Genomic DNA, 57,671 nt, shown 5'->3' with positions numbered 1-57,671 from the left:
ATAAAAAGAAACTCAAGAAAATGATTCTTATCCATTTAATATGTGACATAAAACATATTTATGATTAAGAGGTAGTCTTATAAATGATTTAAATTCAATGTTTTTTGCAGCTTATTTGTACCTCTAAAACTGGAAAACTAATCAATAATTGAGCTATAAATTTATACGTACGACGTTAAATAATAATAAAGCGCTTCCATGTGAGAAACCTCAAAAATTTCGTGATGAGCAATCGCTAGTACCATCATCATTAAAATTCCCAAAACTACCATTAGCAACAGCTTTGCATTTAAAATTCCATTGTTCTCGCTATTTAAAAGTTTTAATGCCTGAAAATTATAATTTTTTTTAACAAAACGTAGAGCTGTTTTACCATCTATCATCGATAAATTTTGATGCGAAGATTTCCAGAATTATAATTTAAATTTATTGGAGTAGAATAATTCTCTAGTTTTATCCTATACTGATTATTTTGTTCTAAGTAGACGTTTAGCCAGTACTAAAAGAGCTGTCTGACAGAAAGCTCTTTTAGTTTTTTAGGCACTTAATTAAATTCTAATGCGGAATCTTTTTAGTGTGTTTTATGATCTAAAGAAAATAATGATTACTAAAAGTTCAAAAAATGGAGATTCTTTTTAATAACATCATTGAAAAAACAAACCCCAAAAAGACTCTTCATCCCATAAAAAAGGGATGACTTTTCAATCATCCCTTCCTGTTGGTGTTAAGGCATCTCAAATTTTCTTTGAATAAAATATACCTCATTAGTTCAATTTTGTACTTATTTTGACTGATACACTTTACTCACTATTTTCCACTGTTCTCCATCTTTTACCAATGTAAACATATCGGCAAACTTGTTCGTACCAAACTGAGATTCAATTCTGGCAATAGCAACATTTTTTTCTACATTTAAATAAGTCAGTTCATAATGGGCTTCCATCGGTTCGCTGCTGTCAAAGCCATCATACAATACCTTTATCGGTACACTTTTCAAAACGCCATTCTCAGTCCATGACATGGTTGCTGTATCAGCAAAAGCTTTTGCTGTAATCTTACCGTCAGCTTTACGGCCTCCTTCTACATAAAAATCTATGGCACGAATAACACCTTCTTTTTCTTCTTTTGTAACTTCCATAACTTGATTGTTTTTAATTGATTTATTTTGATTATTGCATGACAACAATAGACCTGATACTATTCCGAGTACTACTGGAATTTTTCTTTTCATTTTATATCTCTTTATTTTGATTATGAATTAAGCTTCTACCGGTACCCATCCTTCCAGTTTTTCGAATATGGTCATTAATTTTGATGGGATTTTTTTCTCTTGTACTGTTGCCAGTTTAAGAATTGAAGTGATTTTATCTTCTTCTCCATTTTGAGTTAATTCTACCCAATCAGGATTAACAATCAAAGTTCTTCCAATTGCCACCATAGAAACACCATAGTTTACAACTTGATCAGCCATTGCCGGTGTTGTAATACCTCCGGCAACCAGAACGGGAACTCTGCTGTTCACATAATTGTTTAGTACAACCGATATAGGTTCTTTAGAAAATTCTGAATCAACTGGATTTTGATTGACAGCATCCAGCAGAGAGAAATGTAAATAATCAATCTTTTCTTCCATCAGTTTATCCATTAGAATGAATGTATCCGGAAGTCCATAAGTCTGTTGTGGCAATTCCTCCGGAGAGATTCTGTACCCTATCAGAAAAGGACGATCAGCATATTTTGAAACGATATCTTTTACTTCTCTTACAATTTCCAGGCTAAGTCGCAAACGATTTTCCAGAGAACCTCCCCATTGATCATTTCTATTATTGAAAAAAGGCGATATAAAATTTTGAAGCAAAAATCCGTGTGCCCCATGAATTTCTACACCGTCAAAACCTGCTTCAATTGCTCTTCTGGTAGTGTCTCCAAATGCCTTGATAATTTCTAAAATTTCATTTTCACTCAATTCTTTTGGGAAATTTTGATTTTCAAAAAGCACTATAGGTCCACTTGCAACAGCGCTTGCACTTACCACTTTACCATCTGGAATAAGTCCGGGAATTGCTTTATTACCTGCGTGAAACAGCTGCAAAATTGCCGGTGCTCCACCACTTTTTGCAGCATTGGCCAACTTCTTCAGACTTGGAAGGAAAGTATCGTTATATCCTGCAAATTCGTGGGTGAAACCAATACCATTTGCCGTAACATGCGTACATCCTGTGATGACTAAACCAACCCCATTTACTCGTTTCTTGTAATATTCAACTTCTTCATCAGATATGGTGAAGTCTTCATTAGATGCCCAGGTAGTCATGGGCGACATCACAATTCTATTTTTCAAACTAATTCCGTTCCCAAATAACATGGGAGCAAACAACTTATTATATTTATTCATTACTTAAATTTTTGAGCATAATTTACTGTGCTGCCTGACAGAATTGTTAAGCTCTATTTCTAAAACAAAGGTACATTGGCCAAAGCGCGAAGCTTTTTCTAATTAGCTCAAAGAATTTTACTAATTAGTCCTTTTTAGAATTGTAAATATTAAATGCGGGAGTTTTTCCATTAATAAGATTTGATATCAAAACTTTTAAGGAGAAATTGAGAATAAGTTGGAAGACTGTAATTCAAATAGTTGAATACGGAAATTTTATCGAAGTTGAATTATTTTCTACTATTGCGAAAAGAGTTTAATTTTAAAATTCTCTGCTAACGAGAGATGCTTGGCGGCTGGCCGTGAAATTCTTTGTATATTCTCGAAAAGTGAGAGACATTTTCAAACCCTAAGGAATAACAGATATCTGAAACCGACAAAGCTGTAGTTTCCAGCATATCTTTTGCCTTTTCCAATCTCTTTTCTCTAATCCAGGTTGCCGGTGCAACATTGTATATATTTTGAAAATCTCTTTTAAAACTGGACAAACTTCTTCCCGAAAGATAAGCCAGCTCGGAAACAGAGACTGGTGAGGCATAATGCTGTTCTACCACATTACGGATATCAGTTCTTACAGGCTCGTGCAGCTGGAGAATTTGTAGAAACATATTTCGGTTACATTCTGCAACATCATAAAGTAATTCCATAATTTTCAGGCGAAGCTGACCGGGATGAACTACAGAGTGATCAAAAAAGTAAGGCTTTAGAGAATGGGCAAACGCAACCAAACATTCATTCATTGGATAAACTCCTGTCTTAATTTCTCCCTCAGGTTTTGACACCTTAATTTCTGAGGTTGATAAAAATGACTTTAGAACATCATCTTTGATACTAAACATAAAACTATCGTAAATATTATCATTTTCAGCATTTCCGAATTTATGATACTTTACGGCAGTTGCTTTTTTCAGCAAAATCATATCATTCTTGCCAAGCTTATATTCCTGTTTTCCATAAGTCAGATCAACGGACCCTTCCAATACAATTAAAAGTAAATGCTGTTCTAAATACATGATTCCTTTAACTTCAGTACTGTGTATGCACTGCTCAATTACAGAACAGCCATCTAACATCAGGAAGTTTTGTGGCGCATCGCAGCCAATTAAAGAAGTTGGAACTTTAATCATTTTTTTCATACTACAACTATTAAAGTTATAAAGCAGTTTTGATTTTGTTTTGGAAATTCTTTCGGAATTAATCCTCAATATCGTAAACTTCAGTTACAAAGATACAAGCTCTAAGAAAAAAGTACTTTTCTTTTTAGTCCAAATATTTTGCTCTTTTAGTCCTTAAACAATTCATCCATTTATAAGCAGAAAATATTCTATTTATAGTAATTTAGAAAAACCGGTCCTTCTACATCATATTTGTATACATATATTCGCAAATCGATAATTAATTTTTAGTTTCTGATAAAATAAACGCGCAAAAGGCAGTAAATACAAAGGTGTGGCGATTTGTACTAAATAAAGAAGATCACTTGAGTTTATGTAGACTAAAAATATCAAAAAACAACACATAGTTGACAATAGATACTAATTTATTTATAATCAATTGATTAAAAATAAAAAAACCTCCAAAAATATAAAATATCTTTTGGAGGTCTGGTGAACGCAGAAGGATTCGAACCTTCGACCGTCCCGATTTAGAAATCGGGATGCTATATCTAGCTAAGCTACGCTACTAAAAACCAATCTTGTTTAAAACAAAAAAGCCACTCGATTTGAGTGGCTTTTTGTGAACGCAGAAGGATTCGAACCTTCGACCGCCTGCTTAGAAGGCAGGTGCTCTATCCAGCTGAGCTATGCGTCCATTTGTTTTAAAACTTATGGAAAAGTTTTGTCGGGGTGGCAGGATTCGAACCTGCGGCCTCCTGCTCCCAAAGCAGGCGCGATAACCGGGCTACGCTACACCCCGAAGGCAATTATTATGCGGAGAGACAGGGACTCGAACCCTGGCGACGATTGCTCGTCGACAGATTAGCAATCTGCTCCATTACCGCTCTGGCACCTCTCCAAGCTCAAGGAACGTGTCCTGTTTTGCGGTTGCAAATGTAAGACAACATTCCATATCTCACAACTATTTCTGCGCTTTTTTTAATCTTTTTCCAATCTTTTTTTTAAACCACTTCACAATCAAACGAATAGAATTAACAAAAAATTCATATTAAATTTAAAATCCACCCTATTTGATACAAATTGACTCAAAATTTGAATTTATTCAAATAAACAGTAAATTTGCCTGATTAACTAATATTAACAGAAAATGAACAAAAGAGTTGTTATCGTTTCTGCCGTTAGAACACCTATCGGAAGTTTCATGGGAGGTTTATCTACCGTACCCGCACCAAAATTAGGTGCTGCCGCTATAAAAGGAGCACTTCAAAAAATTAACCTGGACCCGAAATTAGTTGATGAAGTTTTCATGGGCAATGTAGTTCAAGCCGGAGTTGGACAAGCACCAGCACGCCAGGCAGCACTTTTTGCAGGTTTGTCTGAAGAAGTTGCCGCTACTACCGTAAACAAAGTTTGTGCTTCAGGAATGAAAGCTGTAATGTTCGCCGCTCAGGCAATTGCCTGTGGAGATGCTGAAATTGTAGTGGCCGGAGGAATGGAAAACATGAGCCTGATTCCGCATTACGTACAAATGCGTAACGGAAACAAATTTGGTCCTGCAACAATGCTTGACGGAATGCAAAAAGATGGTTTGACAGATGCTTACGATAACAACGCAATGGGAGTTTGCGCTGATTTATGTGCATCAGAGTATAAAATTACTCGTGAAGAACAGGATAATTTTGCCATTCAGTCTTACGAAAGAAGCGCCAATGCATGGGATGCCGGAAAATTTGACAGTGAAATTGTACCTGTTGAAGTTCCGCAAAGACGCGGAGAACCAATCATCGTTTCTAAAGATGAAGAATACACCAATGTAAAATTAGATAAAATACCTTCTTTAAGTGCCGTTTTTACAAAAGACGGAACTGTTACTTCTGCCAATGCCTCAACAATCAATGATGGAGCTGCTGCCTTAGTTTTAATGTCTGAAGAAAAAGCAATTGCACTTGGATTAAAACCTCTGGCTTTTATCAAAGGATATGCTGATGCTGCCCAGGAACCAAAATGGTTTACTACAAGCCCGGCAAAAGCTTTACCAAAAGCTTTAGACAAAGCAGGAATTGCCATTGGAGATGTTGATTATTTTGAATTCAACGAAGCTTTTGCAGTTGTTGGTTTGGCCAATTCAAAAATCCTTGGCCTTGATAACGATAAAGTAAACGTAAATGGTGGTGCCGTTTCTTTAGGCCATCCGCTGGGATGTTCAGGAGCGAGAATTATCGTAACTTTATTAAATGTCTTAGAACAAAACAATGCTAAAACCGGTGCTGCAGCAATTTGCAACGGTGGTGGCGGTGCTTCGGCAATTGTTATCGAAAGAGCTTAAAAATATAGTATCTTAGGAGTTATTTTTTGAAATAACTCCTAATTTTAAACTTATAAATTACCCTAAATGTTCGGAATTTGCAACCTTGCCATAGTACCCGTTCGATCTGAACCAAGTGACAGAAGTGAAATCGTTACACAACTTTTGTTTGGAGAGCACATCGAAATAGTAGAACGTCAAAATCAATGGGCCCGAATAAAAATTCAGTTCGATGATTATGAAGGCTGGGTAGATTCCAAACAATATCAGGTTATTTCAGAAGCCAATTATAAGCAATTGAGCAATGAAGCGATTATCCTGAATGCTGATTTAATTGATTATATCAGTGCGCCCGAAAATTTATTATTGCCCATTCCGCTTGGTGCTTCTTTATCATTTTTGAACAACAGCGAAATCAATACTTCTAATTTTGAATTCGAAGGAACCAAAACCAGCGGTGTAAAACCTAAAAGTGCTTTAATCAATACTGCCTTTATGTATTTGAATGCACCTTACCTTTGGGGCGGAAAAACCCCTTTCGGAATCGATTGTTCCGGTTTTACGCAAATGGTTTACAAATTAAATGGTTACAAAATTCACCGTGATGCCTCACAACAGGCGCTTGATGGAGAATCTTTGAGTTTTATTGAAGAAAGTGAAGCCGGTGATCTGGCCTTTTTCGATAATGACGAAGGAAACATCATCCATGTCGGAATTATTATGGACAACAACTACATCATTCACGCCAGTGGAAAAGTCCGCATTGACCGTTTAGACCACTTAGGAATTTACAACCCTGAACTAAACAAACACACACATAAGCTAAGGGTAATTAAGAAAATCATATAATTTTTTCCCGCAGATTTTGCAGATAACGCAGATTTTTTCTTTAAAAGAATCTGCTAAATCTGCGAGAGAATTTTAAATCAGCGTGCCAATTTTATGCACTAACGCGAATCGTTTTCCTAAACTCCGAAGGACTATTCCCTCTTTGTTTTTTAAAGAATTTATTGAAATGGCTTTCATCCGTAAAACCAAATTCATGGGCAATTTCGTTGATGCGCTTTTCACTGAATTGTAAACGATGCTCAATCAACTTCGTTTTGTAGTTACTGATATATTGCTGCATCGTTTCATTAGCATGTTTCTTGAAATAACGCCCTAAATACGTATTCGAAATTCCAAAATATTCACTAAGCGATTCCGCTTTTATTCTTTCCGGATAATAAATATTATTCTGAATGTATTGCAGAATATCCATTGCTTTCGCCTCGCAGCCAATGTTTACCTGTTCCGGGAGATATTTCGCAATATTCCTGGCCACAATAATAATCAGCGTATTGACCAATTGCTGAATCAGTTCTTTATTATACACATCTTTATCCTGATGTTCCCGCATAATGGCTTCAATCATCACTTTTACCAGACACTTATCCGAATCAAGCTTTAAGATACAACCCGGCTGATGATTCGCATTTTGAAGAATGTATTCCAGACGCTGAATATTTTCATTTTGCAAACTCGAATTCTTCAGATAAATATCATTGAATCTCAAAAAGAAAAAGGTCGTCTTCGTTTCAATTGTAAAATTATGACAATCTTCAGGTGTCAATAAAAACATATGCCCCGCATCGTAGGTAAAAATATTTTTGTTGATACATTGTGATCCGGTTCCTTCTAAAATATAGACCAGTTCAAAGAAATTATGACGATCTCCAACATCCGGATATTCCTCCAGTGTTTCAAATGAAACCGTAAACGGTTCGTATAAATTTTCTTTCTTCATTTTTACATCAATTGATTGCGGCTGCAAATATACCTAAAAAACACAAATATGTACAAATTAAAGGTTGTAAAAATGGTATAATTTTGCTCCATAATTTTTTAAGCACAAAATACAACAACATGGAATATAGAAAATTAGGGACTACCGAACTGGAATTATCAGCGATTACATACGGCGCATTTGCCATTGGCGGCAATATGTGGGGCGTAAACTAAAAGAAAGATTCAATCGACTCCATTCACGCTTCAATTGACAACGGCGTAACCACTTTAGACACCGCTCCTTTCTATGGATTTGGTTTAAGTGAAGAAATGATTGGGGAAGCTTTAAAAACACAAGACCGCTCAAAAGTGCAGGTACTGACCAAATTTGGTTTAGTATGGGACGGAAGCAATAACGGTAAAGGAGAATTTTTCTTTGATGCCGATGACAACGGAAAAAAAATACCCGTATACAAATTCGCCTCCAAAGAAAATATCATCAAAGAAGTTGAGGAAAGTCTGAGAAGACTTAAAACCGATTATATTGATTTACTGCAAATTCACTGGCCGGACGCCACTACTCCTATTCAGGAAACCATGGAAACTATGGATTTATTGATCGAACAGGGAAAAATCAGAGCTGCGGGAGTCTGTAATTATAGCGTTTCTCAACTCGAAGAAGCACAAAAAACAATTCAGTTAGCGTCCAATCAGGTTCCCTACAGTATGCTGAATCGCAGCATCGAAGCCGATTTGATTCCGCTTACGGTTGCCCAAAACATCAGAATCATTGCGTACAGCCCTATGGAAAGAGGTTTACTGACCGGAAAATATTTCACGGACAGCAAATTAAAAGACAACGATCACAGAAATGGTTATTTTGGTCAGTTCGATCTTCAGAAAGTAAAAACGCTGGTCGAGGAATTAAGTGCATTAGCACATGCCAAAGAAGCCAGTTTAGCGCAATTGGTTTTACGCTGGACCACTTTACAAAAAGGAATTACCATTGTGCTTGCCGGAGCCAGAAATGCAGAACAGGCCATTGCTAATGCAAAAGCAATGAATTTTGATCTTTCGGTTTCAGAATTAGAATTCATCAATCAGGCGATTTCAAAATTAAAATAACACCAATAATTAGGGTGTGACCCCGCAATCCCGAAGCCTCGGGCGCGGGGTCGGGCTATCCGCTAAATCTTTTTGTTTTTAAAGAAAAAACAAAAAGGATATCGCTGCTATCCCTCACACAAACTCACAAATATAGAAGAACATTTACATCATGAAGAAAATATTTATCATCAACGGAGGGCAGAATTTTGCTCATTCAGGCGGAAAATTCAATCAGACCGTTACCGACTGGACAATCGAATACCTGACCAGTACTAAGAAATTCGAAATTAAAACAACCAGTATCAAAGAAGAAATTGTCCTTAATGAAGAAGTTGAAAAATTCGTTTGGGCAGATGTCATCATTTATCACACCCCAATTTGGTGGTTTCAATTACCCAATCTTTTCAAAAAATACATTGACGACGTTTTCACAGCCGGACACAATAAAGGAATTTACAAAAGTGACGGCAGAACCAGAACAAATCCGGACATCAATTACGGAACCGGAGGACTTTTACACGGACGCCAATACATGCTTACCACAAGCTGGAATGCACCTGCAACGGCCTTTACCCTTCCCGGAGAATTCTTTGAAGAAACATCAGTAGACGACGGGGCAATGTTTGGTTTTCATAAAATGAATAAATTTACAGGAATGCAAAAATTGGACGGTTTTCATTTTCACGATGTCGAAAAAGGCGCTACTGCAGCAAACATCGATATCTTTAAGAAAAACTACACCAGTCATTTAGAACAAACCTTTAAAAACCTATAATCATGATTTCCATTACAGCAATTTTTAACAGCAAACCGGAAAATACAGAACAGCTACAAAACATGTTACATTCTTTGGTTACCGAAACAAGAAAAGAAGCAGCCTGTATACGTTATGACCTTCATGCAACTGAAAATAATTTTATTATTTGGGAAGAATGGCAAGATCAGCCAGGTCTTGACATACACAACCAGCAACCGTATTTACTTGATTTTATTGCTAAAAGTGAAGCGTTGGTAGCAACTCCCATTCAGGTGTATAAAACGACACAAATTTTATAAAGTTTTTTTTTAGCCACGAATTACATGAACTTACACGAATTAAAAATTTTAAAAAGTGGAAAATAAATTCGTGTAAGTTCATGTAATTCGTGGCTTTAATTTTATTTAATTCCCCCAAAAGCACCAAAACACATGTTCTTGTGTAAAATTTCGACGCTTGTAAAACCAACTTTCTTCATCAAATCCAATTGGTAATTCATGGATCTGGGTGTATCTTCTTTTTCTACGTAGTCCAATACCTTTTGTCGGTATTCCGCACCGCCAACTCCTTCTAAATAATCGCCGTAACGCTGCCAGGTATATTCATTTAATAATTCAGTGTCTTGTGTGATCAGGTCCGAAATCATAAAACAACCTCCGGGTTTTAATAATTTGAATATTTTAGCAAAAGTAGTTTCCCAATCCGAATCATCACGCAAATGATGTAAAACCGCTCCGGCCAGAATAATATCAAAATGATTTTCGGGCAGATCTACTTCGCGGATGTCGCCTTGCTTTACTTCTACTGTGCCGTCCGTTTCTTTAGATACTCTATCAAGAGCTCTTTCCAGCATCGGCAAACTCAAATCGACCAGCGTACAATTTAAATTGGAAACTTTGGAAAGCATCTTTAAAGTATAATTTCCGGCTCCACAGCCAATATCCAGGACATTTTTAGCATTCGGAACAATTCTTTTCGAGGCTTCCGTGATTAATTCCAAGGAAATTGTAGCATCAATGGTGGCAACCTGGCCTGTTTCTAAATTTGAAAATCGTTCGACATCATTGTCAAAACGTGTTCTGATTTCTTCAATAGTTGATTTTTTCATGGTTGTTAGTTTTTTTTTAAAGCTCACGGATGATGCGGGTTTAAACGGGTTAGCACGGATCTTTTTGTCACTCCCGATAGATATCGGGATAAGAATTTAAAAAAGATTTTCTTTTGCCACGAATTACACGGATTTTCGCTAATTACTTGTTTTTAAAATTCGCGCTAATTCGTGAAATTAGTGGCAAAAAATAGCACGCGGCACTTAAAAAAATCCGTGCAAACCCATAAAATCCGTAAAACCTGTGGGCACTATTTTTTTGGTAAAAGTATTTCTTTCATATATACTTTAAAAATACTTATTTTGTCAATTATTAATACTTAACAGGTATTTATGGAATTACGTCATCTCAAATACTTTTTGGCCGTAGCCGAAGAATTAAACTTTACGAAGGCAGCTGAAAAACTTTGCATTTCACAGCCGCCTTTAAGCCGCCAAATCGTTGAATTAGAAACGGAAATAGGAGCACGATTATTCAATCGGAATAATAAAAAAACAGAACTGACCGAAGCCGGAAAATATTTCGAAAAAGAAGTGACAGCCCTTTTTCAGCACCTGGATCAAATTACAAGTAAAACTCAGAAAATAGCTCAAAACATTTCAGGAGAATTCAGGATTGCTTATATCAGTTCGATTTATTCCGGTGTAATTTCAGAATTGATACAAAACTTAAAAGCAGTATTTCCCTATGTCAATTTCAAGCTTTTCGAAATTTCCACCACCAAACAAATTGCAGCTTTAGAGCAGGGGAAAATTGATTTGGGGATTATCCGGTCGCCCATAAAATCGCCTAAAATAAAATCGCAATTGTGGTTTCAGGACGGATTTTCGGTCGTTTATAACAAAAGTAATCTCCAAATTAATGCTGAGGAAGAGATTTCAAGTCTTAAAGACGAAACTTTTGTGTTTTTTAACAAAGAGTACGCCCCGCATTATCATGAAGTTTTACTGGAACTTTGCGCTTTTTATGGTTTTACACCAAAAGTCGCCCACGAATCCAATAATATCAATTCGATTGTACAGCTGGTGAAAAATGGTTTGGGAATTTCGATTGTTCCTTCGAATATTGCCAAAAACAATACGGATCCCGAAATGGGTTTTATTGAATTGAAAAAGGTCAATCTGTTTACCGATGTTTCCTTAATCACCGCGAAAGAAGATGAATCTGAAATCACAAAAGTAGCTGTCGATTTTTTATTGAAGAAAAATAGTTGACGCTAACGCTGCTTTATAATTTAATCTAGTAAACTCGCAAAGTTTATTTTAGTTATTTGATGATGTGTATAGTTTGTCTTTGAGCGATTCATTCAAAGCTTTTTTAAAACATCTTAAAAAAAGGAAAACCGTAAAAATTACTTGCAAAAAGCTTTTAAATTGCATCCTGTTAGGAAAGAAAAACATAAAGTAATTTGTGGAAATTTGTGAAATTCGTGGCAAAAAAGTTACAATTTATCACATTGAAATCACTTGAAAAGAATGAACTTTTAAATACCTTAGCAGATTATTATAGTACTTAAATAAAATCAACAAAAATGGCGGAGCAATCTTCAATTCAGTGTCCAAACTGTGGAACAACTATCGATGTCAATGACATCCTGAAACATCAGTTAGAAGACAGTATTCGTAAAGAATTCCAACAGAAGGCCAATGCGCAATCAAGAGAACTGGAGCTTAAAAATGAGCAATTCGAAAAAGCCAAATTAGAATTTGAAGCCAAAAAGAAACAGGAAAACGAACTATTTGCAGAACGTCTGGAACGTGAGAAAAAGGTAGCCGAAAAAGAAATTACCGAAAAGCTGAAAACCAAACTCGATGAAGAAAACAAAGATCGTTTACTGGCTATGGAAAAAGAGCTTTCGGAGAAATCGGAAAAGCTTCGCGAACTTAACAAAATGGAAGGTGAAATTGCCAAATTACGGCGTGAAAAACTGGAAATGAAAGGCGCCATAGAAGCGGAAGCACAAAAACAGCTCAATGCCACTTTGGTTTTAGAAAGAGATAAAATCCGTAAACAGGAAGAAGAAAAAAACGAGCTGAAAATAAAAGAATACCAAAAACAATCGGATGACCAAAAGAAACTGATTGAGGAAATGAAACGCAAGCAGGAACAAGGTTCTATGCAATTGCAAGGCGAAGTAATGGAATTAGCAATTGAAGAATGGCTGGCCAATAATTTTCCTCTAGACAGTATCGACGAAGTTAAAAAAGGCGCAAACGGAGCAGATTGTCTTCAGATTGTAAATACCCGTGAATTACAAAATTGCGGTTCTATTTATTACGAAAGCAAGCGTACCAAAGCTTTTCAACCCGCGTGGATTGAGAAATTCAAAAATGATATCAGAACCAAACGAGCCAATATCGGTGTTTTGGTTACAGAAGTAATGCCTGCAGGAATGGACCGAATGGGAATGCGCGACGGAATCTGGATTTGTACGTATGAAGAATTTAAAGGTTTGAGTGCTGTTTTGCGTCAATCGCTAATTCAGGTAAGTCAGGCGGTTCAGGCGCAGGAAAACAAAGGCGATAAAATGTCGATGTTGTATGATTTTTTAACCAGCAACGAATTCCGCTTACAGGTGGAGGGAATTGTAGAAGGCTTTACTCAAATGCAAAGTGACCTTGATTCTGAAAAAAGAGCGATGCAGCGTATTTGGAAACAACGTGAAAAACAAATCGAGAAAGTGGTTCATAATACTTTGGGAATGTACGGTTCGATTCGTGGTATTGCCGGAAATGCCGTTCAGACTGTCAGGGCTTTAGAATTGGATTTTATTGAAGACGATAAAGAGGAAGATTCTAAGGAATTGTTGGAATAATACGTGATTCATTGTACACGGGTTTTACGGATTGGACTGGTCAACACTTATTTTTTTCCTGTTTTGATCGAATTATAATAATCCTGTTGTCATTTCTGGCGAAGGAATCTCATGCAATAAACACGCCCTGTTGGCGAATACCGGATGAAATTCCTTCGTTCCTCGGAATGATAAACTAAACATTAAAATCAAGTTAATCTAATCAACTTTCCTAAAAACCAAAAGTTTCCCGGAAGGATTGGAAAGCGTTAATCTGTTATTGCCAATAGTATATGTGTTGGTATTTTGCAGTGCTTTAATAACTTGATCTTCTTTATTTCCGGGAGCGCAAGCCATCATGGTCGAAATCACTTTTGAAAATCTTAGTACCTCTTTTTCATAAAAAATACTGCCACTGATTGCATTACAGCCTCCGTAACCCATAAATTTATTTTCCGCAGCATTGATTTCGATCCTTGGTAATTCCTTTTGAAAATCGGTTACAAAAACTTTAAATCCGTTTAGTTCTTCTAAAACCCAAATATCATGAAGGCGATAATCCGTATTATAATGGCCGCAGCCTTCTAATTTTGTAAAACTAAGTTCCGTATTATTTTTTATTTCTATTGACACTTTATAGGGAGAAATGGCTCCGGACATCGAATTCTGACATTCCATATGCTGAATTGAAATTGTGGCAGTCGCTGTTTCATTAACAACTTTATACATTTTTACATTGGCATCCATCGCTTTTATGGCCTCACTTGCCGGAAAAATAAACTTTTCTTTCCCTGTGATTAAAGAGGTAAATTCAATACCTTCCCTTCCCATTTTTAATCCCCAAAATGGCTCGTTTCCCGTTGCTGTAAAATAATACTTCATTTGATCTTCCTGGGTTCCGTATTCAGAAGTAGTTTCTTTTGTGTCTGAATTTTTTAGGGCTGTAGATTTACAACCTGGCATTAATGAAAGCAATAGCAATACTGAAAGTAATTTTTTCATAGCATTTATATTAAGACAGATTTTACAGAAATAAAACAGCTGTAAAATTCTTATGAATTTACAACATTTTTTCGAAAACTTTATTTAGAATCTTTTCAAATTTACAATATTTCTCCCGGTATAAATTCTCTCAACCCCCACTACGTAAAAGATTACGACAATATACGTAGTAACATAAACCGTTAAATAGTATAAAAATAAAAATATATACGTATTTTTATAAGTATAAATACTTATATTTGCCTAGTGATACTTAATTAAAGAAGCTATGATTAAAGTAATAGTAGTTGGGAACGGAATGGTGGGTTACAAGTTTTGTGAAAAATTCATTGCAAAATCAGGACAGGAAAAGTATCAGATTACTGTCTTTGGTGAAGAACCGAGGCGTGCTTATGACCGGGTTCACTTAAGCGAATATTTCGGAGGAAAAACAGCAGATGACTTATCGCTATCAACCAGCGAATGGTACTTAGAAAACAATATTACTTTAAACACTTCCGAACTAATTACAGATATTAACCGGGAAGATAAAACCATACATACGCATTTAGAAAAAACACATCAGTACGATTACTTAGTGCTCGCAACCGGATCTTCTGCTTTTGTACCTCCTATTGACGGCGTAGAAAAAGAAGGCGTTTTCGTTTACCGTACCATAGAAGATTTGGACGCTATTATGGGTTACGCCAAAAAAATAAAACAAAAAGGTGCCACAGAAGCGGCAGTTTTGGGTGGCGGGTTATTAGGTCTTGAAGCTGCAAAAGCAGTTCGTGATTTAGGCCTGAATCCGCATGTAGTAGAATTTGCCCCAAGATTAATGCCAAGACAACTGGATAAAGGCGCGAGTGACATGCTTCAGTCTAAAATAGAAGAACTTAACATCGGAATTCACCTTAACAAAGCCACCCAATATATTGACGGGAAAGAATGTATAACAGGAATGATGTTTGCCGATGAAGAATTGTTAAAAGTTGACATGCTGGTTATTTCTGCCGGAATTAAACCTCGCGACGAATTGGCCAGAGTTTCAGGACTTGAGGTCGGTTTACGAGGCGGAATTGTGGTAAACAATCAGATGCAGACATCAGATCCTTCTATTTATGCAATTGGCGAAGCAGCACTTTACAATCAAAACATTTACGGACTTGTTGCTCCGGGTTACGAAATGGCCGATGTAGCCGCCGAGCAAATCTTAAAGGGTTCTAAAACCATGAGAGACACCATCGACATGTCTACACAATTGAAATTAATTGGGGTTGAAGTGGCCAGTTTTGGTGATCCCTTTATCGAAAATGAAAATGTTACCGCTATTATCTATGAAAATAAATTAAGCGGTGTTTACAAAAGAATCAATGTAACTAAAGATTCTAAAACCCTGCTGGGTGGCATTTTGGTAGGTGATTCGAGTGATTACAATTCTCTTTTTCAGATTTTCAGCAATGGAATGGCTTTACCTAAAAATCCGGAAGATCTGATTTTAGGTTCACGTGACGGTTCTGAAGGTTCGTCTTTAGGAGGCGTTATGGATTTGCCGGATACCGCCGTAATCTGTTCCTGCGAAAATGTGACCAAAGGAGCTATCTGCTGCAAAATTCTGGACGAAAGCTGTTCCGGTTTTTCAGATGTCGTGAAACAAACGAAAGCAACAACTGGATGCGGAGGCTGTAAACCTATGGTTTCGGATCTGGTCAAAGCAACACAAAAATCACTGGGCAAAGAAGTAAAAGATGTCATCTGCGAACATTTTAATTATACCCGTCAGGAATTATTCGATTTGGTAAAAATCAATAAATATGAAAACTTTTATGATGTTATTGATCATCATGGTTCGGGTGACGGATGTGAAGTTTGCAAACCTGTAATCGCTTCCATTTTCTCCAGTATTTATAATGATACGGCTAATAAACATGTTACTACTCAGGATACAAACGACCGGTTTTTAGCCAATATTCAGCGAAACGGAACGTATTCTGTCGTTCCAAGAGTTGCCGGTGGTGAAATTACCGCTGAAAAATTAATCGTAATCGGGGAAGTTGCCAAACAATTTGATTTGTACACTAAAATAACCGGCGCCCAGCGTGTTGATTTATTCGGAGCCCATTTGAGTGACTTGCCAAAAATCTGGAAAATATTAATTGATAATGGTTTTGAAAGCGGTCATGCGTACGGAAAATCACTTCGCGCCGTAAAAAGCTGCGTTGGAAATGCCTGGTGCCGTTACGGAATGGATGATAGTGCCGGATTTGCCATTGAACTGGAAAACCGATACAAAGGTATTCGTTCTCCGCATAAATTAAAAGGCGGGGTTTCGGCCTGTATTCGGGAATGCGCCGAGGCACGTGGAAAAGATTTCGGGCTGATTGCTGTTGAAGGAGGCTGGAATTTATATATCGCCGGAAATGGTGGTGCAAACCCAAAACACGCTGTTTTACTGGCAGAACAAATCAGTAAAGAAAACGTCATTCAATATCTGGATCGTTTTTTAATGTACTATATCCGTACAGCCGGTCCGCTGATTCGAACTGCCACCTGGTTAGAAAAACTGGATGGAGGTTTAGACTATCTGAAAGAAGTAATCATCGAAGACCGCCTCGGAATCTGCGAAACTTTAGAAGCTGAAATGGCGGCTTTAGTAGGCACTTTTGAATGTGAATGGAAACAAGTGCTCGAAAAACCAAGATTGTTAAAACGTTTCAACCACTTTGTGAACTCTGAAGAGAAAGACGACAATGTTGTTTTTGTTCCGCTGAGAGATCAGAAAATGCCAAAAGCCTGGTCGTAAAAGCTCCAAAAAAAAAAGAAAAAAAATCAAAAACGTTTGCTGTCCTCTTAAGAAACAGGAAATTAAAAACACATCTCAATGGAAGAAATTTTAAATCAATACCAAACCGTACAGTTAAAGGATGCAACGACCTGGTTCAAAGCGGGTACAGTAGAAGACTTTCCAACCAATCGCGGCGGCTGTATTAAATACAAAAACAAACAAATCGCCATTTTCAATTTCACCCGACGCAACGAATGGTACGCTTGCCAAAATGCCTGTCCGCATAAAATGGAAATGGTTTTAGCAAGAGGAATGACCGGATCTGCAGATGATATTCCGAAAATCGCCTGTCCAATGCACAAAAAGACGTTTTCGCTGGTCGATGGAACAAACCTGAACGGCGATGATTTTAAAATTGCAACCTATCCTGTAAAAGTCGTGGAAAACGAAGTGTTTGTTGGTTTTATTGATTGATTATTTTGAACTCAAATGTTCTTTTGTTTCTCGCAGATTTTGCAGATGGAGCAGATTTTTTTTTGAGGAAGCTATAAGTAATCTGCCTGATCTGCAAAATCTGCGGGAAAAAATACAGCCCTTTAATCTCAATAATGTACATTTTGAAAACATGTACACGAACAAGTTAATTCTGTATCTTTGAAATCTATTATTATCAAAAAAATGACTACACCTTTTCAAAAAGCAAGCGAGTGGATTGATGCCGAAAATGCGCAGGATCCTAACATCGAATCCCATCAGAATACGGAATATCCGAAAGAATTATTGTATTCGAACAGGATGTACGAAAGGCTGATGCAGTTTGAACCGGAAGCCTCTGAAGAAGTTCAGATTGCTTCAAAAGCACAGCATATCTGCCGATGGAAAGTAGCACGCGAATCGTACCCAATGGATCGTGTCGGTTATTTGAAATGGAGAGAGGACCTGAAAAAATTTCACGCTAAAACTACCGCTGAAATACTGGAAAAAGCAGGCTATGAAAGCGCTTTCAGAGATCGTGTTTCTTTTTTGATTGAAAAAAAATTACTTAAAAAAGATGCCGAAACCCAATTACTGGAAGATGTAATCTGTCTGGTATTTTTAGAATATTATCTCGACCCGTTTGTTCACAAACACGATGAAGAGAAACTTAAAAACATCATCAAAAAAACCTGGGATAAAATGTCTGACAAAGGACATCAGGAAGCCCTGAAAATCAACTACTCTGAAGAAAACTTAAACTTAATAAAAGCGTCTTTAGGGTTGTAATCTCATAAATGAAATAAGCTAAAAGCAAATTCCATTTTCCTAGAAAAGACAAATCATATCTTCGAATGAAAAAAAGCAATCAGGAGGCCGCAGATAAAATTACTTTCAAAAATTTACGCCGCCTGTATTTTTTTGCGCTTTGGACTATTGCGATCACCATCATTTTGAGTCAGGTTTTAGTGCAATACAACCTAAAACAACAGTTAAGCGATTCTAAAATCATCAATATCTCCGGGAAGCAAAGAATGCTGAGTCAGAAAATTGTCAAAGAGGTGTTGATTTTACATTATGTTTCTGATACGGCATCTACCAGACAAATTTTGCATTTGAAGCGTGTTTTGGAACTTTGGAAAACCACACAAAATGCACTCAAAAACGGCAGCGACAGTTTGGCTTTCCCAAAAGAAAAAAGCGAAACGCTCCGTAAATTATATGCAGACATCAATCCGATTTTTAATAGTATTTCAAAGGACACAGATTCGTTTCTGCTAAATTTAAAAGATAAACAAACACTGGCAGATAATCAAAAGTTAGTTCAAAGTATCCTGAAAAGTGAAGGCATTTTTCTTTCGAAAATGAACCAAATCGTGAGCCAGTATGATCTTGAAGCGCACGAAAAAGTGACCGAGCAGCGTAAAACAGAATACTGGATTTTTGCCTTTACCCTATTTGTGCTGCTGATGGAGTTTTTCTTCATCTTCAGACCTACCAATAAAAAAATCGAGAAACTCATTGCCAAGCTTTTATCTTCTGAAAAGAAAGCTTTAAAACTGGCGTACGATACTGAAATCATTAGTGAGATAAAAGAAAACTCGGTTAAAGAATTAAAATCGCTCAATTATGCAATGGAAAATACACTTTTGTATTGCCGCATTGCGCCTGACGGCTCTATCATTCATATTGGGGAAAAATTTGCCAAACTTTTAAATTACACCAAATTCTCTTCGCACAAAACATTTTCACACGTTTTAACCACAGAGGAGAAGGAGCAGCTGAACATAGACCGCCTTATTTCTGAGAAACAGCGCAGCGGCTGGCAGGGTGAAATTAATATCATTAATAAAGAAGGACAGAATATCTGGCTGGATCTGTCTATGGTTCCGGTGACCATCAAAAAAGAGGAATCAGAGCTTTTAATTATTTGTTTTAATATCACGGAACGCAAAAAAGCACAACGCGAAGTAGAACGACTGAATATTGAAAACAGCACCGAAAAAATCAACCAGCAAAAGATTATTTCGAGCAAAATTGTCGAAAATCAGGAAAACGAGCAAAACCGGATTGCCAAAGAAATTCATGACGGGATTGGGCAGATGCTTACGGGTTTGAAATTTAGTCTGGAAAGCATCAATCTGGAGGATAAAGAAAAATCGGCCCAGAAAATTGACTATTTAAAAAAACTATCTCTCGATATCATCAAAGGGGTCCGCACGGCCACTTTCAATTTAATGCCTCCCGAATTAAGCGATCACGGTATTGTTTCCTCCCTTTCGAAACTAACGCAGGAACTTTCAAAACTGACCGGGAAAGAAATCCTCTTTTACAATAAAACCGATTTCGACCAGCGTTTAGATTCGTTAATAGAAATCAACATTTACCGTCTTACGCAGGAAGCGATTAACAACGCCATAAAATATGCCGAATCCTCCCATATTATTGTCCAGCTTTCCCACAGCCAGACTTTACTCAGTGTTATTGTCGACGACAACGGAAAAGGTTTTGACATTAGCGTTGTTGACAAAAAACGAAACAGCCAATCCGGAATGGGCTTATTATTTATGAAGGAAAGAGTCCAATACATTAACGGACGCGTTTTTATCAAATCTATTCCGGGTGAAGGGACGAGGATTACTTTTAATATACCTATCTGATAATTAGATAATTTGATAATGAGAAAATGCGATAATTAAAGGATGCGATGATTAAGTATTTTTAAGTATATCTCATTTTTTACTAATCCAATTTTAGAAGGGATAATTCGTTGATTTTTTAGTATCCTTATTTAATAATTTTCAACCATCTAATGATCCACTTCTCCCGTTTTCCAATTATCCACACTATCCACTTTATCTAATTTTCTAATTATCACATTTCCTAAATTGAACCATTTTCAAATTCAAAAATTACGTATCTTAGCATCTTGTTTAGATGAAAATACGTAAACATTCAAAATCAAAATTAAGTAAAAGATGAGCAATATAATTCGGGTAGTTCTCGCAGATGATCATGTATTTGTAAGAGATGGAATAAAATCTTTACTGGAAAACGAAGCAAACATTGAGGTTGTAGGAGAAGCGATTGACGGAGCTGATGCGCTTGAAGTAATTGCTACTGCCCAACCCGACTTACTTATAGTAGATATTCGTATGCCTAACCTGACGGGTATCGAAGTAGTAGAAAAACTTAGAAATGATAATAACCATCTGAAAATTATTATGCTTTCTATGCACGAATCCGAAGAGTACGTACTTAAATCCATCAAAGCCGGAGCCGACGGTTATTTACTGAAAGGTTCAAGCAAAGAAGAATTCTTAAAAGCACTACACACGGTTGCTTTAGGCGGAAAATATTTTAGCGGGGATATTTCCTCTATCCTGATCAATCAGTTGACCAATTCTTCCAATTCCTTAGAACCTAAGCCAACAATAGGCGAAGAAATGATGATTACTAAAAGAGAGAAAGAGATTCTGACGCTTTTATTGTCCGGAAAAGGAAACAAAGAAATCGCTGAAGCCCTTGATATTAGTAAACGTACCGCTGAAGTGCATCGCTTTAATCTAATGAAAAAACTGAAAGTGAAGAATTTAATGGAACTTTCTAATAAAGCAACTGAATATTCGCTTCTGTAATTTCTATATAAAAGATAAAAATCACCTCGTGAAAATAGTATTTTAATAAAATAGAGAATCAATTTTGTGATGTTGGCAAATCTATTCACTTAGATAAAAATACTTAATTTTAAATACGTATTAATACTTATATAGTACTTATATTTGATCAAACAAATCTGAGTACTATGAAAAACACAAACTCTTTATCACAATCACACAACATTCTATTTTTGAATACTTTGGCGTTCACGGTATGTTTTGCCTGCTGGACTTTAAATGGCGTATTAGTTACCTTTTTGGTCGATAACGGTATTTTCCACTGGAGCGTTGTACAGGTAGGATGGTTACTTGGAATTCCGATTCTGACCGGTTCCATCATGCGTTTACCAATCGGAATCCTGACCGACAAATATGGCGGGAAATACGTTTTTTCCTTCTTACTGCTCCTCTGCTCTATTCCGCTGTTTTTACTTCCCCTGGCTGATAGTTTTTTTATGTTTGCCTTACTTAGTTTCTTTTTTGGGATGGTCGGCACCAGCTTTGCCGTCGGAATTGGGTATACTTCTATCTGGTATCCGAAAGAATGGCAGGGCCGCGCTTTAGGTATTTTCGGAATGGGAAATGCAGGTGCCGCCATAACGACTTTTCTGGCTCCTTCCTTATTGAATCACTTTTCGATAGAAGATCCGCAAAATGGCTGGAAAATACTTCCCGTAATGTATGCCGTTGCACTTCTTGTCATTGGAGTGGCCTTTTTAATTTTCGCCAAAAACAAAAAAATAGAAAATCAAACCAAAACGGTTTCCCAAATGCTGCAGTCTTTAAAAAGTGCCCGCGTCTGGCGATTCGGAGCCTACTATTTCTTAGTCTTCGGCTGTTTTGTAGCGTACTCCCAATGGCTGTTGCCCAATTTCATGAATGTGTATCAGACCAGTTTAGTAATGGGCGGTTTGTTTGCAACGCTTTTCAGTTTGCCTTCCGGTGTTATCAGAGCATTCGGAGGTTATTTATCGGATAAATTCGGTGCGCGAAAAGTCATGTACTGGGTTTTAAGTTCTTCTGTTATTTTAAGCGCTTTACTGATGATTCCGAAAATGGAAATTACAACTACGGGACCCGGCGTTCTTGCCACTAAAAAAGGAATTATCACTTCTGTTTCCAGCGAAAAAATTAAGATTGGCGAAACTGAATTTACAATTGCCCGGAAAAAAGAAAATGATGTCGAAAATTCCATTTTCCCAACCAGAACCTCCTGGCAGCAGGTTGTTGTAGCACAAAATCAGACGGTAAAGAAAAAAGAACTGTTGGCCAAAGGAATTACCGTCATAAAGTTTGATGCCAATATGTGGGTTTTCCTGGTGCTGGTCATTCTAATCGGAATTTCCTGGGGAATTGGAAAGGCAGCAGTTTACAAACATATTCCCGAATATTTCCCTACCGAAGTAGGCGTTGTCGGAGGTATGGTCGGAATGATTGGAGGATTAGGAGGTTTCTTTGGACCTATAATTTTCGGATACTTACTGACTGCAACCGGAATCTGGTCCAGTTCATGGATTTTTATTTTAATTTTTTCAGCCGTTTGCCTGACCTGGATGCACTATACCATCACCAAGATCATGAATGAAAAACAACCCGTTTTAGCAAAGGTAATTGACAGACAATAATGCAAATGATTATGCTCTAAATCATAGAGAAAAGCCATTAAACTTCAAAATTTGCCTCCCTAAATTAAATCCGTTAATCATGAAAAAACTAAAATTAATTATTTTATTACTCATAGGAATAAGCTTCGAAATTCAGGGTCAGGAATTAGAGGTAAACTTACAGATAAGGCCTCGTTTTGAATATCGAAACGGATATAAAACACTTCTCCCGGAAGGACAGGAAGGGACTTCGCAGATTTCACAGCGTTCCCGGTTAAATTTTAATTACAAACAAGATCAGTTTACGGTAAAACTCACCTTTCAGAATACCAGAACCTGGGGAGATGTTGCAACTACTGCAAGCGCTGACAAAAATGGTGTTGCTGTTTTCGAAGCGTGGGCGCAATATGATTTAACTGAAAAATGGAGTGTCAGAATGGGACGTCAGGTACTTTCGTACGACAACCAGCGTATTCTGGGAGAAATCGACTGGGCACAACAAGGACAGAGCCACGATGCATTAACGTTTTCATTTCATACTGAAAAACAACAATTGGATTTTGGCGGGGCTTATAATTCTGATGCAGAAAATACGTTACAGATTCCATATACTGTAGCGAACTATAAAGCAATGCAATATGCCTGGTACCATGCTAATTTAGACAAATTAGGAGTGAGTTTTTTATTGTTGAATACAGGTTATGAATATGCCAATATCGATAAAAAATTACTCATTGATTACAAACAAACTTTCGGACCTTACTTAACCTATAAAACTGCTAAAATAGACACTAATTTTTGGTTGTACGGACAAACTGGAAAAAGTACAGATCGACAAGTAAGTGCCTGGAATGCCGCTGCAAATTTTGGGTACAATATAAACCAGTCGTTTAAAGCTGGTTTAGGGTATGAATTCTTATCCGGAAAAAACACTAATGATGGAAGCACTGTTATTAAATCTTTTAATCCTGTTTTTGGAACGAACCACGCTTTTAATGGTTACATGGATTATTTTTATGTAGGCGGAGGCCATTTAAACAATGTTGGTTTACAGGATGCCTTTGTAAAATTAAATTACAATGTAAACAAATGGCAATTTACTTTGATGCCGCATGTATTTTTATCTGCCGCTGACGTAATGACACCCGTAGAAAAACTTGATTCTTATTTAGGAACTGAAGTTGACTTTACTGCCGGCTTTAATTTCAAAAAAGAAATCACCTTAACAGGCGGATATTCGCAAATGTTCGGATCAGAAACCTTAGAATTTCTTAAAAAGGGAGATGCCGGACATACCAATAACTGGGCGTGGTTGATGATTTCTGTAAATCCCAGAATTTTTACATGGAAAAAATAGTTTTTCTTCAAAATTAACATTTATATTTTACCCTTTTCACATTTCGTAAAAAGGGTATTTTTTTTACTTCCCAAAAAATTGTTATACGATTTAATTGGTTATATTTGAACCGATTATGAACCCCCAATTCTATCCTATGAAACAATTTTTAAAATTATCAATGCTTACTTTTATTGCAACTCAAACTGGTATTCCTCAAAAATACAATGATGCTTTAATTTCAAAAGACTCGCAAATAAATTTTGCAAAAACGCAAAAAAGAGGAATTAAAAAAAACAACATTATTTACTACGTTGAAAATGACTTGCAAACCATATCTGCCTATAAAAGCAATAAGTTGAAATGGCAAACGAATGTAATTTCTGTTTGCGGAAAACCAAAGCTTGGAGAACCTCAAATACGATATGTAGGTTATAATGATACAAACAAACTACTTATCGTGATGGGAAAACATAATTTCGCGGAAATTGACATAAATAACGGAATAACAAAACTTGTTGGTTAATTTAAGATTGTGAAAAATCGGAAACGCTGGTCACACCAACAATTGGAATTGGTTACTGATTGCTGTCAATCCGCGGATTTTCACTTTCAACCCCAATAAAATATAAATACATTCTAATTTTCTACATCTCCTTTGTTCCGGCAAAGGAGATTTTTTTTTAGTGAATAATCTAAAAATAAAATTTAAAAAATACGTATTTATACGTAAAAATACTTATTTTTGTTTACATTAAATTACGTGAATTACTCAGACTACAAGTACATTCTCCTTGTAATACCAAAACAAATCTGTAATGCAAAATACCAAAATCAAAACAACCTGTTCGTATTGTGGCGTTGGCTGCGGGATTATTGTAACCAATGATCCTAAAAATGGTGTAATGGTAACAGGCGACACAGCGCATCCGGTCAATAAAGGAATGTTATGTTCGAAAGGAATGAATCTGCATTACGTAGTGAACGATACGTCAGACCGGATTTTATATCCGGAAATGCGCGGGAGCAAATCTTATCCGCTCGAACGGGTAAGCTGGGACACTGCTCTTGACCGCGCTGCTGCTGTTTTTTCCTCCATTATAAAAAAACACGGACCGGACAGCGTTGGTTTTTATATCTCAGGCCAGTGTTTAACCGAAGAATATTACTTAGTCAATAAACTGGTTAAAGGTTTTCTGAAAACCAATAATATCGATACCAACTCAAGGCTTTGCATGAGTTCGGCAGTGGTAGGTTATAAAAAAACTTTTGGGGAAGATTCCGTACCGATTGCTTACGATGATATCGAGCTTGCAGATACTTTCCTGATTACAGGTGCCAATCCGGCCTGGTGTCATCCGATTTTGTTTCGAAGAATTGAAAAACACAAAGAGAAAAATCCAAAAATAAAAATCATTGTCATTGATCCCAGACGAACGGATACAGCCGCTTTTGCTGATTTGCATTTGCAGATTATTCCGGGATCTGATATCATTTTATACCACGCTATTGCCAAACGCATTATCGAAAAAGGATATGCAGATCACGATTTTGTAAAAAATAATGCTGAAAATTTTAAAGCATACAAAGAATTAGTTTTAAGTACTTCTTTAGAAAAAGCCTCTAAACTTTGCGGCATTTCCGTGAACGACATCAAACTGGCCGCTGACATTATCGGAAAAGCAAAAGGTTTTATCTCGCTCTGGGCAATGGGACTTAATCAGAGTGCTGTTGGAGTGGATAAAAATACGGCACTGCTCAATTTATCGTTATTGACAGGGCAAATAGGAAAACCGGGTTCAGGACCATTTTCACTCACCGGACAGCCTAATGCTATGGGAGGGCGCGAAGTGGGCGGCATGGCTACCTTACTGGCCGCACACAAAGACATCGCCAATCCGGAGCATCGCAAGGAAGTAGCTGATTTCTGGGGAGTTGATTCGATTTCAGACCAACCGGGCTTAACGGCAACAGAAATGTTTGAAGCGTTAGAGTCGGGCAAAATGAAAGCCGTCTGGATTATTTGCACCAATCCGTTAGTGAGTTTACCGGATTCCCGTCGCATCGAAAAAGCACTTCAGAATGCCAAATTTGTTGTCGTTCAGGATATTTCACACAATGCCGATACGGCCAAATTTGCCGATTTATTGCTTCCCGCTGCGGGCTGGCTGGAAAAAGAAGGAACAATGACCAATTCAGAGCGTCGGATTTCGTATTTACCAAAAGGAATCAACGCGCCGGGTGAAGCACTTCCGGATATTGAAATTTTAATTCGCTTTGCGAAAAAAATGAATTTCCACGGATTCAATTTTAACAATGCCGAAGAAATTTATAAAGAACACTGTGCCCTTACGAAAAATACCAATATTGATATCTCTTTCTTAAATTACCATCGCTTAAAAACCGAAGGTACTTTTCAATGGCCCGTTCCGGATTACGGACATCCGGGAACGCCCCGCCTCTTTACCGATAAAAAGTTTTATACACCCTCACAAAAAGCAATTTTCAATTTACCAACGGCTATTGAAAACACTTCGGAACAGCCCAGTCCGCAATTTCCTTTTATCTTAACCACAGGAAGGGTCCGCGATCAGTGGCATACCATGACCAAAACCGGGAAAGTATCCCGATTACTGACCCATACACCAAGTCCGGTATTGGAAATTAATCCGATTGATGCTTTTAAAAATGATATCAAAAATGGGGATATCGTAGTCGTATCCAGCAAAAATGGTGAAGTTCGCGTAAAAGCAAAAGTAACCGATTCGATCAAAGAAAAGGTCGTTTTCCTGCCGATGCATTGGGGAAAACAGCTTGACAATGATTTGAACAGAACCAATAATCTGACCAATACCGTGGTTGATCCGGTTTCTAAGGAACCCGATTTTAAATACACGACGGTTTCGATTAATAAATATGTAAAACCCTTTCAGAAAATTGCGATTGTCGGTGCCGGAGCAGCGTCTTTCCGTTTCATTCAAAACTATCGTGAATTTAATACAACAGATGAAATTATTGTTTTTTCGAATGAAATAAATCCATTTTACAATCGCGTCTTACTTCCGGAATACATGACCGGAGAATTCTCGTGGGAGCAGTTATTAAAAGTAAAAGATGGCGATGCACTGCAAAAACTCAACATTACCATGAAAGCGGGCGTTGCTATTGATAAAATAAATACGGCCGAAAAAACAATTCTGGACAGTTACGGAAGCCTGCATCAATTTGACTCGCTTATCCTGGCTACCGGAAGCCGGCCTTTTGTTCCGGAGAACGCACAGTTACATCTTCCGGGACGTTTTACAATAAGACGAAAAGAAGATGCCGACCGACTGAAAACCTATCTGGACAACACAGGACTGCCAACTGAAGAACAACATGTCGTTATTATTGGCGGTGGTTTATTAGGTTTGGAATTAGCTGCGGCTTTAAAACATAAAAAAGTAAAAATCACCATTATCCAAAGGGCTTCACGATTGATGGAACGTCAGTTAGACCGGATTTCAAGCAAGTTACTGGCCGAAGAAGTACAGCTTCGTGACATTCAGATTTATTTTGATAATGAAGTGAGTACTGTTTTTGAAACCGATCATGAAAACGAACTTGAAATTGCCTTAAAGAGCGGCAGAATTATAACGGCCAATGCTATTGTTTATACTATCGGAACGATTCCGAATATTGAAATTGCACGTGAAACGGGACTTTCCTGCGGGCGTGGCGTAAAAGTAAACCAGTATTTACAATCTTCAAATCCGGACATTTTTGCAATTGGAGAAATTGCTGAATTTGAAAATAAGCTATTCGGAATCACCTCTGCTGCCGAAGAACAGGCTGATGTTCTGGCTAACTTTCTGGCCGGAGATATCAGCAGTTACTACAAAGGCTCTGTTTTAATGAATATCCTGAAATTAGAAGATATCAATTTATGCAGTATTGGGGACATTACCATTCCGGAAAACGATGATTCGTATGAAGAAATTATTTTTACCGATTTAAAGAAACGCTACTACAAAAAATGTATCGTTAAAAATGATTTGTTAGTCGGTGCGATTTTAATGGGAGATAAAAATGAGTTTGCCGAATTCAAAACGATGATTGAAAGCAAAATTGAATTATCAGACAAACGAAATTTATTGCTCCGAGGAAGCTCAACTGCCAAACCTGTTTTAGGAAAATTAGTGTGTTCCTGCAGTCAGGTCGGAGTAGGAAATATAGAAGAAACAATCAAAAGCGGCGTTACTAATTTTACCGATTTATGTAAAAATACCGGAGCAGGATTAGGCTGCGGAAGCTGTAAAACCGAAGTGAAGGAGCTATTGGCGAAATGCCGGGTTTAGTTTTCAGTCGCAGTATCCACCGGGACTGAAAACTAAGACTGAGACTAAGACTGAGACTGAGACTTAAAGAAAAAACAAAAGAAAAAATGGAACTAACAAGACTAATAGTAAAAGGAGGCGTAATATCACCTGGTGAACTTCGTGAAGTTGTCAATATGGCTATGAATCAGGGGTTAGATTCAATTTCGTTTGGGTCAAGGCAGGATATTATTTTTCCGAAGGGCATTCAACCTTTAGAAAAAGAAAAAACGGGCAAACATCATTTTGTATTTCCGGACCAGAAAAGCGGGAATAATATCGTTTCTTCCTATGTTTCAACTGATATTTTCAGAAATACCAATTGGTTGACGGGAAATCGGTATTTGTATATCTTAGAGCAGTTTAAGGAACAGCCAAAACTAAAAGTCAACATTACGGATCCTAAACAGCAATTGGTGCCGTTGTTTACCGGACATCTCAATTTTATTGCTTCCGAACATGAAGATTATTGGTATTTGTACATCCGGTTACCCAAATGGGAACGTATGGAAGTCTACCCGGTTTTGATTTACAGCTGGGATATCGCTCAGTTTTACTACGAAATTGAAAGAATCACAACTGAAGAATCAATTCATATTGACCTTCTTTTTAGTCTGGTAAGTGAAGCCTTAGATACGAACAACAGAACGATTGACAAACCTCTGAATGTTCCGTTTTATCCTTTCCCATATTATGAGGGAATGAACAGAATGGGAATTGATCAGTACTGGCTGGGTTTGTACTGGAGAAATAACTTATACGATTTAGACTTCCTGAAAGAAATGTGCGATTTGTGTTTCGATTGTAAAATCGGGAAAATATGCGTTACTCCATGGAAATCATTTATTGTAAAAGGAATTCCAAAAGACCGAAAATTAGAATGGGAAAAATTCTTAGGCAAAAAAGGAATCAATGTCCGTCATTCGTTGTTAGAACTGAATTGGCATTTGCCCGTAGCAATGGAATGGGCACTGAATCTCAAGACTTTTCTCGTTCGCACACTCGATCAGTTTGATATCAGCACTTACGGACTGACTTTCGGCTTATCCGAATACAATCGCAACGGGCATTATTTTACCTCAATCGTGGTTGAAAAAAATGAGTTACCAAAAGATTTAGCTTCGATGAAAATAAGAGACACCTATAATATCTTATTTGCGAAGAATTTCGATCCCAATACACAGGAATATATTGTGCATTCACAGGATATTGATAAACTCGAACTGCCCACGATTTTAATCGAATTAAGTCGAAAATATTTCGAAGAGCTGGGAAATTCCATCACTGAAACAACAGAAAATCCACAGAAAAAAGAAAAACCACAATTGGATATTTACCAATGTCAGGAGTGTTTAACGCTTTATAAATCAGAATTCGGAGAAGAAAGCCAGGGTATTCCAAAAGGTGTACTGTTTACTGATTTGCCTGAGACGTATTGCTGCTCTTTATGCGAAGCACCCAAAAGCAATTTCAGAATCCTGGAAATTGTCAGGAATTAATTTAACTTCTATTAAATTCCCAAATTTTGAATTCCAAATTCCAAATCTTACTTTTCACATTTCACTTCACCCACAACCCACAACTCAAAACTCAAAACCCACAACTCATAATTCATAATTCATAACTCACATTTATACAGCAATTTCTTCCATTTTTTCAGGTAGAATTGTTAAGAGATTTTGGTTTTCATTTTTAGAAAAAAAGCCAAACATTTTATTTTCAAATACTTAAGATTAAATTTTATCTAAAAACTTAACATTGGGGGATTTGTTTTATAATTATCTTTACTTAACTATTACTTAACGATTTAGTTACATTAGAAATTATTCTCATCTAAAAGGACATTAATATGGAAAACAACAACGAAGAAATTATCCCTGAAAAAATTGATTCACCAACAACTGAAAATATTCAGCCAGTTGCAGAAAATAAAAAACCTGTAACTACACCGCCTGCAAAAACAACCGTTCGTAAAGCTGCTCCGGCTAAACCAACAACTGCTGCAGCAACAAGTGCAACACCAAATGCAACGACAAAAACGGCAGCAAGCACTACACCGAAACCAACAGTAAGAAGAGCTCCGGCAAAAAAAGTTACAGCTCCGGCTTCAACCATAAAACCTGAAGTTATAAAAGAAGTTACTGAATCAAAAGAAGCAAAAACTATTGAAACAACTTCACAAGAAGAAAATAAGAAAGATAAATCAACCGATAAAAAGAAGAAAAAAGTGAAAGACCAGGACAAGGAAAAAGAAAAAAAGAAATTAGCTAAGAAAAAAGATCAGGCTAAAAAAGACAAAAAGAAAGAGAAAGCTAAAAAAGCAAAACAAAAAGCTGCTGCTAAGAAAAAAGAAAAAGCGAAAAAAGCGAAGGATAAAGCGAAAGCGAAAAAAATAGCAAAAAAGAAAGCTAAATCTCAGAAAAAAGCAAAAGCGAAAAAGAAAAAATAATTACCAAAAAGGTTTGACTTATTAAAGTTGAACCTTTTTTTATATCCATATGTAACTGCACAAAAATCGAAGAACTATCCTCCAATCGCAATCATACTGCGGTTATCAAAATGAAGCAAGGGATCGTCCATTTCTTCAATAGTAACCATTCCTGCTCTCACTTTCTTTTTATTCCGAATTGATTCCGAAATCAGGCTGGTGATCGATTCGCCGTTTCTTAAAGGCGTCAGTAAATCTGTTTCTGAATTGGAGAAAAGACAGTTCTTAATTTTTCCGTTTGCCGTCAGACGAATTCTGTTACAGCCATCACAAAACGGATTAGTAATAGAACTGATGATTCCAAAATCACCGTGAAAGCCTTTTATTTTATAGGTTCTGGCCGTAAAATTTCTTTCGTCGTCTAATTTCTGAATTTCCTCCGAAGAAAAAGTTTTTTCCAGTTCTGCTAAAATTTCGTTTTGGGAAACCATTTTACTTCTGTCCCACTCGTTTCCGGCAAAAGGCATAAACTCAATAAAACGAACTGATAAAGGCAAAAACTTTGTTAATTGCACAAAATCAACAATTTCATTTTCATTAAAACCTTTCATCAGAACCACATTTACTTTTACTTTAAAATCATTATTCAAAAGTAAATGCAGATTATCAATTACTTTCTCAAACTGATTTCGGAGTGTTACAGCATGAAATTGAGACGAAACCAAAGTATCTAAACTCAAATTGATATTGCTGACTTTAAATTGCTTCAAAACAGCCATATGCCGATCGATCAGGATCCCGTTTGTCGTAATGGAAACTTCGGTTTCTAAGCTGGCTAATTTGGAAATAATTTCCGGAAAATCTTTTCGCAAAAGTGGTTCCCCACCTGTTAACCTGATTTTGTCAACACCGTTTTCTACGAAGATCCGGGCAATTGCAAGAATTTCATCGGCAGTCATTAGACTGGCTTTAGGAGATAATGCGATTCCATCGGCAGGCATGCAATACGTGCAACGCAGATTGCATTTTTCTAACAGCGAAATACGCAAATAGTTGTGTTTTCGCCCAAAATCATCCGTTAAAACAGTTTTAGAGGGAATCATGATTTTTACCTTTTAAAATATGAAAAACATGCAGCAAATGCGGAAAAACAGCATCCATTGATTCTCTTGCCCCATTGGTTGAACCCGGCACTGCCAAAACCAGACTTTTACCTAAAGTTCCCGCAACAGTTCGTGATAACATGGCATAAGGTGTACGCTGCTGTCCGTAATTACGAATGGCTTCTTCGATGCCGGGAATCCTGCTCTCTAATATTGGAGACAAAGCTTCGGGTGTGACATCCCGAGGGGACAAACCTGTTCCGCCCGTAAAAATAACGAGCTGGTGTTCTTTTGCAAAAGCTTTGGCCTTTTCCTGAATAACATCAATTTCATCCGGAATGACTTCATAATGTCCGGTTTCGACTCCATAGGAAGTTAGTTTTTCGACTATGATTTTTCCGGAGCGATCTTCTTTATCGCCGGCAAAAACAGAATCGGAACAAACAAAAACGGCCGCTTTAATGACAGTTGGAAATTTATTTTTAAAAGACGATTTCCCGCCTTCCTTTTGAACTAATTTGATTGTCGAAATTTCGATTTCCTTATCGATCGGTTTCAGCATATCATACATCGTAAGTGCTACTATAGAGGCGCCGTGCATGGCTTCAACTTCTACTCCGGTTTTGTAAACGGTTTTTACATTGAAGATAATCTGAATCGTCAGCTCCTCAATTTTGTAGGTAACAGACGTAAATTCAATTGGAATCGGATGGCAATCGGGAATCGACAAATGCGTATTTTTTACGGCAAACAAACCAGCCGTTTTGGCCATTTCCAAAACATTTCCTTTCGGAACCAGATTATTTACAACGGCATCAATTGTTTCCTGTTTGCTAACTTTTACAATCGCGGTTGCGGTTGCAGAACGTAACGTATTTATTTTATGTGTAATATCAACCATTTCTTAGGTATTTTGCTTCCAGGTGAAAGCACCGTTTTCAAAAATTTCTTTACCAAAAATCGGCACATCTGTTTTTATCCAGTTTACGATCGCTTCTGTAGCTTCATAAACCTGTTTGCGCCTTGTAGCCGAAACGAATACAAACAAACAGATTTCTCCCGCTTTTACCACTCCCAAACTGTGATAAATGTGCATACAGGTGAGATCAAATTTGGCGAAAGCTTTTTCACGGATGGCGTGCAAAGCTTCGTTTGCCATATCGGTATACGCAGAGTAATCGATTGCTGCAACGGTATTATCGTGTAGGACATCTGCACGAACTTGTCCCAGAAAAATATTGTGTGCCCCAATGGTATGTTTTGACTGGTGTTTGGCAATGGATTCCGCGATAAATTCGGGAGAGATTGGTCCTTCTATAAATACATTTTTACTCATTGTTTATTTTTTTTTGCCACTAATTGCACGAATTGACACGAATTATTTCTAAAATGTCAATTCGTCTTTTAGTAACTGATTTAAAACCAAAGCTCCTCCTTTGATACTTTTTACTTTTTTGAATTTATTTTTCAGGAGGATTTCAACTGCCGCTTTGCTTCTTATTCCGGATTGACAGAAAATATAAATGGTTTTATCCCGATCTAAATTTTCATTTTTTTTTTCTAATTGAATCAATGGAATCTGAATGCTGTTTTTCAATATTATTTTTGGAAGTTCGTCGTTGTTTCGAACATCTAAAAAAAGTACGTTTTCTGCGTCAATCTGGCTTAAAACCGTCTCGGCTTCAATCTCATGAGGCTCTTTTTCAGATCCATTATATTTTTCTTCAAATGTGATTCTGTCTATTTTGAAATCACTATTCTTTTCGAAGTCATATTTTTGCTGTTCATTATTCAAGATATTATATACCAGCAGTTTGCCACTTAACACCTCACCTATTTCTAAAATTATTTTAAGGACTTCATTGGCTTGTAACATACCAATGATTCCAACGCCAATTCCAAGTACTCCGGCATCATTACAATTTGCCGTCAGGCTGTTTTCATCCGGAAACAGGCAGCTGTAAGTGGGTCCGTTTTGGTAATTGAAAACAGAAACTTGTCCTTCAAATCTAAAAACGGAGCCGTAGACCATTGGTTTATTTGTAAGGGAACATGCATCATTTATCAGGTATTTTACTGCCAGATTATCTGTGGCATCGACGATAATATCATAATTTTCAAATAACGCAATGGCATTGTTTCCGGTTAATTTTTCTGCTATCGAATTGACTTTTATTAACGGATTTAATTCTGTCAGACTTACTTTAGCTTCATCGGCTTTATATTTTCCGACGGCAGTTGTTTTATAAATGACCTGTCTTTGCAGGTTTGAAATTTCGATAACATCATGATCTGAAATTCCAATTTCGCCCACTCCCGCTGCAGCGAGATACGGAAGAACAGCAGCTCCCAGACCGCCGGCACCAATCACTAAAACTTTCGCTTTGGCTAGTTTCTCCTGTCCGTTTTCTCCAATTTCCGGGAGAATAACTTGTCTGTTATACCGCATTGATGCATTCATATTCTTACTTTTAACCTCCGGCAAACGGCGGCAATAAAGCCACAATATCGCTTGCCTGCAATTTGTAATCAGTTTCTTTTGGAATTATTTTCTGGTTGACCGCAACGCTGAAAACCATGGAATCCAATTGGTACTTTTCCTTTAAATCCTGCAATAAATCCTGCAGTGAGATATCCGAAGAAGCTACGTTTTCGAAAGTACGTTGGGTCTTTTCAGCAACAGCTCCAAAATATTTAATCTCGATCATTCTTCTAAATTTAAATTCTGAAAAATAAATTCATCTTCAAAATGTTCCTGAAAATAGGAAGTCAGTTTTGAGTTATTCTTTACCACTTCCCCGATCACAATAATGGCCGGAGATGAAAGATTATTTTCGGATACCAATTTAGCAATTGAACTCATGGTTCCTACTACTTTTTGCTCGGAATTTTTTGTTCCGTTTTGAATAATGGCAATTGGCAAATCATCTGTCCGGTTTTCTTTATAAATCGAAATGATCTGATCTAATTTGTGCATGCCCATCAAAATAACCACCGTAGCGGCTGATTTTGAAGCTAAATGAACATCTTTAGACAATTCATGATTGGAAGTAGTACCTGTAATGACCCAAAAACTTTCGGCTATTTGACGTTGTGTCAAACTAATTCCAACCGAAGCGGGAACACCCAGAGCAGATGAAATTCCGGGAACAACAGCTGTTTCCAGTCCAAATTTTTCTCCATATTCAATTTCTTCACTTCCTCTCCCGAAAATAAACGGATCTCCTCCTTTTAAACGTACTACATGGCCGTGACGATTCGCCATTGAAACAATCAAATCATTAATCTGATCCTGCGTATAGGCGTGACAGCCCAAACGTTTTCCAACAAAAATAATCTCTGCCTGTTCTGCATATTGCAATAATTCTTCGTTAACCAGAGCATCATATAACACCACGTCGGCATTTTTCAAAGCTTTTATTGCTTTAAGCGTAATCAGTTCAACATCTCCGGGACCTGCGCCTACGACTGTTAATTTTGGTGTTTTCAGGTCTTTCATAGTACTTAACTTAAATTGATATTCAGGTCGTTTAATTCATCAATCGAATTAATATTGCTCAAATGAAAATTTTCACTTTCGTCTATATTGATAATCTGATGGGGAATTTTAGCAATCAGATCCATCATTTTTAGTTCATCTGTCTCAATAGCTTCTTTTATAACGGGCAGCATTTTTTTAGAATAAATCCCGATTAACGGATGCACTTTACTTTCTGAAGCAAAAACAGTAACGCCCGCTTCATTGGTATGTTTTGAAATTAGCTCGGATAATAATTCGGTTGAAATTAACGGAATATCACAACTCAAAATCAAATTAAATTCGGTTTCCGAAGCTGTCAGTGCGGTATAAATTCCGCCCAAAGGTCCTTTATCAGTTATAATATCCGGTATCTTTTGGTACGGCAGATAATCGTATTCTCTCGTCGTCGTAATCAGTTTTATTTTTTCTGTGATGGGTAAAATCGCGTGAATGATATGTTCAATGAAAGGTTTTTTCTGAAACAAAACCAAACCTTTCTCTGTCTGCATTCTGGTGCTTTTGCCTCCACAAAGAATATATACTGTTAGCGTTTCCATGATTTTTTTGTTTCAGGTTTTAGGTTTTGCCAATCTTGTTTATTTTTTACATTTAATTTTTTTTTATACAGATTTTGTAGATTTTTATTTTTTTGATCTACATAATCATTTAATCTGTGGCTTATATTTTTAAAACCTTTTCAGGGAAAAATCAATTTTATACTTGCCATAAAAATGACGGTTCCCAAAACAAATTTTAAAGTTTTATTAGAGAAATAGCCGCTTCCGTAAAATCCGCCTAAAACTCCACCGATAACCGCAATTGGAACCAGGTAAAAACTTTCTGTCGGAATTGTTTTTCCTCCCAGAAAAAATCCCATTAATCCGGCAAATGAGTTTACAAATATGAATAAACTCGAAATTGCTGCCGATTCTTTGATGTTTGCCCATCCCAAAAACAATAAAATCGGACTCAGGATAATTCCCCCGCCAATCCCCAACATGCCGGATAATAATCCGATCGCAAATCCGATCATCAGGGCAAAAGGAATATGTATCGTAACCGCTTCTTTTTCTTTAAAATTAAATATGCCAAACAACCTCAGTGCTGCAAAAACCAATACAATTCCGAGGATAATTTTATAAACCGCATTATCCAGCGTCACAAAACCACCAATAAATGCAGCGGGTATCGAAGCAATTGCAAAAGGGTAAAAAAGCTTTGGCCTGAAATAATTCATACGATAATAAAAGAGAAATGAAATACTCGAAACAAACAAATTCAACAGCAAAGCCGATGGTTTCATAATCGCAACCGGAAACGCAAAAATCGTCATCAGAGCCAAATAACCCGACGCTCCCCCATGCCCAACACTGGAATACAAAAAAGCAATCACAATTAAAGCGAAGCTGAACAGTACAATGTTTTCGGTACTAAGGAGATTCATTGGTTTTGTTTCAGGTTTTTGTTGTTTCAAGTTTAAAGTTTCAGGTTTCAGGTTATGTCCCTAATTTACACACCACAATCTGCAATCTATTCTCTTTCTTCTATTCTCTTTCTTCTATTCTCTTTCTTCTATTCTCTATTCTCTTTACTCTCTTTTCCACATTCCACTAACCAATCGGCAATAACGTCACCAATTCCTCTTTTTTAAGCATTTCCGCATCATTAGGAACAATCAGTAAACTATTGGCAATTGCAAACGAATTGAGCATTGCAGAACTCTGACCACCCAAAACCTCAACGTGGGTTTCGTCATATAAGGCTTTCAGGAACAAGGTCTTTCCGGTTGTATTGGGAATATCTGCATTTAATTTCCGGATTAATTTTGGCAGGTGAATTTCAGAGAAACCCATTTTATTCCGGATGGCCGGATACACATATACGTAAAAATTAGTGAGTGAAGAAGCCGGATTTCCGGGCAGAGCAAACACTAATGTCTCCTTTCGTTTCCCAAAAAACATCGGTTTTCCGGGCTTTTGATTGATTTTATAAAACAGTTCCACTACTTCATTGGCTAGTAAGGCCTCTTTCACAAAATCATAATCTCCGACTGATATGCCGCCGGAAATTAAAACAATGTCATATTGGGGCAAAATCTCTTTTAGTGCTTTTTTAGTTGCTTTCAGCTTATCTTTTACGGTATAAACTTTCGTTTTTTTAATTCCGATGGTTTGAAGCGCAGCCTGCAGCATAATCGAATTACTTTCGAATATTTTTCCCTTTGGTAATTTCTTTCCGGATTCTACCAGTTCGTTTCCGGTTACTAAGAAGGCAACTTTCGGTTTTTTATAAACGGTTATTGCTGTAATCCCCAGGCAAGCCAAAAATCCTACTGCAGCAGGCGTAATCAAGGTATTCGCTTCAAAAACAACATCTCCCTTCTGAATCTGCTCACCTTTACCACGCACATTTGCAAATTGTTCCGGCATATTAGTAATCAGAATCGATTGCTCGTTTGCCATTACATGTTCCTGCATGACGACAGTATCTGCATCGTCGGGTACAAAAGCACCTGTAAAAATACGTACTGCCTCGTTGAATTCAAGTTTTGTATTCGAATGATCTCCAGCCTGTGAAATACCTACAACATCGTACTGATGCCTTCTACTGTGCGTAAAAGCATAGCCGTCCATGGCAGACTGGCGAAAAGGCGGCATTGCGATTGGCGCGTGTACTGTTTTAGCCAAAACGTATCCTAACGCTTTATTCACGGGGATTTTCTGCGTTGGCATTTTTGAACTGTTTTCAGCTACGATCGTTAAAGCCTCACTAACTTGTATCATGATTCAGAATATAAAACTAAGTATAAATACTTACCACAAATATAAGTATTTAATAATAGGATGAATAAAAAATTTAAATTTATTTTAATGTCTATAAAATTAGTCTAATTTCTTCAAAATCAACTTTAAAAACCGACCTGTTTTGAGTATAAAATTATAAAATGAACTCAAAAATGATCCTTCCCTGACGTTTTTTGTCTTTTATTATACTTTATGCAGCAATTAAAAAGGAGAAAAAAAAGTATAAAATACTACATTTAAATGTTTTATAAAAAATAATTTTAAGGTACGTGACGTTTTAATAAAAAATAACAATCTATTGATTTTCAATTAATTAAAATAAAAATAATATGATATATTATTTTATTTGCACTCTGAAAAAAAAATAATTAAACTTTTTTTTGGATTTTATTATATTAAAATTAACTTTGTCTATAGGATTAGTAGAGTTTATAAATAATATTTGAAACCAAAAAACTATATTTTGAAAACAACCGAAAGCATATCGTATTACATTTTACCTAAAAAATATACTTATAACACTTTTTGTTATATGTGCTTCTGTTGTTAAACCTCTCAACCTTATTCGGTCTGTTGATTATTTCCTAATCACAAAATCAATCTGATTCAAAGACGAATATTTAAAATTCACCACAAGAATACTTTATTGAAATTACAAAAGTCTGTTTAATGCATTGATTTGTATTGAGCTGATCTTAAAACGATACCTATAAATCCAAAAAAATTAATAACTAAAAAAACTAAGATGAAAAAGATGCAAAGCTGTTGCTGTAAATAAAAAAAGCCATTTCTGCGGCAACAGAAATGGCGAGGCTTAAAGAACATTTATCACTAAATCAAGGAAACATTCAGAGTGCTGAAAATTCAGCTCTCAGGGCGCCTTGTTAATTACTTAAACCATTACAAAGAAATGAAAAAAAATATAAATCTCATTTTATGGGTTACTATTTTGTTAACATCACTGCAATTTCAAGCACAAAATACAACACCGCTTATACAATCTAAACTCGACGGAACGGTAGTTGATGACATTACTAATCAGCCAATTATTGGAGCTTCAATAAATATTAAAGGTACAACTCACGGGGTTGTAACAGATGCTGAAGGAAAATTTTATTTTCAGACGGGTCAGAAATTTCCTTATACCTTAATCGTAAGTTATATTGGATACAAAAAACTGGAAATTGTAGTTGAAAAAAATCCGGTTACCATTCACTTAAAAGAAGAAAGACAGGAATTGGATGAACTGGTAGTGGTTGGGTACGGAACCCAAAAACGAAAAGACATTACAGGTTCTGTAGCTTCTGTTCCAAAAGCCAATTTATCTCAGGTCACTTCATCGGCAGATAACCTTTTAAGAGGTGCTGTTGCCGGGGTGGTAGTTACACAAAGTTCCGGCCGTCCGGGCGCCTCTTCAAGCGTCCGTATTCGTGGAGGAAACTCAATCACGGCGGGTAACGAACCCTTATATGTTGTGGATGGAATCCTGATTTATAACGATAACGCAAACAGTTCGGCAGGCGTATCTTTTGCCGGAGCCAGTATCAACGTATTATCGACTATAAATCCTGCTGATATTGAATCTATTGAAGTCTTAAAAGATGCTTCTGCAACTGCTATTTACGGTTCACGCGGTGCCAATGGAGTTGTCATTATTACCACCAAAAAAGGAACAAAGGGTCAGGACAATATTTCGTATCAGGGCTATTTTGGGTTTCAGGACATTACCAAAAAACTTCATTTAATGGATGCCAGCCAATGGGCAGGTTTACGTAATGATGTACAGGCAAGTATTGGCCAGGCCCCTTCTTTTTCTGCTGCCCAGATTGAAGCTTTCAAAACTTCTAACAATTACGACTGGCAATCTGCTGCATTCAGAAGCGCAGCTCCGGTGCAAAATCATCAATTATCTTTTTCAGGTGGTGACGACAGATCCAGATATGCGATCTCTGCCGGATATTTTGATCAGGAAGGAATTGTTCTCGGATCTGATTTTAAAAGAATTTCGCTTCGTATTAACTATGAGAAAAATTATTCCCAGAATTTCAAATTTGGTGTAAATGCAAATTACAGCAACTCCATTTCAAATGGCGTGGGCAGTAATGCAGCCGGCGGAAGGAATCCAAACCCTCTGGCGAGTGCGGTATTAACGGCCCCGGTTGTCCCGATAAAAAATGCAGACGGCAGTTATAACGTAACCTCTAATCCGTATGCAACTTCTGTTAATGGTTATGTTCCAAATCCTATTAATGATTTAGAAAATACAATTAACGAAACCAAAATCAACAGAATCCTCACCAGTTTATTTGGTGAGTATAAAATAACCAAAAAATTAACGGCTAAAGTTGCGGTAAGTGGTGACGTCATCAACACCAAGCAAAATTACTATGCACCTGCGAACACTTCAAACGGTGCCGGAACAAAAGGTTTAGCGTCTGTTGGAGACCGATTGGTAAGTTCTGTACTGAATGAAAATACGCTGAATTATAATACGACCTTCGGTGAAAACCATAAATTTTCCGCTTTGGCAGGTTACACGCTTCAATATACTCAGGGTGAAGTGGTAAATGCGGGTTCAAATACTTTTGTGAACGATGCTAACACGTACAATGCGCTTCAGGATGGTGTTGCTGTAAAACCGTATAGTGATGCCTTCGAAAGTGTTTTAAAATCATGGCTTGCGAGAGTCAATTACTCTTATAAAGGAAAATACAATTTTACCCTTTCTGCACGTGCAGATGGTTCTTCAAGATTTGGTTCTGAATCGCTTTGGGGTTATTTCCCGTCCGCAGGTTTTTCGTGGAATATTACAGAGGAAGAATTTGCCAGTAACATAAAAGGTGTAACGGAGGCTAAACTTAGAATTAGTGCCGGAACAACAGGAAACCAGGAAATTGGGAATTACCTTTCCTTAGCGTCAATGGGTTCTGTAAATTATGCTTTTGGAGGTACCTTATACACCGGACTGGCTCCTACCCGATTGGCAAATCCTGATTTGAAATGGGAAAAAACAGATCAGTATAATCTTGGTTTAGATTTATCCTTATTAGACCGAAAAATCAATTTTGTTTTTGATGTGTATTACAAAAAGACAAATGATTTATTAATCAGCGTTCCCGTGCCGCTTACTTCCGGATATGCAAGCGTTCTGCAAAATATTGGCGGTGTTGAAAATAAAGGGATCGAAATTGGTTTAACGACCGAAAATCTAAAAACCGAAAACTTCTCCTGGAACTCGAACATTGTCTTTTCTGCCAACAGAAACAAAGTAGTTTCTATTGGAAACGGAGTAAATCAGTTTTTCCCCGTAGTACCAAATGGTTCCTTATTACAACAACAGCCGGTAACGGTAAAAGTGGGTCTGCCTTTAGGAACTTTCTGGGGATACAAAACAAACGGAATTTTCCAGACTCAGGAAGAAATCAATACACAGCCGAAAATAAACAGTTTAGCCAACACAAAAGTGGGTGACCGAAAATATGTTGACACTAATGGCGACGGCGTTATTACAGCTCTTGACAAAGGAAATCTGGGAACTTCCCAGCCAAAATTTGTCGGAAGTTTCAGCAACTCGATTTCCTATCATGATTTTGATTTGAATTTCTCTTTCCAGGGATCGTATGGCGGAAAAATATTTAATGCTTTAAATCAGCAATTAGAAATTTCAACGCTCGGAACCAATGCTGCAACAACACTTGGAGACCGCTGGACACCAACAAACCTAAGTAATGAAATTCCGAGAGCGTCAAGTTCTCCGCTTGGAATTGTTTCGGAGCGTTATGTTGAAGATGCTTCTTTTCTAAGATTAAAATTAATCACGCTGGGATATACATTGCCCAAAAGCGTTTCAAAAAAATTCGGGGCAAAAAGCGTGAAATTCTATGTTTCTGCAGAAAACCTGATTACATGGACCAAATATACCGGTTATGATCCGGAGGTAAGTTCCTACGAGCAAAACAACTTATATCCGGGAATTGATTTTGGTTCTTATCCAAACTCAAAAACATTCATCTCGGGACTGAACGTAACTTTCTAAGTAAAAAAAATATAAAATGAAAAAGATCATAATAACATTCCTTTTAAGTGCCGGTCTATTTGTATCGTGCACAGATTTAGAGGTAACACCAACCTCTTTTGTAACCGAATCCAATTACTTCAAGACCCAGGATGATGCCGTAGCGAGCGTAACTGCTGTTTATGCTTCCTTAAACCTTGATCCGGGCGAGCAGAGTTTATTTGGCAGGAACCTTTATTTCTTAACCGATATGGGTTCAGATTATGCAGCAGCCGGAGTTTCTGCCACAAACCCGCAGGTAAGAGCTTTGAGCAGTTTAACACATGATGCCACTTCAGACCGTGTTCAGGTTGCCTGGAGGCAAATTTATGCCGGAATCAACAGAGCCAACGTTTCTATTGATAATATCCCAAAAGTTTCAGGATCTGAAGTCGTTAAAACCAGATTAATCAATGAAGCCAAGTTTATCCGTGGATTGCTTTATTTTCAGGCAGTGCGTCTTTGGGCCGGAGTTCCGATTGTTTTGCACGAACCGACTTCTATTCAGTTAGAAAGTTTAAAGTCCAGAAGAGCGACCGTTGATGAAGTTTACGCCCAGATCATTAAAGATTTGACTGATGCCGAAAACCTGCCAGGAACTTACGCTGCTGCAGATGCAGGACGTGCCACTTCCGGAGCTGCAAAAGCTATTTTAGCGAAAGTTTATCTGACCAGAAAAGATTATCCAAATGCAATTTTAAAAGCCAGAGAAGTTATCAACGGCGGATACGGATATGCTTTGTTCGAAAACTTTCAGGATATTTTTACGAAAACAAAAAAGAACGGAAAAGAGCATATTTTCTCTGTTCAGTTTGAGCCGAATCAGGCTGGAAACGGATCGAGCGGAAGTACCTTCCAATCCACATCATTTACCGGATTTACGGCTACAGAACCGGCAGATATTATCTCAGACGTGGCTTTGTTTTATGACATTTATGCTCCGGGAGACACAAGAAGAGACGTGAGTTATGCCAAACAATTGCTTAACCCGACTACCGGAACGCTTTATACTTTTCCGAAACCTATCTTCAAAAAGTACCTGGATTTAACCAATCTGGCAACACCCGGAAACGTAGCGATCAACTTCCCGATTATTCGTTATGCCGACATTTTATTGTCACTGTCAGAAGCCATAAACGAGCAGGGAGCGCCAACCGCCGAAGCTTATGAATTGCTTAATCAGGTAAGGCGACGAGCATTCGGAAAACCAATCACTACACCGGACCCGACAATCGATTTAGCAGGATTAGACCAGACCGCTTTCAGAGCCGCGATTCAGGAAGAACGCAAAAAAGAATTTGTTCAGGAAGGACAAAGATGGTTTGACTTAGTACGTTGGGGAACTTTAGTAACAGAAGTAAAAAAAGTCACTGCTAAAAACTCAGTTTCAGAAAAAAATAATTTATATCCAATTCCGCAAAGCGAAAGAAATATCGATCCTGTTGGTTTACCACAGAATCCGGGTTATAATTAAAGGCTTACACACAAATAAATAAAATGATTAAAAAACTGTTCCTTATTGCCTTGTTGGTTGTTGCACAATTTCAGCTATCTGCACAAAAAAAACAACCTAACATCATCGTCATTTTGGCAGATGATTTAGGTTTCTCAGATATTGGTGCCTTTGGCTCAGAAATTAAAACTCCAAACCTGAATAAGCTCGCTAAAAACGGGCTTATTCTAAACCAGTTTTATAATGCGGGGCGTTGCTGTTCTTCCCGGGCTTCATTGCTCACGGGTTTGTATCCGCACCAAGCAGGTGTTGGGGATATGGTTCAGGACAAGGGGTTTCCGGCCTATCAGGGATATTTAAACGAGCATTGCATTACGATTGGACAAGCACTCAAACTGGCAGGGTACAACACTATTGTTTCCGGAAAATGGCACGTTGGCTTAGTACCATCAGCCCGGGCGGTTAATCGGGGGTTTGATGATTCTTTTACATTACAAAACAATGGAAGCAGTTATTTTAACTCGCAGCCTTTGTATAACGATGGAAGAAGCGTTACTTTTTTGAAAGGAGATAAAGAAATTATTCGCACGGATACTTCTACCTATCTGACTCAGGAGATTACCAATTTTGCGATTAATGCTTTAGAAAAACAGCGAAAACAGCAACATCCTTTTTTTCTGTATGTTGCTTATAATGCTCCGCATTGGCCCATTCAGGCATTGCCGGAAGATATTGCAAAATACAAGGGCAAATACCTGGAAGGCTGGGATAAATTAAGAGCCCGACGTTTTAAAAAATTAAAAGAACAAGGAATCATTGATAAAAATTGGGACTTATCAAATCGTTTTGAAAAAGTGCCGGATTGGGAAAAACTAAGCCCAGAAGAAAAAGATAAATGGGATACCCGGATGGCAATTTACGCCGCCATGATAGACCGAATGGATGCCGGAATTGGAGAAATCCTGCAGAAAGTAAAGTCTTTGGGAGAAGAAAATAATACCCTTGTTCTTTTTCTTTCGGATAATGGAGGAAGCGCCGACGATGTAAAGAACTGGAATTATGTTACACAAAAAAATGGAACACCAGGTTCAGTTGCGTCAATTGACAGTTACGAAAGTCCTTGGGGAAATGTGAGCAATACGCCTTTTCAATTATTCAAAAAGAACACCCACGAAGGCGGTATTGCTTCCCCTTTTATTGCTTATTATCCAAAGCATATTAAGGCAGGTACACTAAGCAACAGGGTAAGTCATCTGATTGATATTTTTCCAACTTGTTTAGAGTATGCCCGTTTTCAATATCCGGATTCTTTTCAGGGAAAAAATCTCATCCCCTTAGAAGGTATTAGCTTAAAAAAGGAATTTGAAGGACAACAATCTAATGTGCATGAAGCCTTGTTTTGGGAACATGAAGGCAGCAAAGCGGTAAGAAAAGGCAAATGGAAAGCAGTAGCCGAAAACAATCAGCCTTGGGAATTGTACAATCTTGATACAGACAGAACAGAAACAAAAAACGTAGCAACATCAGAACCAAAACTGCTCAGGACCCTGATTGAATTACATCAGGAATGGTCATTAAAAGTAGGTGTCGAAGATTGGAATAAAATAAAATAACACATTTAAAATAGGGGTTACGTGATAAGTAAATAAATATAAGTCTAATCTAATATTTAGTACAAACGCACAAAACACCAGCTACCGAACGCAAATCTGCTCAGGGACTATTAAAAATTATTACTTAATCAACCAAAAAAATTATTTAAAATGAAAAAAATGAATAACTACAGTACAATCAAAAGTCCGGGCAAAGGGCTTTTGGTTACTGCATTGCTGGTCGCACAATTCGGTTTTGCGCAGACTAATCCGGATGCAGAATTTAAAGGAACAATTGGAAAAACATTAGCCGATTCTAAAGAATACTGGCCGGAACCCGTTAAAGCGCCAAAAGGTGCTCCGAATATTGTCTGGATTTTATTGGATGATGTTGGATTTGGAGCTTCAAGTGCCTTTGGAGGCCTGATCAGTACCCCAACTTTTGATAATCTGGCTAATAACGGTTTACGTTATACCAATTTTCATACCACCGCTATTTGTGCCCCAACGCGTGCGGCCTTATTAACGGGAAGAAATTCCGGAAGAGTGCATGAAAGCGGCTTTTCACACACGATATTATCGGCAGGTTTTCCGGGCTGGGACGGAAGAATTCCATCGGATAAAGGAACAATCGCAGAGATTTTACGTGATAATGGTTACAATACTTTTGCCGTTGGTAAATACGGAGTTACGCCGGACGAAGAGGCAACAGATGCAGGTCCGTTTGACAGATGGCCTACCGGAAAAGGTTTCGATCATTTCTACGGATTCCTGGGCTCACAGACCGATCAGTACAATCCCGATTTAGTGGAAGATCAGACCCATGTTAAACCGGACGGTCGTCATTTAAATGAATTGATTACAGACAAAGCAATCAGCTATATTCAAAAACAGCAAAAAGCAGCGCCCGGAAAACCATTCTTTTTATACTATGCACCGGGAGCAGCGCATGCCCCTCATCAGGTGGCTGCAAAATGGAGTGATCCCTACAAAGGAAAATTTGATGAAGGATGGGATGCTTACCGCGAAAAAGTAATCGCCAACCAAAAGAAATTAGGGGTAATTCCGGCCAATGCCGTATTGCCGGAACGCAATCCGCTTATTACGGACTGGAAAAAGCTAACGCCGGAGCAAAAGAAAGTATATGCCAGATTTATGGAAGTCTATGCCGGATTCCTGACGTATACCGATGCTGAAATTGGAAGAGTTGTCAATTACCTGAAAGAAAGCAATCAGTTAGATAATACCCTGATATTTGTAGCGATTGGAGACAATGGGGCAAGCAAAGAAGGAACTACAGAAGGAACAATCAATCAAAGTTTGTTTTCCCAGGGCTCTTCCGATGAAGAAAACCTGAAGAAAAACCTAACGAATATTGACGAAATCGGTACTGCAAAAGGGCTAAATACCAATTATCCGCTAGGATGGGCACAGGCCACAAACGTTCCTTTCAAAAACTGGAAACAAGATGCGCAGTCTGAGGGAGGAACTCATAATCCGCTGATTGTTTATTACCCAAATGGAATTAAAGAAAAAGGCGGGATCAGAAACCAGTACAGCCACGTAACCGATTTACTGCCGACAACTTTGGATATTGTTGGAATTAAAGCTCCGGAATATATTAAAGGAATCAAACAGGATATTATCCAGGGATCTTCTTTTCAGGCTTCAATCGACAATCCAAAAGCAGAATCGCTGCATAAAGTGCAATACTATTACATTTTTGGAAACAGAGCAATTTACAAAGAAGGATGGAAAGCCGGAGCAGCACATTTACCGGATTCATTTGCTGTAAAAAAAGCGTTGGGTAAAAACGAAAAACCTGCTCAAAGTAATTTCGATACGGATGTTTGGGAATTGTACAACCTCAACGAAGATTTTAATGAGCGTAACAACCTGGCCAAAAAATATCCTGAAAAACTGGCCGAGCTTCAAAAATTATTTGATGAACAGGCAAAAGAAAACAATGTTTATCCGCTAATCGACTGGCAGGATGTGTACAACAGAAGGATTCACAATACGGGAGCCGACAAAGGCAAAACCCTACAGGATTTAGTAAAACAAGTAACTAAATCCGGAGATACAGAAAATACGAAATAAGGATTTTTACCACCTGCAAGGTTTTGAAAAACTTACAGGTTAACAAAAAAATGGGCAGCAACAAAAGCTTCCAACTATTCAAAAAGTTAAATAATAATAAAAAGAGAGCAGTATTTAACAAATTTATTGAAAACCGGAAAATAAAATTCTACTAAATCCATAGAATTAAAATGTTTTTATTTTATTTTTGTGACGCTATCCAATTTATTGATTTTCAGAGCAAGTAAAAAAGCCTGAAACTGAAATGAAACAATCAAAAAAGTAATAACACACAAATAAGGTAATCATGAAACGAGCAGACTATGAAATTATCGGAAAAAAGATTGTCGTTGGGGCAATTGTATTTTTAGTTCCACTAGCCATTCTGGCCGGAGGTTTAGCATTAATAAATCAATTTTTAAAATAAGAAATCATGGCAATAGTTCAAAAAGAAAAACTAACAAGAGATTTAAGCATCAGTCTTTTAATCTACAGCTTGCCTGTAGTGGCAATTTTCCTTTATTTTAAATTAACGAACGGTCTTGTGAGTGAATCACATATCACATTACCATCGTTTTTAGAATTCGCAAAACCCGCATTTGAAAATATCCGCACCTGGGGATTAACCGCTTTTATGCTGATTCTGGGAGTTATCGAATTTACCGCAGGTTTATACGACGACGAGTGGACAGGCGAAGAGCGTAAAGTAGATATCATTTGTTTCCTGGCCCCAAAATTGCTTTTACCACCCGTAATTGCTTTTTTTAGCTTAACAGCTCTGCCTTACCTGATTCCGAATCTGGCCAATACACTTTCATGGGTTCCGTTCTGGGGCGGATTTTTCCTGATCGCCATAGCCGATGATTTAACACAATACTGGTACCACCGTTTGCACCACCAGGTTCCGTTTTTATGGCGTTTTCACAGAACACATCACTCTGCTCCTTATATGGGAATGGCGATGGCTTCGAGACAAAACTTTATCTATACGGTTTTCTTCTCTCAAATTTATTTGACTGCCACTTTAACGTATTTGGGCTTGGGATTACCTGCTTTGTTTGTATTGGTGATCAAAAGTTTCATCACTTTAGGAGCACATTCAAGCATTGCCTGGGACAAGCCATTTTACAAATACAAAGTATTACATCCGATTGCATGGGTTTTAGAGCGTTTGATCTCGACTCCTGCAACACACCATGCGCATCACGCCGATACAAGCGGAGATGGTGTCGGACACTTTAAAGGCAACTTCGGAAACATGTTTTTCATCTGGGATATCATTTTTGGAACGGGGTTGATCACGCGTAAATTCCCAAAATCATACGGAATGAAATCGTACAAACAAGAAGAATGGTATGCCCAGTTTTTATGGCCCATATTCAAATCTAAAAAAGAAGGAAGTGCTTTGGCAGAAGGCGTTTTATCTGTTCCGCTAAAAACAAAAGCAGAAACTCTCGTTGCCGCAAGTCCGGTGTATTACGAGGAACCGGCTCAGGTATAAATTGGGCAGCGATACAATAAAGAAAATCCGACACACGAAATCGGAATTATGGTAATAAGATTGGCAGTGTTTTTCAAAGTTGAATTTGAAAAGTACTGCCAACTTTAAATAAAGAAAAAAATCATGAAAAATAAAATACTCAAAAACAATGTCTTAACCGTGCTCCTGTTTTTTACCGTTATCGGTTTTTCGCAGGATAAAAGCTCGAGTGTCGTTTTACTGGATGCTTTTTATTCAAAAATTAAAAGCCAGAAAAACCCACAAATAATTGATGCCAGAGGTCCGGAAGAATTTGCATTAAACCATATTGAAGGGGCTTTAAATTTCAATACGAAATCAGAGAATTTCGAAAAAGCTACAGCCGCATTAAATCCGTCACAACCGGTATTTATTTATTCTATTGCAGCCTACAGAAGTGGTCTTTTAGCAACCGAATTAACCAAAAAAGGATTTTCGGAAGTCTATATTTTAGAAGGCGGAATTGCCAACTGGATTGGTGGAGGAAAACCTTTTTATACCAATTTAAAAAGCAAATTAACCCTTCCTGAATACAAAAAAATCGTCGCTGATCATAACTATGTTTTAGTAGACATCGGATCTAAATATTGTGCCACCTGCAAAACCGTAAAACCAATTTTAGAAAACCTCAGAACACAATACGGAGAAAAACTGAAAATCGTTCAAATTGAACTGGAAGAAAGCCCTCAGGTCATAGCCGATTTAAAAACCGTACGCGTCTTCCCGACTTTGATCTTGTATCAGAATGGTAAAATTGTCTTCAAAAAAGATGGCCTGGGTGATTTGAAAAATGATGTTGATGCTGCTTTAGCCCAAAAATAATAGTCTAAAAATATTTAAATGTCAGCTAAAACAAAACAATTTACCCTTCAAGAAGACTGGACAGTAGTGCTTTTAGGATTTCTGATCATCGGAATTTCCCTGTTTATTTTTCTTCCTTCAGTGCCTGTTTTCAAATGGTCCGGTATAGGAGATTTACAAACTGATGTTTTCGAATCCGGCAACCTGCAAATCATTCTGTTGCAATTCATCTATTTCATTTCAATAGGAGCAATCGGCGCCTTTTTAATTGGAAAATCGATTAAAAATTTTTTAGCAGTTTTTCCCGTTGTTTACCTATTGACGCTCATTTCCTTGCTTATTGCAGGAAATACTTTTATAAAAGGCATCAATTTAGAAGCCGTTATTTTCAGTCTGATCATTGGTCTGGCAATCGGTAATTTCTTCAAACTCCCGGAATGGTTTCGTACGGCGCTTTCAACAGAAGTATTTGTAAAAATCGGATTGGTTTTACTGGGAACCAGCATCATCTTTTCAGACATTCTTAAAGCAGGTTCGTATGGATTATTTCAGGCTTTAGTAGTTGTATTATCCGTTTGGTACTTTGCTTTTTGGCTGTGTAAAAAACTAAAAGTTGATGAAGAGCTGACCATGATGATTTCCAGCGCGGTTTCGATCTGCGGTGTTTCTGCTGCAATTGCAACTTCGGGGGCCATCAAAGGAGATTCGAAGAAATTGTCTTATGTCATTTCGATGGTTTTGGTAACCGCTGTCCCAATGATGATTTTCATGCCGATGATTGCGCGCTATTTCAACTTTCCCGAAGAAGTAACCGGAGCCTGGTTAGGCGGAAGTATTGACACCTCCGGAGCTGTTGTGGCTTCGGGATCTCTTGTTGGAGAAACAGCATTGAAGATCAGTACCATTGTCAAATTCTCGCAAAATGTTTTGCTGGGATTAGCTGCTTTTGCCATATCTGTTTATTGGACATATACGAACAATACCTCTGCTGAAGCTGCTGCGTCAAAGCCAACACTGGGAATCATCTGGGAACGTTTTCCAAAGTTTGTCATTGGCTTTATTGCTGCTTCCCTGGTCTTTTCTTTTTTGCTTACTCCGGAAATCCGCGACAATGTGAAAGACAGTTTAAAGAATCTTCAGGGACTTTGGTTTGCCCTGGCTTTTACCAGTATTGGCTTAGAAACCAACTTTAAAGATTTGTTCAGCAATACCAGTAAAAAACCGCTATATGCCTTTTTAATAGCGCAGCTCTTCAATGTTATCCTTACACTCCTGATCGCATTTCTACTTTTCAGTAAATAAATACGATTGAAATTTTAAATACAACAGCATGAAAAAAATAGCAATAACACTGACACTGCTTCTTGCTGCAGCAGTTTTAGTTCAGGCCCAAAATAAAGCGGAAACTTCAAAACCAAATATCATTTTGATTATGGTGGATGATATGGGCTATTCTGATTTAGGCAATTATGGTTCAGAAATAAAAACACCCAATCTCGACAAGCTGGCAAAGGAAGGCACCCGACTGCGTGAATTCTACAACAACTCTATTTGTGCACCCACCAGAGCATCTTTGCTTACAGGTCAATATCAGCATAAAGCCGGTGTTGGTTTTTTTGATGTGAATTTAGGATTGCCAGCCTATCAGGGTTACCTGAACAAATAATCGTTGACTCTTGGAGAAGTTTTCCGTTCAGGCGGCTACAGTACCATTTTATCCGGAAAATGGCATGTAGGTTCCGAAGATCAGGCGCAATGGCCTAACCAGAGAGGTTTTGATAAATTTTATGGCATCTTAAAAGGCGCTTCGAATTATTTTGATACCAAACCTCTGCCATTTGGAAAAACACCTTATCCCGTAAAATTAATCGAAATAATGAAGAACTGCATCCTAAAGATGATTCGTATTATTTTACAGATGAAATTGGCAATAATGCGGTCACTTTTCTGGACGAACAGAACAAGGAAAACAAACCGTTCTTTTTGTACCTCGCTTTTACAGCTCCGCATTGGCCACTTCAGGCAAAACCGGTTGACATTGCGAAATACAGAGGCAAATTTGATGAGGGTTGGGATGTTTTGAGAGAAAAGAGAATTCAGAAATTAAAAGAAAACGGCATTTTACCGGCAGATCAGACGGTGGCTCCAAAAGACCCTGAAGTTCCGGAATGGAATAAATTAACCTACGACGAAAAACAGTTCTGGAAAGCAAAAATGGAAGTCTACGCTGCCATGGTCGACAATATGGATCAGAATGTGGGTAAGGTACTGGAAAAAATAAAAGCCTTGAAAAAAGATCAGAATACACTAATTATTTTCATTTCCGATAACGGCGCTCAGGGCGGTTTCAATACGTATAATCCATTAGGAAGAGGATTGGTGCGAAATGAAGGTCCAGTTGGAACTTCCGGATCATTTGATTATCAGGAACAAAACTGGGCGTATCTGTCGAATACTCCGTTACAGCAGTATAAAAACAATATGCACGAAGGCGGATTCAGCTCGCCTTTTATTGCCTGGTTTCCTTCTAAAATAAAAGCGGGAAGAATAGATAAAGGAACAGGACATATTATTGACCTCGCTCCTACTTTCTATCAGCTGGCCGGAATTGAATATCCTAAGGAATATAATGGTGTGACCTCAAATCCTTTGGTTGGAAAGAGTTTACTACCTGTTTTATTTGATAATGTTTCGCAGGTAGACAGAGGCGCACCATTATTTTGGGAAAGAGCCGGAAATCGTGCCGTAAGGGACGGCAGATGGAAATTAGTTTCTATTTATCCGTCTTACGAATGGGAACTTTATGATATCGAAACCGACCGCGGCGAAACCAAAAACGTAGCGCAGCAAAATCCCGGAATCGTAAATAAACTTTCGGCTGAATATTTCGAATGGGCAGACCAGACAGGAGTGGTAGAATACAGTAAATTCAAACTAAAACCGGAACAGATGCCCGGCGGTGCAGCTCTTAAGAAATAAAAAATAATTTCCGGCAGAAGGCCTGAAAAATAAATCCCTTAAAAATTAAAACCATGGCAGAAGTAAAACAACAGCAGACTGCATTAGGCGATGCAGCAGCAAGACAATTAGCAATTGCAACCCGATCGGTTCCTCAAATCGGAACCATATCGCCAAGATGGCTAACCCATCTTTTGCATTGGACTCCGGTTGAATCGGGTGTATATCGTCTGAATAAAGTAAAAGACGGAAGCCATATAGAAGTCGACTGTTCGGCAAGGGACGAAAGGATTCTACCCAATACTTTTGTCGATTATATTGAGAATCCGAGAGAATACAATCTGGCAGCCGTTCAGACTATTGTAGATGTGCATACCCGTGTTTCGGATTTGTACAGCAAACCATACAATCAAATTTCGGAGCAGCTTCGTCTGGCCATTGAAACGATCAAAGAACGTCAGGAAAGCGAACTGATCAATAATAAAGATTACGGACTGTTAAACAACGTCGCTCCTTCCCAGATTATAAAAACCAGAACCGGCGCACCCACTCCGGATGATTTGGACGAATTGCTGACCAAAGTATGGAAAGAGCCCGGTTTTTTCTTATTGCACCCGTTAGCGATTGGTGCCTTTGGACGTGAGTGCACGCGCCGTGGAGTTCCGCCTCCGACAACCTCCTTATTTGGTTCACAGTTTTTGACGTGGAGAGGAATTCCATTAATTCCATCCGATAAATTACCGATTGAAAACGGCAAATCAAAAATCATTTTATTACGCACCGGCGAATCGCGTCAGGGTGTTATCGGGCTTATTCAGCCGGGTCTGCAAGGCGAACAATCACCTGGATTGTCTGTTCGTTTTATGGGTATAAATGAAAAAGCAATTGCTTCTTACCTGGTATCCCTGTATTGCTCATTGGCCATATTGGTAGATGACGCTATTGCAGTGCTGGAAGATGTAGAAATAGGAAAATATCATGAGTACAAATACTAACAACACCGGTTTATACAACATAGACGATCTGCAGCATTTAGCCAACGAATTGTTCAAAACGCTGCCCAATGAGTTTCCCAAGGAAATTTCGTTGAGTCCGGATCGAAAAGAACATCCCCGTGCGACTAAAATTGCAGAAACGTTATTGCAGGCCGGAAGTTTCAATACTCCCGAAACGGTACCGCTTCAGGCACAAAATCCGCTGAATGTGCAGTCCAATCTGCCTTTTAGCGGTTTTGGAGCCTCTTCCTCGGTTGCCAATTCCGGAAATACGGGCATTTCCGCTTTGTATCCAAATGCATTTAACGGATATGAGTCTCAAAATGGTATTTCAAAAGCTGAAATTCCACTTGGCAACAATGTCAACCTCAATGATCCACAGACGGGTTTTTATGATATTAATTTAAGAAGCGGCGGCACACCACAATTAAACGAAGAAGCTATTTTTAAATCCCTGTTTCTGAATCAGCAGTATTTACCGTTCGAAACCGAAAATTCCTCTTTTGAAGCCGAATTAAAACAGGCATTATCGTTTGTTGATACTCAGTTTAGAAAGCGATCCGATCTTTCGTCCAGTGCAGTTGAAGGCTCTAATTCGTATTATTTCCTGGAACAAAATCCGTTTGCTTTTGATGCCAAAAATGTAAATACATGGGCGGGAAATTCTTTTGAACCTACAGAAATCAATATACTTACAGGACATTTTGATGCTCATCTGATTAAAAAAGATTTTCCGATTCTAAATGAAACAGTAAACGGAAAACCATTAATCTGGTTTGATAATGCTGCAACAACTCAAAAACCAAAATCGGTAATAGAGCGCATTGCTTATTTTTACGAACATGAAAATTCCAACATTCACAGTGCTGCGCATGAATTGGCTGCCCGTGCTTCTGATGCTTATGAAGCTGCCCGTGATAAGGTAAAAGTTTTTCTGAATGCCAATTCTGTAAATGAAATTGTATTTGTGCGCGGAGCAACAGAAGGAATCAATCTTGTGGCACAAAGCTGGGGCGAGCATAATTTAGTTGCCGGAGATGAAATTATTGTCAGTAATCTCGAACATCACGCGAATATTGTTCCGTGGAAAAGATTAGCAGATAAAAAAGGAATCAAACTTCGTGTCATTCCGGTAGACGATGACGGTCAGATTTTACTGGACGAATATGCCAAATTACTGAATTCCAAAACCAGATTAATCGCTTTTACTCAGGTTTCCAATGCACTGGGAACGGTAACTCCGGCTAAAAAAATCGTGGAAATGGCACATGCGGCCGGGGCAAAAGTTCTAATAGACGGGGCCCAGTCTGTTTCCCATATGAAAGTTGATGTTCAGGATTTGAACCCTGACTGGCTGGTTTTCTCGGGACATAAATTATTTGGCCCGACAGGAATTGGGGCTTTATACGGAAAGGAAGAATTATTAAATGAAATGCAGCCTTACCAATCCGGCGGTAATATGATTCAGGATGTTACATTCGAAGAAATAAAATACCACAAAGCGCCGAATCGTTTTGAAGCAGGAACCGGAAATATCGCAGATGCCATTGGCCTTGGCGCAGCGATAGATTACGTGACCAAAATAGGAATTGATGCAATCGGACAATACGAACATCAATTGCTGGACTACGCCACAAAACTTCTCAAGGAAATTCCGGGAGTTCGTTTGATAGGAACTGCTGCCCATAAGGCAAGTGTACTTTCTTTTAATCTGCAAGGTTACACCAATGATCAGGTTGGACAAGCGCTTAACAGAGAAGGAATTGCCGTAAGAACCGGACATCATTGCGCACAACCCATTTTACGACGAATGGGGGTTGAAACTACTGTTCGTCCATCGCTGGCATTTTATAATACCACACAAGATGTAGATGTTTTCATCAAAACAATCCGGGAGCTCAAAAAGGTCCGGTTTTAAACTAAAACAGCGCGATTATTCCTTCAGAAGCGCAAAGAAATAATTGTTTTTTTTGATATTTTGGACAATTATAAACAAAAGGCGATTGCTAAATGCAATCGCCTTTTTATATAGTAAAGTAAGCTGAATTAATTTATCTAAAATCATTTAGTGACTTTTCAATAATCTCCAGGCATTCCTGAATTTGAGATTCTGTCATCACCAAAGGCGGTGCCAGTCTGATTTTATTTCCGTGAGTTGGTTTTGCCAATAATCCGTTGTCCCTGAATTTCAGGCAGATTTCCCAGGCCAGATCAGAATCTTCACCACAATTAATCACAATTGCATTTAATAATCCTTTACCACGTACTAACGTAATCAGGTCATTTCTTTCTGCAATTTCGTTTAATCCTTTTCTTAGAATGATACCTAAACGTTCTGCATTTTCGGCTAATTTTTCGTCTCTTACCACTTCAAGTGCCGCGATTGCAACTGCAGCTGCTACGGGATTTCCACCAAAAGTAGAACCGTGTTGTCCGGGTCTGATTACATTCATGATTTCATTATTGGCCAAAACCGCAGAAACCGGATAAACTCCGCCTGAAATGGCTTTTCCTAAAATTAAAATATCAGGCTGTACATTTTCGTGATGAACGGCTAATAATTTTCCTGTACGGGCAATTCCGGTCTGAACTTCGTCTGCAATAAACAATACATTATGTTTCTCACAAAGTGCTTTTGCTTTTGCCAAATATCCTTCAGAAGGAACATAAACTCCGGCTTCACCCTGAATTGGTTCTACCAGAAAACCGGCAATATTTTTGGAAGATTCCAAAGCTTTTTCTAAAGCTTCCAAATTATCATATTCAATTTTTATAAATCCGTCTGTAAAAGGACCGAAGTTTTTACGGGCACTTTCATCATTCGAAAATGAAATAATAGTGGTGGTTCTTCCGTGGAAATTATTTTCACAAACAATAATCTGAGCCAGGTTTTCGTGAATACCTTTTACTTCGTACGCCCATTTTCTACACAGTTTAAGAGCAGTCTCAACCGCTTCGGCACCTGTATTCATTGGCAATACTTTATCAAAACCAAAATAATTGGTAATAAACTCTTCGTAATTTCCTAATTTATCGTTGTAAAAGGCTCTTGAAGTTAAAGTCAGTTTTTGAGCCTGATCCGTCATTGCTTTTACAATCACCGGATGACAATGTCCCTGATTTACGGCAGAGTAAGCAGATAAAAAGTCATAATATTTTTTTCCATCAACATCCCACACATAAACGCCTTCTCCTCTTTCTAAAACAACCGGAAGCGGATGGTAATTGTGAGCTCCGTATTTATTCTCTTTTTCTATCAAAACTTCTGATTTCGACGAAAGTACTTCTTGCTGATGTCCCATTATATTTTATTTTTATTGGAACAAAAATATAAAAATTATTTATTTACAAGCATTATAAGACTACTTTTAACTAAATTATATTCCTTAAAAATCAAATTAATTATTTTAACGTAAATAAAAGTCAATTTTACATTTGATTATAAACTTCAAATCAGACTTATTTCTATCTTTACAGCGATTAAACCCGTAAAAAATAGTGGTATGGACATTTTAGATGAATTTGACGTAAACATTATAAAAGAATTGGAAAAAGATGGAAGAATCGCTTTTTCGACGATTGCTACTAATTTAAAAATTTCAAATACGATGGTGCACCAACGCATTAACCGTTTGTTTGAACAAGGTATCATTACCGGTATCAAACCGATTCTGAATGAAAAGCAGATTGGCTACGACTGGGCTTCTTTTACCGGAATTACACTCAATAAAGATTCTGATTCTGAAAGGATTATTGCCGCTTTAAAAGAAATTCCGGAAA

General features: G+C 37.7%; 47 protein-coding genes and 3 tRNA genes (1 of these 50 only partly in view). 30 read left to right on the top strand and 20 right to left on the bottom strand.

Features of this window, described 5'->3' with window-relative positions; genetic code table 11:
* Positions 1–161: 161 nt before the first annotated feature.
* The 7 genes from EV142_RS09805 to EV142_RS09770 all read right to left on the bottom strand — a co-directional run bounded on the left by EV142_RS09805 (position 162) and on the right by EV142_RS09770 (position 4,450).
* The gene (locus EV142_RS09805) at positions 162–383 is read right to left on the bottom strand and encodes a hypothetical protein (RefSeq protein ID WP_132034963.1); all 222 of its coding nucleotides are present in this window, start codon (positions 381–383) and stop codon (positions 162–164) included.
* Between the two features lie 398 nt (positions 384–781).
* The gene (locus EV142_RS09800) at positions 782–1,138 is read right to left on the bottom strand and encodes a nuclear transport factor 2 family protein (RefSeq protein WP_158286313.1); all 357 of its coding nucleotides are present in this window, start codon (positions 1,136–1,138) and stop codon (positions 782–784) included.
* Positions 1,139–1,258: 120 nt separating this feature from the next.
* Positions 1,259–2,395 carry an NADH-dependent flavin oxidoreductase gene (locus tag EV142_RS09795; protein WP_132034959.1) on the bottom strand — a complete coding sequence of 379 codons (1,137 nt, stop codon included), beginning with the start codon at positions 2,393–2,395 and terminating at the stop codon, positions 1,259–1,261.
* 314 nt (positions 2,396–2,709) lie between these two features.
* Complete coding sequence (locus EV142_RS09790; protein WP_132034957.1) at positions 2,710–3,570, bottom strand: AraC family transcriptional regulator; 861 nt, start codon at positions 3,568–3,570, stop codon at positions 2,710–2,712.
* Between the two features lie 602 nt (positions 3,571–4,172).
* Positions 4,173–4,246 (bottom strand) — tRNA-Arg (locus EV142_RS09780).
* Positions 4,247–4,276: 30 nt separating this feature from the next.
* A tRNA-Pro gene (locus EV142_RS09775) sits at positions 4,277–4,351 on the bottom strand.
* Between the two features lie 15 nt (positions 4,352–4,366).
* Positions 4,367–4,450: transfer RNA gene (locus EV142_RS09770), tRNA-Ser, on the bottom strand.
* Positions 4,451–4,699: 249 nt separating this feature from the next.
* Between EV142_RS09770 and EV142_RS09765 the strand changes: the two genes are divergently transcribed.
* Together EV142_RS09765 and EV142_RS09760 are read left to right on the top strand one after the other, a co-directional pair.
* The gene (locus EV142_RS09765; protein WP_132034955.1) at positions 4,700–5,878 is read left to right on the top strand and encodes an acetyl-CoA C-acyltransferase; all 1,179 of its coding nucleotides are present in this window, start codon (positions 4,700–4,702) and stop codon (positions 5,876–5,878) included.
* Positions 5,879–5,944: 66 nt separating this feature from the next.
* Positions 5,945–6,706 (top strand): NlpC/P60 family protein, encoded by a 762-nt coding sequence (locus EV142_RS09760; protein ID WP_132034953.1) that lies wholly within the window; start codon positions 5,945–5,947, stop codon positions 6,704–6,706.
* 91 nt (positions 6,707–6,797) lie between these two features.
* Here EV142_RS09760 and EV142_RS09755 read toward each other — a convergent pair whose 3' ends face one another.
* Positions 6,798–7,643, bottom strand: a complete 846-nt coding sequence (locus tag EV142_RS09755; protein ID WP_132034951.1) for an AraC family transcriptional regulator — start codon at positions 7,641–7,643, stop codon at positions 6,798–6,800.
* A gap of 227 nt (positions 7,644–7,870) precedes the next feature.
* Between EV142_RS09755 and EV142_RS09750 the strand changes: the two genes are divergently transcribed.
* From EV142_RS09750 to EV142_RS09740, 3 genes are all read left to right on the top strand, one after another.
* Positions 7,871–8,749 carry an aldo/keto reductase gene (locus EV142_RS09750; protein ID WP_238698699.1) on the top strand — a complete coding sequence of 293 codons (879 nt, stop codon included), beginning with the start codon at positions 7,871–7,873 and terminating at the stop codon, positions 8,747–8,749.
* A 151-nt stretch (positions 8,750–8,900) separates the two neighbouring features.
* Positions 8,901–9,506 carry an NAD(P)H-dependent oxidoreductase gene (locus tag EV142_RS09745; protein WP_132034949.1) on the top strand — a complete coding sequence of 202 codons (606 nt, stop codon included), beginning with the start codon at positions 8,901–8,903 and terminating at the stop codon, positions 9,504–9,506.
* 2 nt (positions 9,507–9,508) lie between these two features.
* Positions 9,509–9,787, top strand: a complete 279-nt coding sequence (locus EV142_RS09740) for a putative quinol monooxygenase (RefSeq protein ID WP_132034947.1) — start codon at positions 9,509–9,511, stop codon at positions 9,785–9,787.
* Between the two features lie 101 nt (positions 9,788–9,888).
* On the opposite strand, the gene EV142_RS09735 is transcribed toward EV142_RS09740, so the two are convergent.
* Entirely contained in the window at positions 9,889–10,596 is a 708-nt protein-coding gene (locus tag EV142_RS09735) for a class I SAM-dependent methyltransferase (protein WP_132034945.1), read from the bottom strand.
* 333 nt (positions 10,597–10,929) lie between these two features.
* Here EV142_RS09735 and EV142_RS09730 point away from each other — a divergent pair, with 333 nt between their 5' ends.
* Positions 10,930–11,811: a LysR family transcriptional regulator gene (locus tag EV142_RS09730; protein WP_132034943.1), complete on the top strand. Its 882-nt coding sequence runs from the start codon at positions 10,930–10,932 to the stop codon at positions 11,809–11,811.
* Positions 11,812–12,128: 317 nt separating this feature from the next.
* Positions 12,129–13,412, top strand: coding sequence for a DUF2130 domain-containing protein (locus EV142_RS09725; protein WP_132034941.1), 1,284 nt, complete (start codon positions 12,129–12,131; stop codon positions 13,410–13,412).
* 198 nt (positions 13,413–13,610) lie between these two features.
* Here EV142_RS09725 and EV142_RS09720 read toward each other — a convergent pair whose 3' ends face one another.
* Positions 13,611–14,393: an META domain-containing protein gene (locus EV142_RS09720; RefSeq protein WP_132034939.1), complete on the bottom strand. Its 783-nt coding sequence runs from the start codon at positions 14,391–14,393 to the stop codon at positions 13,611–13,613.
* A gap of 268 nt (positions 14,394–14,661) precedes the next feature.
* Between EV142_RS09720 and nirB the strand changes: the two genes are divergently transcribed.
* The 11 genes from nirB (at position 14,662) to EV142_RS09665 (ending at position 31,034) form a co-directional block, all read left to right on the top strand.
* The gene (gene nirB / locus EV142_RS09715) at positions 14,662–17,175 is read left to right on the top strand and encodes a nitrite reductase large subunit NirB (protein WP_132034937.1); all 2,514 of its coding nucleotides are present in this window, start codon (positions 14,662–14,664) and stop codon (positions 17,173–17,175) included.
* A 78-nt stretch (positions 17,176–17,253) separates the two neighbouring features.
* Entirely contained in the window at positions 17,254–17,631 is a 378-nt protein-coding gene (gene nirD, locus EV142_RS09710) for a nitrite reductase small subunit NirD (protein ID WP_132034935.1), read from the top strand.
* Positions 17,632–17,835: 204 nt separating this feature from the next.
* Positions 17,836–18,420, top strand: coding sequence for a DUF4202 domain-containing protein (locus tag EV142_RS09705; protein ID WP_132034933.1), 585 nt, complete (start codon positions 17,836–17,838; stop codon positions 18,418–18,420).
* A 65-nt stretch (positions 18,421–18,485) separates the two neighbouring features.
* Positions 18,486–20,291 carry a sensor histidine kinase gene (locus EV142_RS09700; protein ID WP_132034931.1) on the top strand — a complete coding sequence of 602 codons (1,806 nt, stop codon included), beginning with the start codon at positions 18,486–18,488 and terminating at the stop codon, positions 20,289–20,291.
* Positions 20,292–20,609: 318 nt separating this feature from the next.
* Entirely contained in the window at positions 20,610–21,269 is a 660-nt protein-coding gene (locus EV142_RS09695; RefSeq protein ID WP_132034929.1) for a response regulator transcription factor, read from the top strand.
* A gap of 167 nt (positions 21,270–21,436) precedes the next feature.
* The gene (locus tag EV142_RS09690) at positions 21,437–22,915 is read left to right on the top strand and encodes an MFS transporter (RefSeq protein WP_132034927.1); all 1,479 of its coding nucleotides are present in this window, start codon (positions 21,437–21,439) and stop codon (positions 22,913–22,915) included.
* A 79-nt stretch (positions 22,916–22,994) separates the two neighbouring features.
* Entirely contained in the window at positions 22,995–24,251 is a 1,257-nt protein-coding gene (locus EV142_RS09685) for an alginate export family protein (protein ID WP_132034925.1), read from the top strand.
* A 136-nt stretch (positions 24,252–24,387) separates the two neighbouring features.
* Entirely contained in the window at positions 24,388–24,756 is a 369-nt protein-coding gene (locus tag EV142_RS09680; protein WP_132034923.1) for a hypothetical protein, read from the top strand.
* A gap of 292 nt (positions 24,757–25,048) precedes the next feature.
* Positions 25,049–28,567, top strand: coding sequence for a nitrate reductase (locus tag EV142_RS09675; protein WP_132034921.1), 3,519 nt, complete (start codon positions 25,049–25,051; stop codon positions 28,565–28,567).
* Between the two features lie 86 nt (positions 28,568–28,653).
* Positions 28,654–30,084 (top strand): rubredoxin, encoded by a 1,431-nt coding sequence (locus tag EV142_RS09670; RefSeq protein WP_132034919.1) that lies wholly within the window; start codon positions 28,654–28,656, stop codon positions 30,082–30,084.
* A 350-nt stretch (positions 30,085–30,434) separates the two neighbouring features.
* Positions 30,435–31,034 carry a hypothetical protein gene (locus EV142_RS09665; protein ID WP_132034917.1) on the top strand — a complete coding sequence of 200 codons (600 nt, stop codon included), beginning with the start codon at positions 30,435–30,437 and terminating at the stop codon, positions 31,032–31,034.
* Between the two features lie 74 nt (positions 31,035–31,108).
* On the opposite strand, the gene moaA is transcribed toward EV142_RS09665, so the two are convergent.
* From moaA to EV142_RS09620, 9 genes are all read right to left on the bottom strand, one after another.
* Complete coding sequence (gene moaA, locus EV142_RS09660) at positions 31,109–32,116, bottom strand: GTP 3',8-cyclase MoaA (RefSeq protein ID WP_132034915.1); 1,008 nt, start codon at positions 32,114–32,116, stop codon at positions 31,109–31,111.
* On the bottom strand, positions 32,103–33,017 hold the full coding sequence (moaCB, locus tag EV142_RS09655; protein WP_132034913.1) for a bifunctional molybdenum cofactor biosynthesis protein MoaC/MoaB: 915 nt from the start codon (positions 33,015–33,017) through the stop codon (positions 32,103–32,105). Before moaCB ends, moaA begins: the two co-directional genes overlap by 14 nt.
* 3 nt (positions 33,018–33,020) lie before the next feature.
* The gene (locus EV142_RS09650; RefSeq protein ID WP_132034911.1) at positions 33,021–33,452 is read right to left on the bottom strand and encodes a molybdenum cofactor biosynthesis protein MoaE; all 432 of its coding nucleotides are present in this window, start codon (positions 33,450–33,452) and stop codon (positions 33,021–33,023) included.
* 48 nt (positions 33,453–33,500) lie between these two features.
* A complete protein-coding gene (gene moeB / locus EV142_RS09645) occupies positions 33,501–34,577 on the bottom strand; it encodes a HesA/MoeB/ThiF family protein (RefSeq protein ID WP_132034909.1) in 1,077 nt (358 codons plus the stop codon).
* A 10-nt stretch (positions 34,578–34,587) separates the two neighbouring features.
* Positions 34,588–34,824: a MoaD/ThiS family protein gene (locus tag EV142_RS09640; protein WP_132034907.1), complete on the bottom strand. Its 237-nt coding sequence runs from the start codon at positions 34,822–34,824 to the stop codon at positions 34,588–34,590.
* On the bottom strand, positions 34,821–35,615 hold the full coding sequence (cobA, locus tag EV142_RS09635) for a uroporphyrinogen-III C-methyltransferase (RefSeq protein WP_132034905.1): 795 nt from the start codon (positions 35,613–35,615) through the stop codon (positions 34,821–34,823). Before cobA ends, EV142_RS09640 begins: the two co-directional genes overlap by 4 nt.
* Before the next feature lie 5 nt (positions 35,616–35,620).
* Complete coding sequence (locus tag EV142_RS09630) at positions 35,621–36,193, bottom strand: molybdenum cofactor guanylyltransferase (RefSeq protein ID WP_132034903.1); 573 nt, start codon at positions 36,191–36,193, stop codon at positions 35,621–35,623.
* A 140-nt stretch (positions 36,194–36,333) separates the two neighbouring features.
* Positions 36,334–37,080 carry a sulfite exporter TauE/SafE family protein gene (locus EV142_RS09625; RefSeq protein WP_132034901.1) on the bottom strand — a complete coding sequence of 249 codons (747 nt, stop codon included), beginning with the start codon at positions 37,078–37,080 and terminating at the stop codon, positions 36,334–36,336.
* A 166-nt stretch (positions 37,081–37,246) separates the two neighbouring features.
* Positions 37,247–38,419 carry a molybdopterin molybdotransferase MoeA gene (locus EV142_RS09620; RefSeq protein ID WP_132034899.1) on the bottom strand — a complete coding sequence of 391 codons (1,173 nt, stop codon included), beginning with the start codon at positions 38,417–38,419 and terminating at the stop codon, positions 37,247–37,249.
* Between the two features lie 931 nt (positions 38,420–39,350).
* Here EV142_RS09620 and EV142_RS09615 point away from each other — a divergent pair.
* The 11 genes from EV142_RS09615 (at position 39,351) to EV142_RS09570 (ending at position 55,809) form a co-directional block, all read left to right on the top strand.
* Complete coding sequence (locus tag EV142_RS09615; RefSeq protein ID WP_132034897.1) at positions 39,351–42,476, top strand: SusC/RagA family TonB-linked outer membrane protein; 3,126 nt, start codon at positions 39,351–39,353, stop codon at positions 42,474–42,476.
* A gap of 16 nt (positions 42,477–42,492) precedes the next feature.
* Positions 42,493–43,968 carry a RagB/SusD family nutrient uptake outer membrane protein gene (locus EV142_RS09610; protein ID WP_132034895.1) on the top strand — a complete coding sequence of 492 codons (1,476 nt, stop codon included), beginning with the start codon at positions 42,493–42,495 and terminating at the stop codon, positions 43,966–43,968.
* A 23-nt stretch (positions 43,969–43,991) separates the two neighbouring features.
* Complete coding sequence (locus EV142_RS09605; protein WP_132034893.1) at positions 43,992–45,560, top strand: arylsulfatase; 1,569 nt, start codon at positions 43,992–43,994, stop codon at positions 45,558–45,560.
* 159 nt (positions 45,561–45,719) lie between these two features.
* On the top strand, positions 45,720–47,639 hold the full coding sequence (locus EV142_RS09600; RefSeq protein ID WP_238698686.1) for an arylsulfatase: 1,920 nt from the start codon (positions 45,720–45,722) through the stop codon (positions 47,637–47,639).
* Positions 47,640–48,051: 412 nt separating this feature from the next.
* Entirely contained in the window at positions 48,052–49,119 is a 1,068-nt protein-coding gene (locus tag EV142_RS09595; RefSeq protein WP_132034889.1) for a sterol desaturase family protein, read from the top strand.
* Between the two features lie 123 nt (positions 49,120–49,242).
* Complete coding sequence (locus tag EV142_RS09590; protein WP_132034887.1) at positions 49,243–49,959, top strand: thioredoxin domain-containing protein; 717 nt, start codon at positions 49,243–49,245, stop codon at positions 49,957–49,959.
* Positions 49,960–49,977: 18 nt separating this feature from the next.
* Positions 49,978–51,240: a YeiH family protein gene (locus EV142_RS09585; protein ID WP_132034885.1), complete on the top strand. Its 1,263-nt coding sequence runs from the start codon at positions 49,978–49,980 to the stop codon at positions 51,238–51,240.
* Positions 51,241–51,268: 28 nt separating this feature from the next.
* Positions 51,269–51,604 carry a sulfatase-like hydrolase/transferase gene (locus EV142_RS24525; RefSeq protein ID WP_371311637.1) on the top strand — a complete coding sequence of 112 codons (336 nt, stop codon included), beginning with the start codon at positions 51,269–51,271 and terminating at the stop codon, positions 51,602–51,604.
* A gap of 170 nt (positions 51,605–51,774) precedes the next feature.
* The gene (locus EV142_RS09580; RefSeq protein ID WP_306462567.1) at positions 51,775–52,917 is read left to right on the top strand and encodes a sulfatase-like hydrolase/transferase; all 1,143 of its coding nucleotides are present in this window, start codon (positions 51,775–51,777) and stop codon (positions 52,915–52,917) included.
* Between the two features lie 53 nt (positions 52,918–52,970).
* Positions 52,971–53,891 carry a family 2A encapsulin nanocompartment shell protein gene (locus EV142_RS09575; RefSeq protein ID WP_132034883.1) on the top strand — a complete coding sequence of 307 codons (921 nt, stop codon included), beginning with the start codon at positions 52,971–52,973 and terminating at the stop codon, positions 53,889–53,891.
* Positions 53,875–55,809 carry a family 2A encapsulin nanocompartment cargo protein cysteine desulfurase gene (locus tag EV142_RS09570; RefSeq protein WP_132034881.1) on the top strand — a complete coding sequence of 645 codons (1,935 nt, stop codon included), beginning with the start codon at positions 53,875–53,877 and terminating at the stop codon, positions 55,807–55,809. Before EV142_RS09575 ends, EV142_RS09570 begins: the two co-directional genes overlap by 17 nt.
* Before the next feature lie 133 nt (positions 55,810–55,942).
* Here EV142_RS09570 and rocD read toward each other — a convergent pair whose 3' ends face one another.
* A complete protein-coding gene (gene rocD / locus EV142_RS09565) occupies positions 55,943–57,193 on the bottom strand; it encodes an ornithine--oxo-acid transaminase (RefSeq protein ID WP_132034879.1) in 1,251 nt (416 codons plus the stop codon).
* A 201-nt stretch (positions 57,194–57,394) separates the two neighbouring features.
* On the opposite strand from rocD, the gene EV142_RS09560 reads away from it, so the two are divergent.
* A protein-coding gene (locus tag EV142_RS09560) for an Lrp/AsnC family transcriptional regulator (protein WP_132034877.1) crosses the window boundary here: on the top strand, positions 57,395–57,671 show its 5' portion. It continues 176 nt past the right edge of the window; the window shows 277 of its 453 coding nt (coding positions 1–277); the start codon lies at positions 57,395–57,397; its stop codon lies off the right edge, out of view.

The sequence above is a fragment of the Flavobacterium circumlabens genome (genome assembly GCF_004345565.1).
GTDB classification, from domain to species: Bacteria; Bacteroidota; Bacteroidia; order Flavobacteriales; family Flavobacteriaceae; genus Flavobacterium; species Flavobacterium circumlabens.
Note: the sequence above shows the minus strand (reverse complement) of the source record. Positions and strands in the feature narration are given on the sequence as shown.

Coding starts and splice junctions, on each gene's coding strand:
- EV142_RS09800 (WP_158286313.1), bottom strand. CDS start 1,138: ATGGAAGTTACAAAAGAAGAAAAAGAAGGTGTTATTCGTGCCATAGAT.
- EV142_RS09590 (WP_132034887.1), top strand. CDS start 49,243: ATGAAAAATAAAATACTCAAAAACAATGTCTTAACCGTGCTCCTGTTT.
- EV142_RS09805 (WP_132034963.1), bottom strand. CDS start 383: ATGATAGATGGTAAAACAGCTCTACGTTTTGTTAAAAAAAATTATAAT.
- EV142_RS09680 (WP_132034923.1), top strand. CDS start 24,388: ATGAAACAATTTTTAAAATTATCAATGCTTACTTTTATTGCAACTCAA.
- EV142_RS09675 (WP_132034921.1), top strand. CDS start 25,049: ATGCAAAATACCAAAATCAAAACAACCTGTTCGTATTGTGGCGTTGGC.
- EV142_RS09605 (WP_132034893.1), top strand. CDS start 43,992: ATGATTAAAAAACTGTTCCTTATTGCCTTGTTGGTTGTTGCACAATTT.
- EV142_RS09685 (WP_132034925.1), top strand. CDS start 22,995: ATGAAAAAACTAAAATTAATTATTTTATTACTCATAGGAATAAGCTTC.
- EV142_RS09600 (WP_238698686.1), top strand. CDS start 45,720: ATGAATAACTACAGTACAATCAAAAGTCCGGGCAAAGGGCTTTTGGTT.
- EV142_RS09610 (WP_132034895.1), top strand. CDS start 42,493: ATGAAAAAGATCATAATAACATTCCTTTTAAGTGCCGGTCTATTTGTA.
- EV142_RS09720 (WP_132034939.1), bottom strand. CDS start 14,393: ATGAAAAAATTACTTTCAGTATTGCTATTGCTTTCATTAATGCCAGGT.
- EV142_RS09730 (WP_132034943.1), top strand. CDS start 10,930: ATGGAATTACGTCATCTCAAATACTTTTTGGCCGTAGCCGAAGAATTA.
- moaCB (WP_132034913.1), bottom strand. CDS start 33,017: ATGGTTGATATTACACATAAAATAAATACGTTACGTTCTGCAACCGCA.
- EV142_RS09640 (WP_132034907.1), bottom strand. CDS start 34,824: ATGATCGAGATTAAATATTTTGGAGCTGTTGCTGAAAAGACCCAACGT.
- EV142_RS09585 (WP_132034885.1), top strand. CDS start 49,978: ATGTCAGCTAAAACAAAACAATTTACCCTTCAAGAAGACTGGACAGTA.
- EV142_RS09790 (WP_132034957.1), bottom strand. CDS start 3,570: ATGAAAAAAATGATTAAAGTTCCAACTTCTTTAATTGGCTGCGATGCG.
- EV142_RS09795 (WP_132034959.1), bottom strand. CDS start 2,395: ATGAATAAATATAATAAGTTGTTTGCTCCCATGTTATTTGGGAACGGA.
- nirB (WP_132034937.1), top strand. CDS start 14,662: ATGATTAAAGTAATAGTAGTTGGGAACGGAATGGTGGGTTACAAGTTT.
- EV142_RS09735 (WP_132034945.1), bottom strand. CDS start 10,596: ATGAAAAAATCAACTATTGAAGAAATCAGAACACGTTTTGACAATGAT.
- EV142_RS09760 (WP_132034953.1), top strand. CDS start 5,945: ATGTTCGGAATTTGCAACCTTGCCATAGTACCCGTTCGATCTGAACCA.
- EV142_RS09740 (WP_132034947.1), top strand. CDS start 9,509: ATGATTTCCATTACAGCAATTTTTAACAGCAAACCGGAAAATACAGAA.
- cobA (WP_132034905.1), bottom strand. CDS start 35,615: ATGAAAGACCTGAAAACACCAAAATTAACAGTCGTAGGCGCAGGTCCC.
- EV142_RS09630 (WP_132034903.1), bottom strand. CDS start 36,193: ATGGAAACGCTAACAGTATATATTCTTTGTGGAGGCAAAAGCACCAGA.
- EV142_RS09665 (WP_132034917.1), top strand. CDS start 30,435: ATGGAAAACAACAACGAAGAAATTATCCCTGAAAAAATTGATTCACCA.
- EV142_RS09745 (WP_132034949.1), top strand. CDS start 8,901: ATGAAGAAAATATTTATCATCAACGGAGGGCAGAATTTTGCTCATTCA.
- EV142_RS09595 (WP_132034889.1), top strand. CDS start 48,052: ATGGCAATAGTTCAAAAAGAAAAACTAACAAGAGATTTAAGCATCAGT.
- moaA (WP_132034915.1), bottom strand. CDS start 32,116: ATGATTCCCTCTAAAACTGTTTTAACGGATGATTTTGGGCGAAAACAC.
- EV142_RS09620 (WP_132034899.1), bottom strand. CDS start 38,419: ATGATACAAGTTAGTGAGGCTTTAACGATCGTAGCTGAAAACAGTTCA.
- EV142_RS09615 (WP_132034897.1), top strand. CDS start 39,351: ATGAAAAAAAATATAAATCTCATTTTATGGGTTACTATTTTGTTAACA.
- nirD (WP_132034935.1), top strand. CDS start 17,254: ATGGAAGAAATTTTAAATCAATACCAAACCGTACAGTTAAAGGATGCA.
- EV142_RS09650 (WP_132034911.1), bottom strand. CDS start 33,452: ATGAGTAAAAATGTATTTATAGAAGGACCAATCTCTCCCGAATTTATC.
- EV142_RS09625 (WP_132034901.1), bottom strand. CDS start 37,080: ATGAATCTCCTTAGTACCGAAAACATTGTACTGTTCAGCTTCGCTTTA.
- EV142_RS09695 (WP_132034929.1), top strand. CDS start 20,610: ATGAGCAATATAATTCGGGTAGTTCTCGCAGATGATCATGTATTTGTA.
- EV142_RS09705 (WP_132034933.1), top strand. CDS start 17,836: ATGACTACACCTTTTCAAAAAGCAAGCGAGTGGATTGATGCCGAAAAT.
- EV142_RS09765 (WP_132034955.1), top strand. CDS start 4,700: ATGAACAAAAGAGTTGTTATCGTTTCTGCCGTTAGAACACCTATCGGA.
- EV142_RS09700 (WP_132034931.1), top strand. CDS start 18,486: ATGAAAAAAAGCAATCAGGAGGCCGCAGATAAAATTACTTTCAAAAAT.
- EV142_RS09725 (WP_132034941.1), top strand. CDS start 12,129: ATGGCGGAGCAATCTTCAATTCAGTGTCCAAACTGTGGAACAACTATC.
- EV142_RS09670 (WP_132034919.1), top strand. CDS start 28,654: ATGGAACTAACAAGACTAATAGTAAAAGGAGGCGTAATATCACCTGGT.
- rocD (WP_132034879.1), bottom strand. CDS start 57,193: ATGGGACATCAGCAAGAAGTACTTTCGTCGAAATCAGAAGTTTTGATA.
- EV142_RS09755 (WP_132034951.1), bottom strand. CDS start 7,643: ATGAAGAAAGAAAATTTATACGAACCGTTTACGGTTTCATTTGAAACA.
- moeB (WP_132034909.1), bottom strand. CDS start 34,577: ATGAATGCATCAATGCGGTATAACAGACAAGTTATTCTCCCGGAAATT.
- EV142_RS09570 (WP_132034881.1), top strand. CDS start 53,875: ATGAGTACAAATACTAACAACACCGGTTTATACAACATAGACGATCTG.
- EV142_RS09690 (WP_132034927.1), top strand. CDS start 21,437: ATGAAAAACACAAACTCTTTATCACAATCACACAACATTCTATTTTTG.
- EV142_RS09575 (WP_132034883.1), top strand. CDS start 52,971: ATGGCAGAAGTAAAACAACAGCAGACTGCATTAGGCGATGCAGCAGCA.
- EV142_RS24525 (WP_371311637.1), top strand. CDS start 51,269: ATGAAAAAAATAGCAATAACACTGACACTGCTTCTTGCTGCAGCAGTT.